Source organism: Arthrobacter sp. K5 (assembly GCF_040448525.1).
Classification (GTDB): Bacteria; Actinomycetota; Actinomycetes; order Actinomycetales; family Micrococcaceae; genus Arthrobacter; species Arthrobacter globiformis.
The window spans coordinates 3821311-3877954 of the sequence record NZ_CP159279.1 but is presented as its reverse complement, the minus strand read 5'-3'; the positions used below and the strand labels follow the sequence as shown (position 1 = coordinate 3877954).

Genomic DNA, 56644 nt, shown 5'->3' with positions numbered 1-56644 from the left:
TTGGCCATGGGTGCACGCTCCCGCAATCAAGTTGGTGGGCTGACAAGGGCCAATATAGTCCGCTCACCTTGGCGGGGGTTTCAGCTTTTGGACGGGAACGACGACGGTGAAGGGCTTTTCGCCGGCCTCATGGCGTCACGTACAGCAAGTTCTTGGGCTGTTGGGGCAGGGGGATCCGCGGATTTCCGGGCTTCCAAATGGGGGTGCCCGCTAAAAACCTGTCATGCGTGACGCTCAGATCCCAGCCACGTGGCAGTAGTCATCTGTCACCCAGAACGGCCCGCGACCCGCACGACGCGGGACTGCGAGCGCGCTGGGGACTCCCTACCTTCCCGCACTGGGCGCGGTGCTGCACCGGCGAGACGCCAGGAATGCGATCAAGGAGGCCAGGCTGCGGCGGGCGGAGAACGGCCTTGGGTTGCCCTTCCTGGACTGACGGCTGAGAGAGCGTTCCGGGATGCGCTGCAGGAACTGCGAGAGTGTCGTGGAAAAACCCGCCGGATCGGACAGAGCGCCGGTCAGCTTCCCGAGTGGGCCTGCAGGAACGTGTACACCTCTGTCTCGTCCACGCCGGGAAAGGCGCCCGGGGGCATGGCAGCCAGCAGGTGGGAGTGGGCCCGCGCGGACGGCCAGGCGTTGCCCGCCCACTCGGATGTCAGCGCCGCCGGGGGCCGTTTGCAGCAGTTGGGGTCGGGGCAGCTGGACGTTGCCCGGGCCGTCGTCTCCCGGCCGCGGAACCACTTCACGTGCTGGTACGGGACCCCGATGCTCAGCGAGAACTGCCCGGTGGCCGACCGGTCCGTGCGCGCCGTACACCAGTACGTGCCCGACGGCGTGTCGGTGTACTGGCTGTAGGCGCTGAACTTGTCCGGGACGTCGAACACGGCGCGGGAGGTCCAGGCCTTGCAGGACGGCTGCCCTTCGATGGCCCCTGTGTGGTCCTGCGGGAAGTTGACGCCGTCGTTCTCGTAGGCCTTGTAAATGATCCCGCTCTGGTGGGTCTTCTGGAAATGCGTGGTGATGCCCAGGTGTTTGGTGGCCAGGTTGGTGAAACGGTGGGCGGCCGTCTCGTACGACACGGCGAAGGCGTCGCGGATGTCCTCCACCGCGATCTCCTTCGCCGATTTGGCTTTTTGCAAAAATTCCACGGTGGCCTGCTCCGGCAGCAGGAGCGCCGCTGCGAAATAGTTCGTAGCCACCCGCTGGGCCAGGAAATCACCGTAGTTCCGGGGCGTCTCATGCCCCAGGACGTAGTGGCCCAGGGCCTGCAGCAGCACGGAGCGCGGGTCATGGTCCTGGCGCTCGCTCTGCGTCAGGTAAATTCTGCGGTTCTTCAAATCCGTCACCGAACGGGTGGAATGCGGCAGGTCACCCACATGGTGGAGGGTGAATCCGAGGTGCTCCGCGATGTCTGCGATGACGTGCTGGCTCAGCGGTCCGGTCGTGTAACCGACCTCCTTGAGCACCTTTTGCGCCTCGGCCTCGTACTCCGGAAAGTAGTTGCCGCGTTCGCGCATCATGGCCCGCAGTTCACCGTTCGCGCGGCGGGCTTCCTCCGGCGTCGCCACCTGCTCGTTCATCTTGCGTTCGAGCTCGTGCAGCAGTCCCACCTGGGCCTCCAGGACATCCATCGGCAACCGCGAACTGATGCGGATTTTGGGCAGGTTCAGGGACTCGTACAGCGGTCCGCGCTGGTACCGTTCGAGCTCGATTTCCAGGCCCGCCCGGCGGCTGGGCGGCTCGGCTCCCAGCAGCTGGTCAATGCCCACGCCGAGCGCCCCGGCCAGGTGCTGCAGCAGCCCGAGTTTTGGTTCCCGCTTGCCGTTTTCAATGAGGCTCAGCTGGCTCGGTGCAGTCCCGACGGCGGCACTCAGGTCATCGAGTGTCAGGCCCGCCTGCTTGCGCAGGTGGCGCACCCGGCGGCCCAGCGCAATGACGTCCAGTTCGGCCGCCGGCGGGGACGACGGCGGCTGTGAAACTTCCCTGTTCCAGCTTGAAGGCGACATTTCTGAAGAATACGCGAAGAAACGCATTTCTTTCCAGCTTTTTCCTCTAGAAAGCGCTTTGGAAGTGCAGAAAAGTAGGTGTCACGAAGGAAAACCCCTCCGGAACTGGCCGGACCTGCAAAGGCGCAGGGACGGTCAGCCCGGAAAAACTTCCCGGAATGGCCCGGGAGCTAACAAGGAGACAAAGATGACTGCAGCATTTGAGCCCAACCAGCAGACGCCCGAGCAGCAGGCCGCCGCACTGGAGCTCGAGTGGGCTGCCAACCCGCGCTGGGAAGGCGTCACTCGGGACTACTCCGCCGCCGACGTCGTCCGTCTCCGCGGCCGCGTCTCCGAAGAGCACACCCTTGCCAAGCGCGGCTCCGAGAAGCTGTGGAAGCAGCTCACCGAGGAGCACAAGGAAGGCAAGTACACCAACGCCCTCGGCGCCCTCACCGGCAACCAGGCCGTCCAGCAGGTCAAGGCGGGCCTGCGCGCCATCTACCTCTCCGGCTGGCAGGTGGCCGCCGACGCCAACAACTCCGGCCACACCTACCCGGACCAGTCCCTGTACCCGGCGAATTCTGTTCCCACGGTGGTCCGCCGCATCAACAACGCCCTGCTCCGCGCCGACCAGATCGAGTTCTCCGAAGGCATCCAGACCGTCGAGGACTGGCTGGTCCCGATCGTCGCCGACGCCGAGGCCGGCTTCGGCGGGCCCCTGAACGCCTACGAGCTGATGAAGTCCATGATCCAGGCCGGCGCCTCCGGTGTTCACTGGGAGGACCAGCTAGCCTCGGAGAAGAAGTGCGGCCACCTCGGCGGCAAGGTCCTCATCCCCACCCAGCAGCACGTCCGGACCCTGAACGCGGCCCGCCTCGCCGCCGACGTCGCCGGCACCCCGTCCGTCGTCATCGCCCGCACCGACGCCGAGGCAGCCACCCTGATCACCTCCGACGTCGACGAGCGCGACCAGGAATTCATCACCGGCGAACGCACGCCGGAAGGCTTCTACAAGGTCCGCAACGGCATCGAACCCTGCATCGCCCGCGCCAAGGCCTACGCCCCGTACTCGGACCTGATCTGGATGGAAACCGGAACCCCGGACCTCGGGCTGGCCCGCAAGTTCGCCGAAGCCGTCAAGGCCGAGTTCCCGGACCAGATGCTCTCCTACAACTGCTCGCCGTCGTTCAACTGGCGCAAGCACCTGAACGACGCCACCATCGCCAAGTTCCAGCGCGAACTCGGCGCCATGGGCTTCACGTTCCAGTTCATCACCCTGGCCGGGTTCCACGCCCTGAACTACTCGATGTTCGACCTCGCCCACGGCTACGCCCGCGAAGGCATGAGCGCCTACGTCGAACTCCAGGAAAAGGAATTCGCCTCCGAGTCCCGCGGCTACACCGCAACCAAGCACCAGCGCGAAGTCGGCACCGGCTACTTCGACGACATCTCCACTGCGCTCAACCCGAACGCATCCACCCTCGCCCTGGTCGGATCGACCGAAGAGGGCCAGTTCCACTAGTCACCATCCAGCCCAAAGGTGAGCTGTCGTCATCGCTCACCGGAAGGCACGACGGCGGCCGGCGCCCAGGTGCCCACGCCTCGGGCCGGAAAAGGTGATCCGGAAGCGTGCGTAAAAGGGGCCCTATGCCCCGGCTTGGCCGAGCTCTGCGAGGCCCCTGCCGGGCATGGGGAACAGCACGCGGAGGATTGCCTTTTCCGGCCTCCCAGCACCAGCCGCCGCCGCGCCGTCGAACTTTCCTTCTTGCTTTAAGGAGCAGATGAAATGAACAGCTTCACTGACAACTTCACGATCAATGGCATAACCTTGACCGCTCAGCCGATTTGCCGGCAGGGAGAGGTTCTCACTCCGGATGCGCTGGGCTTCATTGCGAAGCTGCACCGGGCCACAGCGGACCGGCGGCAAGAGCTGCTGCGGGCGCGCCGGGCCCGGCGGGAGGACATCGCCCGGGGCCAGGACCCCCGCTTCCTGCGGGAGACCGAGTCCGTCCGGAACGATCCGCACTGGCGGGTCGCTCCCCCGGCACCGGGTCTGGAGGACCGCCGGGTGGAAATCACCGGGCCGGTGGACCGCAAAATGACCATCAACGCCCTGAACTCCGGTGCGAAGGTCTGGCTGGCGGACATGGAGGACTCCTCCACGCCGTCGTGGCGCAACGTCATCCAAGGCCAGCTGAACCTCACCGATGCCCTGGAGCGCCGGATCGACTTCACCTCGCCCGAGGGCAAGGAATACAAGCTCAAGGCCGCCGAGGACCTGCCCACCATCGTGGTCCGGCCCCGCGGCTGGCACCTGCCGGAGAAGCACATGCTCATCAACGGCGAACCCATCGCGGGCGGCATCGTGGACTTCGGCCTGTACTTCTTCCACAACGCCCGCCGCCTCCTGGCCCAGGGCAAGGGCCCGTACTTCTACCTGCCCAAGATCGAAAACCACCTCGAAGCCCGGCTCTGGAACGACATCTTCATCCTCGCCCAGGACCTGCTCGGCATCCCGCAAGGCACCATCCGCGCCACCGTGCTGATCGAAACCATCACCGCCGCGTTCGAAATGGAGGAGATCCTGTACGAACTGCGGGACCACGCCGCAGGCCTGAACGCCGGCCGCTGGGACTACATCTTCTCCCTCATCAAGAACTTCCGCACCCGCGGCCCCCGCTTCGTCCTCCCCGACCGCGGCCAGGTCACCATGACCCAGCCCTTCATGCGGGCCTACACCGAACAGCTGGTGCGCGCCTGCCACAAGCGCGGCGCCATGGCCATCGGCGGCATGGCCGCCGCCGTCCCCAACCGCAAGGACGAGGCCGCCAACGCGAACGCCTTCGAGAAGGTCCGCGCGGACAAGACCCGCGAGGCAGCCGACGGCTTCGACGGCTCCTGGGTGGCGCACCCGGACCTGGTGCCCGTTTGCCGTGAGGTGTTCGACGGCGTCCTCGGCGATAAGCCCAACCAGCTGGAGCGCCTGCGTGAAGACGTCACCCCCGACGACCGCGCCCTCATCAACGTGGCCGCGACACACGGCACCATCACCGAACAGGGCATCCGGAACAACATCGAAGTGGGCATCCGCTACATCGAGTCCTGGCTGCGCGGCAACGGCGCAGTCGCCATCCACAACCTGATGGAGGACGCCGCCACCGCGGAGATCTCCCGCTCGCAGCTGTGGCAGTGGATCTACTCCCGCGCCATCACGGACCACGGCGAGATCATCAGCCGCGAATGGGTGGAGGAGATGCTGGACGAGGAATTCGCCCGGCTGGAGCGCTTCGACGGTGACCGCTTTGCCGATGCGCGCGACATCTTCGAGGAGGTCACGCTGAGTGACAAGTTCCCCAGCTTCCTCACGGTTCCCGCCTACGCCCGGTACCTGCACGAAGCCCGCGAGGGTGTCGACGCCACAGCCGAGGCCATCGAGGACGAGCTCGTCGCCGCCTAGGCATCGCCCCTGAACCGTCTCACACTTCCGCCCGCCGGGCCGCCACGCCCTTCGCAACAGGCACCCCCGAAGGCCGGGGAGGCGGCCCGGCAGCGGAACCACCTTGAAGCGCGAGCTGGCAGCTAATGACCCAAAAACCCACGTTTGAGGGCGTTAGCTGCCAGGTCGCGCTTTGAGGTTTAAGGAATGTACGACGGCGGGACCGCAGCTAGCGCTGGCGGGGCACCTTCCGTACGGACAGCGTGGTTGAAATGACGAACGCCAGCACGGACCCGAGGATCACCAGGAGGGGCATGGACCAGGTGCCCGACGTGCTGTGGACGTAGCCCACCACAGTCGGGGCCAGCGCCGCTACGCCATAGCCCACACCCTGGACGATCGCCGATATCCGGCCCGCGGACGCCTGGTCCCGGGCGAGCTTGATGATGGCGATGAAGATGAGTGTGATGCCGCCGCCCTGCGCCACTCCCCCGAGCGAGGACCACAGCCACCACAACTGGGGAACGAACAGCAGCCCCAGCGGAACGGTCAGCCACATGGCACCCAAGGTGACCGCCACCGCCGTCGTACTCATGAACCGGGCCGCAAGCGGCACACCCAGGCCGCCCGCGATGGCCATGATCTGGAACAGGGAGGACCCCGCCCCGGCGGCTGCCGGCGTCATGCCGAGTTCATCGGAAAGCAGGGTGGGCAGCCAGGCGGTCACGCCGTAATAGGAGATGGCCTGGCCGGCGAAACCGACCGTCAGACCCACCGTGATCCATCGCGACGCCGGGCGGCCGGCTGCCGGCGGGCCGCCCGTGCCGTCGTCGGCCGCGGGGATGAAGGCCCGGCGCCCGGAGGCGAAAATCCAGACGCCGACGGCCGCGATGGCGAAGGCCGCAGATCCCGCAATGGCAGCCCGCCAGCCGGCCAGCTCCGCCAGCGGCGCCGTAACCACGGACGTAGCAAACGATCCGACGTTCAGCGCAGCCGTGTAGATGCCCATGGCGGTCCCTTGGCGCCGCGATGAGAAATCCCGCCGGATGATCAGCGGCACGGCGATGTTGCCCACGGTGATGGCCAGGCCCAGGATGACCGTTCCCGCCATCACCATGGCGCCGCCGCCGGCCGAACGGACCGCCACACCGGCGAGGACGCCCGCCAGCGTGAGGGTGATGGCCAGCTCCGCCCCGAACCGGCGCCCGGCCAGCGAGGCAAGCGGCGCCGCGAGCGAGAAGCACAGGACCGGAATCCCGGTCAGCAGGCCCAGCTCAACGGGTGAAAAACCCAGCTCCCGCTGCATTGGACCCAGTACCGGTGCCACCGCCACGAAGGGGCCCCGCATGTTGAGGGCGATGAGTCCGATGCACGCGAGCAGGATCCAGCTGCGGGGAACCTTCGTTCCGGTGCCGCCCCTCATAGGGCGCGGACGTCAGTGTGCTGGGAGTGTGCAAGGGGTTTCATCACCCTTATTGCTATCATGCGGCGCCCCCAAGGGCGGAAAGACGGCGGGTCCCAAGTGTGCGTTCGCGCTGGAGCGCCGGGTCCCAAGTGTGCGTTCGCGCTGGACCGGCGGGGTTCCTAGGGAGCCTGCAGGAACCAGTCCCGCGGGGCATTGCTGACGCCCGGTGCCTCGCGGAACCGGCCCGGCTGCGCCACCCACCCCACGCCGTTGGCGATCACCTGCTGGATCTGCGGCTGGTGGTACACGGGGTACTCCTGGTCGCCCGGGCTGAAGTAGAAGATCCGGCCCTTGCCGCGCGTGAACGTCACACCCGAGCGGAACACCTCGCCGCCTTCGAAGGAGCTGATGAAGATGAGGTCGTCGGGCTCGGGAATGTCGAAGAGCTCGCCGTACATCTCCTGCTTCGGGATCACAATGGGGCTTTCCACGCCGGCGGCGATCGGGTGTGACGGCTTCACGGTCCACACGAGTTCCCGCTCGCCCTCGTTCCGCCACTTCAGGGAGCATGTGGTGCCGAGCAGTTTCGTGAAGATCTTGGCGAAGTGCCCGGAGTGCAGCACCACAAGACCCATGCCGCCCAGAACGTGGCGCTGGACCCGCTCCACCACGTCGTCGCTGACCTCGCCGTGGGCAACGTGCCCCCACCACAGGAGCACGTCGGTGGCGGCGAGGGTCTCCTCGGACAGGCCGTGTTCCGGGTCGGCCAGCGTGGCGGTGGTGATGCCGGAGTCGGGGTAGAAACCCTTGAGTCCGTCGGCGATGGCGCCGTGCATGCCCTTGGGGTACATCTCAGCCATGGTTTCCGGCTGGTTGTTCGCCTCATGGACACCTTCGTTCCATACCAGGATGTTGAGTTTGCCGGTCATGTCAGAGCCTCACTTCGCGCTGTTCGAGGGCGGATTTGTAGCAGGCGTCGAGCACCAGGGCACGGGTCAGGGCGAGCGAGCCGTCGTGGGCGCCCCACACGGTCTCGCCACCGCGGACGGCTTCCACAAAGTCCTCCACCACAGCCTGGTGCGCCCGGCCCGGCTCGGCGACCACCACATAGTCGGCGTTCTCGCCGTCCTTTTCCTTGAAGATCCGGACATCTGCGACAGGGACGTTGGAGGCCCCGACGGCGCGGAGTTCCGCTCCGCCGTCCGTCCCGTAAACGGTGAAGTCCATCAGGTCTTCCTCGTCCCGGTAGGCTGCCCAGCCGGCTTCGAGGACCAGTGTGCCGCCGCCTTCAAGACGGATGAACGCCGACGCGAAGTCCTCCACCTCAAACTTGTGGGAGGACTTCATGGCGGTGTAGCGGGCGTTGCCGCCCAGGCCGCGGGGGCCCAGCTCGGAATGCGTCGACGCCGAGACGGAGATGACCCTGGGTTCACCCAGCAGGTGCAGGGCATAGTCCAGGACGTGGACGCCGATGTCGGCGAGCGGGCCGCCGCCCGCCAGGGCAGGGTTGGTGAACCAGCTGCCCAGCATCGGGATCCCCTGCCGGCGGAGCCACGAAGCCTTGGCGTAGTACGGCCGGCCGAGTTCGCCGTCGTCGATAATGCCTTTCAGCTTTTGGATGTCACCGCGGCGGCGGTGGTTGAAGGCCACGTCCAACACGCGGCCGGCTTTACGCGCCGCTTCCACCATCTGGAGGCCTTCCTCGCCGTTACGTGCCAGGGGCTTTTCGCTCAGGACGTGCAGTCCGCGTTCAAGCGCCGCGATGGCAATCGGGGCGTGCAGGAAGGTCGGCACGGCTACGCTGACGGCGTCGAGCCCGTCGAGTTCGATCAGGTCCTCCCAGCGGGCAAACGTGTGGGGGACGCTGTACTCGTCCTTGATGCTCTTAAGCAGGTCCTCTTCCATCGCGGCGACCGCAACCAGCTCCACGCCGTCGAGGTTCTTGTAGGCCTCGATGTGCTGCTGGCCGGCCCAGCCGATTCCAACGACGCCGACCCGCAGGGGCGCCGATTTGTGCTTGCTCAATTCAAGTCTCCGTTTCGCTTCAGTTGGATGTTCAGGGGTGCGTGCTGGCCGTTACCCCGCAGCTTGCAGGCTGGCCTCGATGACGGCCGGGGACAGGACGTGCTGGGTGACCATCTGGCTCGCGCCCAGCACTGCAGCCTGGCCGCCCGCCATCGACAGGCCAATGCGCAGGTGCGTGGTGGCCAGGGGCAGGGACCTTCGGTAAACCACTTCCCGGACGCCCGCCATGAGGTGTTCGCCCGCCTGGCCCAGGCTTCCGCCAACGACAATGACGGAGGGATTGAGCAGGTTCACCACCGTGGCGAGCACGTCACCCACGTCCCGTCCTGCCTGGCGCAGGGCCTGGATCGCCTGCAGGTTGCCGCCGGCCACCAGGCTGAGGACGTCGGCTCCGCTCTCCGCCTGAACGCCCTGCGCCGCCAGTGCCCGCGCCACAGCCGGGCCCGACGCGAGCGCCTCGAGGCAGCCATAGTTGCCGCACCGGCACAGAACGTCATCGCCCCTCGGCACGCGGACGTGGCCCAGGTCCCCCGCCGTGCCGTTGGCGCCGCGCTGCAGTTGGCCGCTGCTGATGATGCCGGCGCCAATGCCCGTGGCCACCTTGATGAACAGGAAGTTGTCGTGCTCCGGCCAGTGGGCTGTGCGTTCACCGAGTGCCATGATATTGACGTCGTTGTCCACCAGTACCGGAACAGGGAACGAGCCCTGGACGTGGCGGACCACATCAAACCCGTCCCAACCCGGCATGATGGGCGGCTTCACGGGCATACCGGTGGCATGCTCCACGGGTCCCGGGAGGCCGATCCCCACACCAGCAAGGTCCTTCGAAGTCCTCCCCGTCACCGCCAGCAGTGACGTCGCATCGGTAATGATCCGCCCCAGCACGGCTTCCGGCCCCTCGGCCACATCCTGGGCCAACCGCCGTTCACTGAGGATCTTTCCGCCCAGGTCAGTGACAGCGATGATCACGTGTGTAGCACCGACGTCGACAGCCAGCACTACCCGGGCAGCCGGCTTGAAGGCAAAGCGCGACGGCGGCCTGCCGCCGCTCGATGTCGCCTCACCCGCGGGACCGACCAGTCCGGAGGCAATCAGTGCGTCAATGCGTGAGGCCACCGTGGAGCGGGCGAGCCCCGTGGTCAACGCCAGCTCAGCGCGGGTTCGGGCCTTGCCATCGCGAAGCAACTGAAACAGGTCGCCGGCTCGCGAGAGACTTCCGATGTTGTCCGTGGAGGCCAGTTCCGCATGCCCAGTTCGACTCATGGGATCAGTGAAGCACGATTGCTTCTGCGTGTCACACCTCAAAAAGCTTGTCGATAACTTTCCGACTTTTGCTTGACGAACGGCAAAAGTCATCCTAGGTTGAGCAATAACCAGACAGAATCCGCAAAGGAGCGCCATGTCGTATTCCCTCCAGCTGTACACCCTCCGCAACGCCATCCAGGAGGATCTGCCGAGCACCATCCGGAAGGTAGCTGAGATCGGTTTCACCCAGGTGGAGCCCTACAACTTCGTGACCACGGCCAAGGAACTCGGCGCTGCACTGAAGGAGAACGGCCTGACCGCCCCCTCCGGCCACGCGCCCTTGCTGAGCCAGGACCAGGACCAGATCTTCGCCGCCGCCAGGGAACTCGGCATCGGCACGGTGATCGAGCCGTACATCACCGCCGAGCACTGGCAGAAGGCCGAGGACATCCAGGCGACCGCAGCAAAGCTCAACGCCGCCGCCAAGAAGGGCGCCGAATACGGCATTCGCGTCGGTTACCACAACCACGCCTGGGAACTGGAGTCCACCATCGGCGGCAAGACAGCCCTGGAGTACTTCGAAGGGCTGCTGGATCCCGAGCTGGTCCTGGAGGTGGACACCTACTGGGTTGCCGTGGGCGGCCAGGACCCGGTGGAGATCCTGACCAAGCTGGGCGACCGGGTGAAGTTCATCCACATCAAGGACGGACCGCTGAACACCGACACCAAGGCCCAGCAGCCGGCCGGCCAAGGCAGGATCCCGGTATGGGACGTCATCGGCGCGGCAAAGTCCCTGGAAGTGGGCGTCGTGGAATTCGACGACTACACCGGTGACATCTTCGACGGCATCACCCAGTCGCTCAGCTTCCTGAACTCCGGCTCCGCAAAGACCACCGGAGGAGCACAGGCATGAGCGGCGGCGCATTCGCCCACCGCGGCCCCGTCGGTGTCGGCGTCATCGGCGCCGGTAACATCAGCAAGCAGTACCTGGACAACCTGACCGTCTTCCCGGACCTCAAGGTCCACATCATCGCTGACCTCTTCGAGGAGGCTGCCGAGGCACGCGCCAAGGAGTACGGCATCCCCGAGTGGGGCGGCGTGGATGCCGCGCTGAACCATCCCGACGTCGAAATCATCGTGAACCTGACCATCCCGGCGGCGCACGTGGAGGTGGCCACCGCCGCCGTCAACGCCGGCAGGCATGTCTGGACCGAAAAGCCCTTCTCGCTGGACCGCGAATCGGGGCTGGGGCTGCTGAAGACGGCCGACGCGGCGGGAATCCGCCTCGGCACCGCGCCGGACACGTTCCTCGGAGCGGGACTGCAGACTGCCCGCAGGCTCATCGAACGCGGCGACATCGGCACCCCGCTCACCGCCATGACCACGTTCCAGACCCCCGGGCCGGAGTCCTGGCACCCGAACCCGGCCTTCCTGTTCCAGCACGGTGCAGGGCCGCTGTTCGACATGGGCCCGTACTACCTCACAGCCCTCGTCCAGACGTTCGGGTCGGTCCGGAAGGTCGCCGCCGTCGGGTCCAAGGCCAAGGGAGTCCGCGTCATCGGCTCCGGTCCCAAGGCCGGCGAGGAATTCACCGTGGATGTCCCCACCCATGTCTCCGCGATGGCCCAGTTCGAGGGTGGCCAGTCCTCGCACAGCGTCTTCTCGTTCGAGTCGCCGCGCCTGCGGATGGGATTTGTGGAGATCACAGGCACCGAAGCCACCATCTCACTTCCGGACCCCAATAATTTCGACGGCGACATCAAGCTCTGGCGCACCGGCGACGAAGACTGGACGGTCATCCCGGCCACCGGCCCGGCCAACGGACGCGGCATGGGCGTACTGGACATGGCACGCTCCATCCGCGCCGGAGTTCCGCACCGCGCCACCGGCAACCTCGCCTACCACGTCCTGGACACCATGGTCTCGATTTCCGAATCCGTGGAATCGGGAACGTTCGTCGACGTCGAAAGCTCCGTCCCCGCGTCCGCAGCCCTCCCCGAGGACTGGAACCCCACCGCCCTCACTCTCTAGGAATACCAATGACTTCCCGCGAATCACCCGGCACACCGTCCGTAGCCAGCCGCCCTTTGGGCGTGGCGATGATCGGTTACGCCTTCATGGGCAAGGCCCACTCGAACGCGTGGCGGAACGTCGCCAGCTTTTTTGACGTTCCGGCCTTCGAGCAGAAAGTGCTCGTGGGCCGGGACGCCGGCCAGGTCGCAGCGGCAGCGGCAAAGTATGGCTGGGCCGAGTCCGCGACGGACTGGCGCTCCGTCCTGGAACGGGACGACATCGACATCGTCGACATCTGTGCCCCAGGCTGGCTGCACGCCGAGATCGCCATCTCCGCCCTCGAAGCCGGGAAGCATGTGCTCGTGGAGAAGCCGCTGGCCAACACCCTCGCGGAGGCCGAGGCCATGACCGACGCTGCCAAGGCGGCGCGGGCCAGGGGCGTGCAGTCCATGGTCGGATTCAACTACCGCCGAGTGCCCGCACTGGCACTGGCCCGGCAACTGATCGCGGAGGGCCGCCTCGGCGCCGTGCGGCATGTGCGTGCCGCGTACCTGCAGGACTGGCTCGCGGACGCGGAATCACCAATGACCTGGCGGCTGAACAAGGAAACCGCCGGGTCCGGCGCCCTCGGGGACATCGCCTCCCACGCGATCGACCAGGTCCTGTTCCTCCTCGGGGACGCCGTGACCGAGGTTTCCGGCCGGCTGCACACCTTCACGACAGTCCGGCCCGGACAGCACGGGCCGGAGGCCGTGACGGTCGACGACGCCGCTTGGGCCACACTGTCCCTCGCCTCCGGGGCCATCGCCTCCGTCGAAGTATCCCGGGTGGCCACCGGTCAGAAGAACTCCTTGAAGCTGGAGGTCTACGGCGAGAAGGGCACCATCCTCTTCGACCTCGAGAACCTGAACGAACTCGGCTTCCTGGACGCCACCGCCCCGGTGCGGGAGCAGGGTTTCCGCCGGATCCTGGTCAACGAGCCCGACCACCCCTACCTGGATGTCTGGTGGCCGCAGGGCCACATCATCGGCTGGGAACACACCTTCACGCACGAGATCCGCGACTTCCTGTCCGCGATCGGCGCCGGCGAGGCGCCGTCGCCGGCGTTCGAAGAGGGCCTCGCCGTCCAGCGCGTGCTGGCTGCCGTCGAGGAGTCCGCGGCAGCGAAAAGCGCCACCATCCAACTCGTCCAGCCCACCGGCGCCGCAGCCGCCACACCGACCAAAGGAGCCTGACATGCCCCGCCCGTACACCCTGTTCACCGGCCAGTGGGCCGACCTCCCGTTCGAGGAAGTCGCCAAGCTGGCTTCCGGCTGGGGATACGACGGCCTCGAAATCGCCGTCTCCGGCGACCATCTGGACGCCTGGCGGTGGGACGAACCCGGCTACGTCGAAGCCAAACTCGCCATCCTGGACAAGTACAACCTCAAAGTCTGGGCGATCTCCAACCACCTCAAGGGCCAGGCCGTCTGCGATGACCCCATCGACTTCCGGCACGAAGCCATCGTGGGATCCAAGGTCTGGGGCGACGGCGACCCCGAAGGCGTCCGACAGCGTGCCGCCGAGGAAATGAAGCACACCGCCCGGCTCGCCAAAGCCCTCGGCGTCGACACCGTCGTCGGGTTCACCGGCTCCTCCATCTGGCAGTACGTCGCCATGTTCCCGCCCGTCCCGGAAAAGGTCATCGATGCCGGCTACCAGGACTTCGCGGACCGCTGGAACCCCATCCTGGACGTCTTCGACGAATGCGGCGTCCGCTTCGCCCACGAAGTCCACCCGTCCGAGATCGCCTACGACTACTGGACCACCGTCCGCACCCTCGAAGCGATCGGCCACCGCGAAGCGTTTGGCCTGAACTGGGACCCCTCCCACTTCATGTGGCAGGGCATCGACCCCGTCTCCTTCATCTGGGACTTCAAAGACCGGATCTACCACGTGGACTGCAAGGACACCAAGCTCCGGTTCACGGGCCGAAACACCGTCATGGGCTCCCACCTGCCCTGGGGCGACCCCCGCCGCGGCTGGGACTTCGTCTCCGCAGGACGCGGCGACGTCCCCTGGGAATCCTCCTTCCGCGCCCTCACCGCGATCGGCTACACCGGCCCCATCAGCATCGAATGGGAAGACGCCGGCATGGACCGCCTCCACGGCGCCCCCGAAGCCCTCGCCGCGCTGAAGAAGTTCGACTTCCCCGCCTCCCAGACCAGCTTCGACGCCGCCTTCAGCACCAAAGACTGACCGGCAGGCACCCGCCACATCACAACGACGCCGTGTTCGGCGAAGCCCGGTGGGGACAGGGCGCACAATGCCGGTGGCGGAACATTTGAATTCAAGGAGCTCTGGAAATGTTGCGGACCCTTCAGCCGGGCCAGCGCTGCGAGGTTTGGATCGCGTCCGTCACTGGCGACCGCGAGCTGGTGTTCAGGTCCGAAGAACTCCTCCTCGAAGCGCCCAACTGGACTCTCGACGGCTCGGCCCTCATCCTCAACGGGGTCGGCGCGCTCTGGCGGTTCGAGCCGGGCAGCGGCCAGCTCAGCCAGGTTCCCCTCAGCGGCATCCCCGAGCTCAACAACGACCACGTTTTGGCGCCCGACGGGACAGGCATCTTTCTATCGGCAAACGACGGTCACATTTACCATGCGCCGCTCGGCGGCGGAGAGGGCCGGAGGGTCACGGCCGACGACGGCTTCTTCCACTTCCTGCACGGAGTGAGTCCCGACGGCGGTGAGCTCGCCTATGTGGGTATCGAGGCCGGAAACTTCACGCAGCCCGGCCGGCTCCTGACCCTGCCCGCGGGCGGCGGGCCGCCGTCGTGGTTCGACACCGGTGACGGGCATTGCGACGGCCCCGAGTACTCGCCCGACGGAGAGTGGCTCTATTTCAACACGGAGGCGTTCACCAGCGCGCCCGGGCACGCCCAGCTCGCCCGCATCCGCGCGGATGGCAGAGGCCGCGAGCAACTGCTGTCGAGCGACACCGTCGACTGGTTCCCGCATCTGTCCCCCGATGGCCGCCTGGCCAGCTATCTCCGTTTCCCCAGTGGCACGCAAGGCCACCCGGCGGACCTGCCGGTCGACGTCGTACTTGTCTCAACCGATAACTGGGCCGCGCCGCTGCAGACCTGGGCCCTCTTCGGCGGCCAGGGAACACTGAACGTCAACAGCTGGGCGCCCGATTCCACCCGGTTCGCGTACGTCGCGTACCCGCCCGCCAACTCCAACCCCGCAAAGGACTGAGCAGTGACCAACCATCCCAATGGCACTTCCGACGGACACATCCGCTGGGGAATCCTCGGCACGGGATTCATCGCGGGCCTGCAAACGCAGGACCTTGCCGAGAACGGCTTCACTGTGCAGGCCGTCGGCTCCCGCAACGCAGAATCGAGCAAGGCGTTCCGTGAAAAGTTCGCCATTCCCACCGCACATGCAAGCTATGAAGCACTGGTTACGGACCCGGACGTCGACGTCGTTTACATTGCCTCGCCGCACACGTACCACCATGCCCACGCGCTGCTCGCCCTGAACGCCGGAAAGCACGTGCTGGTGGAGAAGCCGTTCACCATCAACGCCCGGCAAGCGCAGGAAATCTTTGCGCTGGCTGAGGCCAAGGGGCTCGTGGCACTGGAGGCCATGTGGAGCCGCTTCCTCCCCCACATGATCCGGCTCCGCGAGATCATCGCCGAGGGCTCGCTCGGACAGATCCGGAAGGTCACGGCCAGCCACAACCAGAACCTTCCCAAGGATCCCACGCACCGGCTCAACGACCCTGCCCTGGGCGGCGGTGCGCTGCTGGACCTCGGCGTCTACCCGGTGTCCTTTGTCCTGGACGTCCTCGGCACACCGGACACCATCCGGGCCAGCGCCGCGATGACGGCCACGGGCGTGGACAGGCAAACGGCAGCAATCTTCGAGTACGCGGACGGGCAGCAGGCTCTCGTGGACTGTGCCCTGGACACCGCCTCAAACAACCGCGCCGCCATCATTGGGACTGAGGGGTGGATCGACATCGAGCCCACTTGGTACAACCCGACGCCCTTCACCCGGTTCGACACTGCGGGCAATGTCCTGGAAAAGTTTGACCAGAGGGTCACCAGCCGGGGGATGCAGTACCAAGCGGCCGAGATGGAACGCCTCATCGGGGCCGGCCTCACCGCGGGCATTGTTCTTCCCCCGAACGAGAGCGTGGCTGTCATGGCCGCGATGGACGAGATCCGCCGCCAGATCGGCCTCAAGTACGACGCCGCCCAGGAAGGGACCCCCAATGACTGAAACTGTGCAGTCCCGGAGCACTGCCAGCTGGGTCAATATAGCTAGGTGATGTGCCGGCGCTCCGCGGCATGTCCGCCCACAATCTCTTCATAGAGCGCCAGGTGGTCCGCCACCATGCGGGCCGAGCTGAAGCGATGCTCCACCGAGGCGCGGCAGGCCGCCCGGCTGAGGCCTCCGGCTTGGGCGGCGAATCCAGCGAGCTGGTCGACCCCGCCGAGGTAACCCGTGATCCCGTGCTCCACGATTTCGGGAGCCGCACCGGCGGGAGTCCCCACAGCGGGCGTTCCGGTGGCCAGCGCCTCAATCATCACGAGTCCGAATGGTTCCGGCCACTGGATCGGATTCAGGAACGCGAGCGCGCCGCCCACCAGTTCGTATTTTTCGGCGTCGGACAGCGGCCCCGTGAACTCCACATCGGGTCCCAGCGCCGGCCTGACGACGTCGTCGAAATAGCTCTGCTCCTCGGGTCCCTGGATCCTGGCGCTGATGCGCAGGGGGATTACTGCGGCACGTGCGATGTGGATTGCTTCGAGGATGCCCTTGTCCGGGGACATCCGTCCGACGAAGCACAGGTAACCGCCGTTCCCCTGACCCACCGGAACCGACGCCACGTCCATGCCATGGTGGATCACCTTCGTCACCGGGACTTGCGGGGACCGGCTGACCTGGTCATGGGAGATGGCAATGATGCCGGCGGTCTTGCCTATGGCGCTGTACAGGTCCAGGGCCTGCGGTGCCAGGCGGATGTGGATGGTGGTGACCACCGGAACTCCGGCCGGCCGGTGGGGATACAGCGGTCCGGTCAGGGTGTGGTCGTGGATGATGTCGACGCCTGCCATGCCGTCGTATGCCCGGATGATGTGGCTCAGCTCCGACAATGCCAAACCCATATCCGCCGGTTCCGAGGGACGCATCCGTGGAGCCAGGGGAACGGGGCAGGTGCTGTCCGACGGGGCGGCCAGCAGGACCTCATGCCCGGCCGCAGCGAACCCGCGCGCAAGGCTGTCCACCACCCGTTCGGTGCCGCCGTACCCGGGCGGTGGAACCGGGATCCATGGGGCCGATATCAGTCCAATGCGCATGTTGCCTCCCACGAATGTACGGCCTGACCGCCGGGAGTTAGTCCAAACAATATGGCCGGACCCGCCGCCAGACAAGGGCTGCGGGAAGCCTGGCTACCAGAGAACAGCGTCCGGCCGGCGTGACCAAAGCAACTGCCTCCGCAGGAATGCCCAGGAGGGCCCGGGAGTTGTCGCAGGCATGAAGATTGAGATCTGGTCAGACGTCGCGTGCCCCTGGTGCTACATCGGCAAGCGCCGGTTCGAGGCCGCCCTTGCCCAGTTCCCGCACCGCGACCAGGTGGAGGTGCAGTGGCGCAGCTACCAGCTGGACCCGACCCTGCCCGAACACTACGACGGCACCGAACTGGACTACCTCAGCACACGCAAGGGCCTCGCCCCCGCCCAGGTCACGCAGATGTTCGAGCATGTAGCAGCCCAGGCCAAAGGTGAGGGCCTCAACTACCGGTTTGACGCCGTCGTCGTTGCCAACAGCTTTACGGCCCACAGGCTGATCCATCTGGCTGCGGTGCACGGCAAGCAGGATGCGGCCAAGGAGCGGCTGCTCAGCGACCACTTCGAGCACGGCAAGGACATCGGCAGTCCCGACTACCTCGCCTCGGTCGGCGCAGATCTTGGGCTCGGCGCACGTGACGTTGCCGAGCTGTTCAGCACCGACAGGTACGCCGACGACGTCCGCCGCGACTTCGCCGAAGCCCGCGCCCTGGGCATCAGCGGCGTTCCGTTCTTCGTGATCGACCGCAAGTACGGACTGTCCGGCGCCCAGCCTGCGGCGAGCTTCACCATGGCCCTCGAGCAGGCCTGGCAGGAGTCGCACCCGCTGATGATGGCCGGCGACGCCGAAGCGTGCGGCCCGGACGGCTGCCCCGTCTGACGCTTCCTGAACGGTTTGGTGACAGATGGCGGTAAAGTGTCCCTATGCCACGGATCTCGGCCCCCACCAACGCTGCCCAACGCGCCGAGACCCAGCGCCGCATCCTGAACGCCTTCGGTGAGCTCCTCTTCTCCCACGGCCTGCCCGGGCTCACCATGACGGACGTCGCCCGGCATGCAGGGATTGGCCGCACGGCTGTCTACAACTACTACGCCGACATCGAAGAGCTCCTGATCGCCTACGCGCTCGTGGAGACGGAACGGTTCATGACGGGGCTGCGCGAGTCGCTGGCCCGGCTGGACAATCCGGTGGCGCAGCTGGCCCTGTACGTGCGTGCCCAGGTGGAGGATCTCAGCCGGCGCCATCTGCCCCCGGGTCCGGCCATGGGCTCAGTCCTCTCGCCGGCGTCGTTCGCCAAGCTGGCGGACCACGTGGGCGGGCTCAATGACATGCTGCAGGACATTCTGCGCGACGGCATGGACCAGGGCTACTTCCCCAGGGCCGATCCCCTGCAGCAGGCGCAGCTGATCCACGGCACGCTCTCCTCCAGCGCTGCCCGCGGCGGCGATGCCACCGAAGATCTGGAGGACAGGATCTCCCGGACCGTCCGCTTCATCCAGCTGGGCGCCGGGGCAAGGTTCGACGACGGCGGCCGCCCCCTGCGCCTGCAGCCGCCGGCCGCTGAGGCCGGCTAAGGACCAGGCGGGATCAGCCGGCCGGCTAAGGGCAAGCCAGCGGCAGGACCCGGCCGGCGCTGAAGATCAGGGCTTGGCGCCCTGGGTGGGCATGACAGGCCACTGCGAGTCGTCGGCCACGCGCCGGCTTTCACGCGGGCAACTGAGCTGGCCGGGCGTCTGGTCAACTAGCTGCGGCTTGACCAGGCCGCGGTAGTCGCTGGTCAGGATCACATCCACGCTGGCATCCTTGCGCCCGTCCTGGAAGTAATCGGAGCCCGGCAGGTTCCGCTGCACGGTGAAGGCCGCCGACTGTCCGGCAGCACCCGAGACGATTGCCGCCACGCCGCGGTATCCGGTCTGGGTGTTGGCCACGTTGCCAACAACAAACTTCCGGGCTTTGAATTCATTGGCTGCCGCCTTGGCCAGGCCGTTGCGGCTCGTGGCGTTGAGGACGTTCACCTTCACCTTGGCCGGCGGAGTGTAGTCGAAGGTTGTGGCGGGGCAGACGGAGGAGTTCTCCTGCGCCTGGATGGCGGACGGAAACTTGATCTGCCCGCTCATCACACCCATAGCCCCCATGACTCCTGCGAAAATGAGGCCCAGCAGCAGCACGAGCACCACACCGTGCAGGATCCGGCGGCGGAGCCGGCCGGGGTTCTCCGCATGTTCGTCGTCGTCGACGAACGTGGCCCTGAGCTCGGGGCCGGTAATGACGCGGTGACCGTGGAGAACGGTCAGGTCTTTGGGTTTTCTAGCCATCGATCACGAGCACCCTTGCATGTATGGCGGTGCGCTGGTGGAGTGCCGTCCTTACCGCCCGGTGCAGGCCATCCTCCAGGTAGAGGGTGCCCTGGTACTGCACCACGTGGGGAAACAGGTCGCCAAAGAAAGTGGAGTCCTCGGCAAGGAGCGCTTCAAGGTCCAGGGTCCGCTTGGTGGTCACAAGTTCATCCAGCCGCACGGGACGGGGCGGAAGCGCCGCCCAGTCTTTGGGGGTACTGAAACCATGGTCGGGGTAAGGGCGTCCCTCGCCCACAGCTTTGAATATCACCCTGCAAGCGTAAGCAACTGGCCGGTTCTAGGGAATGTGGAATCAGCGCGCCGCGGAAGGTTGTAGCCAAACAGTAACTATGTGTCACATGCTGGCCGCGACCCGCTGTGCGGGCGGTTTGGCCGGCGCCGGCTGACAGAATGGAGCCATGACTGCACCTTCAGCGAACCCCGCCACCGGGTTCGGCCCCCACACTCCGTCGGCACCCGCCCTGGCCCTTCTCCTGGACGTCGACGGCCCTGTCGCCAGCCCGGTGACCAGGGATGTGAAACCGGAAATCATTGCCGATCTGGTGGCCCTCGCGAACGCCGGAATACCGGTCATCTTCAACACCGGGCGCTCGGATGCGTTCATCCGCGAGCAGGTCATGGCGCCCATGATCGCAGCCGGAATGCCCGGCGGAACCCTGATCCACGCCATCTGCGAAAAGGGCGCCGTGTGGTTCAGCTACACCGCTGCCGGCCCCGGCCCCATCCACGTGGACCACGAGCTTGCCGTGCCGGCGGCCTACGGCGACGATATCCGGCGCATGGTGGCTGAGGACTACGCGTCCCACATGTTCTTCGATGAAACCAAGCGCGCCATGGTGTCGGTGGAGCAGCACATCGAGGTGCCCAACAGTGAATACCTCGCCGAGCAGAAGCTGTTTGATGCCGAGGCGCTGGAGCTCATGGAACGCCACGGTTTCGGCGTCGTACGGCTGGAGCACCACGCGCCGAACTCTGACGACGAGATCGACTACCGCGTGGACCCCACCATCATTTCCACGGACATTGAGTCCGTCCGGCTGGGCAAGGACCTTGGCGCGAGCCGCGCGGTGGAGCTGCTGGCGGCCCAGGGAATCACACCGCAGGCCTGGCGGACGGTGGGCGATTCCCGCACCGACTACGCCATGGCCGACTGGCTGCACCACAACGACCACGCCGTGAAACACGTCGACGTCCGTCCCGCGGACGGCGTCCCGGCCAAGCCCTATGACGTTCTCACCGCCGCCGACCTTGGCCTGCCGGAAACGGTCATTCACGACGACGCCGGGGCAGCGTTCCTGGCGGGTTGGCGTCAGGCGCTGCTGGGCTAAGCCCGCTGCCGCGGCACAGGGGGCGGGGCCTAGAGGCCCGGCCCACCACCAAGCCGCCTGCCCGGCAAGTTTTACCGGCAGGACTATCATGCAAGTAAGACTTCACCCCTAGCAGCTTGGGAGAAACACCATTACCGACGTGACTGTTCAGGATGACATCTACTACGGCGGTCAGGCATCCGAGGACGTACCCGCACTCGCGGAAGCAACGTCGCCGGCGGCTGTGGCGCGCCTCAAGCACCGCCCCGACGTCGTTCGCCGGTCAGGCCGCTATGCGCTGATCAACGACACACGGACGCCCTACCAGGCCATGGTCGAGGACCTGCTCTTCCTGCGGAATGTGCTGGACGGGGCCGGGCTGGATTACCTGCTGGTGCGGGGCAACAACGACCGTCCGGTGGTCGCCCTCGACTGGAAGGACCGCAAGAAGCTGCGGTCCGCCCTCGTTGACGCCTGCCGGAGCGAGCCGTTCTACTCCATGACCGTGGACGCGAAGAAGAAGACGTCCGTCCTGGTGGCCGACGGCGAACTCTCCGTCAACCGGCAGGCACGCATCTTCCGGCTGTACCGCCCGCGGGTGGAGCCCAACGGCGGCTTCGAATTCGGGGCCTCCGCCGGCGTCCAGGTGGAGCTGTGGAGCTTCCTGGGCAACGAAGTAATCCTGCCGATCGAGAACTCCCTGACCCGCCGCACCATGATGGCACACGATGCCGTCCGCGGAACGGTTGAGCGGTATGGGCACACCTGGCCCACCATCGAGAATATGTTCGCTGACCACGCAAGCGATATCAGCTTTGATATCGACATGGTCTTCTCCTGGGTGGACGGCACCTCCCCGGAGTACATCGCCGCCCGGCGTGCCCGGATGGCGGGAGCCGTCCTTGGCGAAGGCGATGACCACGAGGCGCGCTACCGGCAAATCAACGAGCTCAAGTACGCGCTCCGGTCGGTGTACATGTTCGCACCGTGGGTCCGCCGCATCTTCATCGCGACGGACTCCCCCGCGCCGGAATGGCTGGCTGACCACCCGTCCGTCACCATTGTCCGGAGCGAGGAGTTCTTCGCCGACCCGTCGGTGCTGCCCACGCACAACTCGCAGGCCGTGGAGTGCCAGCTGCACCACATCGAGGGCCTTTCCGAGCACTTCCTCTACTCCAACGATGACATGTTCTTCGGGCGGCCTGTGGGGCCGGACATGTTCTTCACTCCGGGTGGCATCACCAAGTTCATCGAGGCGGAGACCCGCATCGGCCTCGGCGACAACGACGCCGAACGCAGCGGCTTCGAAAACGCGGCGCGGGTCAACCGCAAACTGCTCTGGAACCGCTTCGGCCGGATCACCACCCGCCACCTGGAGCACACGGCGGCACCGCTGCGGCGCAGCCTGGTTGCCCAGATGGAGCAGGAGTTCCCCGCGGAGTTCGCGAAGACTGCCGCCAGCACGTTCAGGGCCGCGGACAACATCTCCGTCACGAATTCCTTCTACCACTACTACGCGCTGCTGACCGGGCGGGCCGTCACCCAGACGGCAGCCAAGGTGCGCTACGTGGACACCACACTCCGGTCGGGACTGAAGTACCTGCCCAAGCTGCTGACCAAGCGCAACATGGACTTCTTCTGCCTCAACGACGGCAGTTTCCCGGAGGTTCCGGCCGGCGAACGTGCGGAGCTGGTTACGGACTTCCTGGAGAAGTACTTCCCGATCAAGGCGCCCTGGGAAAAGTAGGCGTCACAACGCAGAAACCCCGCCGGATCCGGCTCCGGCGGGGTTTCTGTGTGTACTGACGCTGCTTCCGCGTGAGCCCTCTATTTCCGCGTGAGCATCGGGCGTTTGGCCCCTTCCGGGATGCGGATTCCGGCTGCTGCCAGGCGCCGTTCCGTTTCCTCCGGGCTGACATACTCGCCCACAGTCGGAGTTGCGCCCAGCGGCACCACTGAATGCACCACCGTGTGCTCATAAACGTGCACCAGGTTGAAGGCCTGTCCGCCGTTGCGGCCGCGCGTGCCGCCGACCGGAACGTTCAGGTCCTGGGTGTAGCACGTCGCCGAGGCCACGGACACAGGGATGCCGGCGAAGCTCGCCGTCGTGGAGTAATGCAGGTGGCCGGCAAGGATGCTGCGCACATCCGAGTTGCGCACCACGGCCGCCAGGGACGCCTGGTCGCGGAGCTCCACCAGCACCGACAGGTCCAGCACCGACGGAACCGGCGGATGGTGCAGGGCCAGGATCGTGCCGTCCGGTGCGGGGGTCTCCAGCTGCCCGGCGAGCCAGTCCAGTTGGTTGTCGCTGAGTTCGCCGTGGTGATATCCGGGCACGGACGTGTCCATGGTGATGACCCGCAGCCCGTTGACGTAGTAGCTGTGGTCGACGGGGTCGTCGTTGCCGTGCTGGTCGAACAGGCCCGCGCGGAAGTTGGCGCGGTTGTCGTGATTGCCCATGGCCCAGATGACCTGGGCGCCGAGGTCCCGGCATGCGGGCTCCACGACAGCGCGGAGCTTGGCATAGGCCTCGGGGTCGCCCTTGTCCGCCAGGTCGCCGGTGAAAATCACGGCTTCCGGGCGTGCGCCGGAGGCCTGAACCTCATCGAAGAGCTGGATCAGGCGGGCTTCGCTGTCAACTGCGCCGTAGAGGGGGTCCGGACCTCCCAACAGATGGGTGTCACTCAGGTGGAGTAGAAAATGGCGTGGCCGGGGATGCTCGGCCTCGATGAGCTCCATTGCTGCCTTCGCGGTAGTTAGGAAGCGGGCGCCTCCTGTGTCCCTCTCAGTACGTTCCATCCAACCAGATAAAAAGCGAACTAGGGGGAAACGGGAGTTGGCATGTTGAAAAATTACAACACCGCCGCTGCTTTCAGGCTACCTTCCTCGCTTTCGTTTCCTCGCTCGGTCATCACCCGATGACCGCTCCATTAGTTGCCGCATTGTTGGGTTTGCCGCATTCCGCCGAACCTGACGGACAGTGGGCTATGCGCCCGGCAGCTTCGCCGCAGAGAAGCAGGGGGAACTCCCCCGGACAGTTCCGGGCGGAATGCTCTTCCGGAAAGTGCCCGGCTTACCGGTACAGCCTGTACAGCCGTCGTCGGCGGACGCATCCGCCGCCGGCACTGCATCGCCCTGAGGGCAACCGAAGCCCGGGTGCGTTCCGTCGGGTGTCGGCGGAATCTTTTGGAGGAAAGTCACATCGTGCTCTCTCGCCGGGTGCATGGCTGTCTTTAATGACAACGGCTTTGGCCTCTGTTGCATTCCCTGGACCTCCTCACCACGTGGCTTTCCCGGTGAGCGGACAGCCCGACGTCGGCTGCCCGCCACCGTTTACGGCGCCGCCGTGGACTCCGCTGTCGGAACAGCTTCTGCTGTGGCGTTCGCTGGTGCCGCGGCGGCATCCCCGGTTGGTGCGGCGCTTGGCGAAGTCGCGGTTGCCGGTTCCGACGTGGGAACTGGCGCCGGTGCCGGCGCGGCCGGAACCGTGGTTACGGTGTCCGCCGGCGTGGGGACCGGATCCGGCACAGGCGCCGGAGCGGGCTCGACGGGGGCAACATCCGTAGGGGCAGGTGTGGAACTCGTGATCGGCGCGGAGGGTTCGACCGGATCGGTGGGTGCCGGGGTCACGGACTCGGTGGGCGCTGGCTCCGCCGGCGGCGTGGTGGGGGCCGGGTCAGCCGGAGCCGGTTCGACCGGAGCCGGGTCCGCCGGCGGCGTGGTGGGTGTCGGGGTGGGTGTCGGCGTCGGTGTGGGGGTCGGCGTCGGTGTGGGAGTCGGCGTTGGGGTGGGCTGGGACTTGGCCGGCGCGGGAGGCTTCGGCGACGTCGGCTTGGGGCTTGCCGTAACAGTCGGAGTCGCCGTCGGGCTGGAGGTCGATGGACGGGACGAGGTGGAACCGGAGGTCGACGAGCTGGCAACCAGGGTGGTTCCCGCCGGGGCTGACGGGCCGCTGCGCGGGTTAGCCACGGCGGCTGCGGTGACCGGCGTCAGGCCGTCGTCAGTGTTGCCCGGCCCGCTGTTGCCGGGAATGTTGGGGATGGCCCACGCGTACGTGTTGGCGGCGCCGCCTTCGTAGCTGGTATATACGGCAGGTGTCAGCTGGTCGGTCTGCCGGATGGGCAGCAGGGTCCACTTCATCGGGTCCTGATGCTGACCGTCCTTGATCACCTCGAAATGCAGGTGGCAGCCCGTGGAGGATCCGGTGGTGCCCACCTCCGCAATGATCTCGCCTACCCGCACATGGTCGCCCTTTTCGACGGCGATGCCCTGCAGGTGGTTGTACGTGGTGATCAGGCCATTGCCGTGGTCAATTTCCACCCTGTTGCCGCCGCCCCAGGGATGCCATCCGGCAGCCCGGACCACGCCGGCGTCGGCAGCGTAGACGCGGGTGCCGCAGGCGGCGGCGTAGTCCTGGCCCCAGTGAAACTCTCCAGCTTCGCCGGTGATCGGGCTGTGCCGCAGGCCGAACGGGGAACTGGGAGTCAGCACCTCCAGGGGTGCCATGAGGAAGCCCGCCCCGGGCCGCTTCAGCGCGCTGGAAGCCACACCGGGAGATTTGGGGGTGCCCGTCTTGGTTGCCTTGACGGCGGTATTCGACACGGTGCGTCCGGTGGGAGCCTTCGCCGGGGCGGCGATGCCGGAGCCGCTGATCGGGTACCCGGGCGCGGTGGTGTCTGGATCAAGGAGCTCCGGCCCGACAACTCCCGAGGGAGGAGCAACCGGGACGGCAGCCCCCACGGGCTGCTGGATCGTGGCGGCGGGCCCCTGGAACCCGAAGGCAAAGACGGAGAAGCCGACAACCACCGCCGCGGATAGGCTCCGCAGGGCGGTCCGTCCCGGGCCGGTCACCCCCGGTGCGTGCTTGTGTCCCCCATTATTTGCCACAGAATTCTCCTGGTTCAGTACCCGCCAAACTCCTATCTCGACGAGCGTGTCCTCCATTGTGGCCACAGGCCAAAGCAGGGCGGTACCCCTAAAACTGGGGGGCCAGCGCGTGCAGTGTCATAGGCTTAACCGGCTGGCCTTGGCGCGCGAGAATGAAACATGGGTACTTTCCTGACGGAATGGCAGGCGGAACTGAAGCGCACGCTGACAGGCAGCCCGGATGCGCTGCCGGACTGGTCCCGGAAGTTTGCCCAGGGTGACGATCCCGGGTATTTCCTCCCCGGCTCTGCGGTCTGGGCCGTCCATGGCGGCGTGGCGACCATCGTTGGCGGCATCCGGTCCCTGCTGATGCAGACACTGCACCCCGCAGTCCTCGCCGGCGTCCACGACCATTCGAATTTCCGCGAGGATACGCTGGGCAGGCTGGCCCGGACCACGGCGTGGATCCACGCCCTCACGTACGGATCCACGACTGAAGCCCAGGCGGCAACCGGCAGGGTGGGCCGGCTGCATGAGTCCGTCAACGGCAAGTACGTCGATGGCGGCGGCAACGTCCGGAAGTACTCCGCCAACGATCCTGAACTGCTCCGCTGGGTGCACATCACGTTCACGGATTCGTTCCTCCGCGCTCATGAACTGTGGGGCGGCCCCATCCCGGGAGGCCCGGATGCCTACGTGCGCGAATGGGCTCAGGCGGGCAGGCTCATGGGCGTGGAGTTTCCGCCAGAGAGCAAGGCCGCCCTCGACCGGGAGCTTGGGGAATGGCTCGGCGGTGGCACTCTTCGCTGCGACGAACGGGTGGCCGAAACAGTCGCCTTCATCAGGAATCCGCCCCTGCACCCGCTGCTGAAACCGGGTTACCGAGTGCTTTTCGAGGCCGCCGTCCTGAGCTTGGAGCCTGGTTACCGCCGGCTGCTTGGGCTGCGCACTGCCCGGCTGGGCCCCCTGCCGCTGCCGGTGAGGGCGGCCGCCAGGGTGACTCTCGCCGTCGTACGCAGCGCACTGGGCCCGGCTAGCCCCAGCCAGCTAGCCGCGCGCGAACGGCTCCAGAGGCTGGGCGTAACCTAACCCCGCCCGTACTCAACGCAGGAAACAGAAAACCCGGCCCTGACAATGTCAGAACCGGGTTTTCCGATGGCGGAGAATGGGGGATTTGAACCCCCGAGGGCGTTAACCCAACACGCGTTCCAGGCGTGCGCCATAGGCCGCTAGGCGAATTCTCCAGCTGCTCTTGAACCAAAAGCAGATACTAGAATACCTGAACTTTCCGGCATCTCCCAATCGGCCGAAAATGGTGCCATGGTCCAGCTGCATTCACTCGTGGTTTACGTCCCCGAATCCCATGCCGAGGCGGTGCTCACCGCTATTGGAGATGCCGGCGCAGGCAGGCTGGGTGACTACTCACACTGCTCCTTCACGTCGCCGGGCACTGGACGGTTTACCCCCTTGCCCGGAGCCCGCCCCTACATCGGCACCACCGGCGAGCCGGAGGAGGTTTCCGAGGTCCGGATCGAGTGCATCGTGGAAGCGGACGTGCTCGACGCCGTTGTGCAGGGATTGCGGCGGGCCCACCCCTACGAGGAGCCGGCGTTCATGAGCTGGCCTGTGAACGGGCACCGCTAAGACGACGGCGGCGCCCGCCACTGCCCCACCGGAGCCGATTCGAGCCACGCCCAAAGTTCAGGTAAAGTATCTGACGGCCCCTCATGTGGCGTCATCCTGTTGAACTCCCCCAGGACCGGAAGGTAGCAAGGGTAGATGGGCTCTGGCGGGTGCATGAGGGGTCTCTTATTTAATGTCAGTCCCTATAGGTAGGTTTTCCCTGTGACTGTTACAACTGCCCTTTACCGCAGGTACCGCCCGGACTCGTTCGCGGACGTTATCGGGCAGGAACACGTCACGGAGCCGCTGATGACGGCGCTGCGCAAGAACCGTGTGAACCACGCCTACCTTTTCTCCGGCCCGCGCGGCTGCGGCAAGACCACGTCTGCGCGCATCCTGGCGCGTTGCCTCAACTGCGCGAAGGGCCCCACGGACACCCCGTGCGGCGTCTGCCCCAGCTGCGTCGAACTCGCCCGCGGCGGCGCCGGCTCCCTCGACGTCATCGAGATCGACGCCGCCAGCCACGGCGGCGTGGATGACGCCCGCGACCTCCGGGAACGCGCCACCTATGCTCCGGTACGGGACCGCTACAAGATCTTCATCATTGACGAGGCCCACATGGTCACCTCGGCGGGCTTCAACGCCCTGCTGAAAATCGTCGAAGAGCCGCCGGAACACATCAAGTTCATCTTCGCCACCACCGAGCCGGACAAGGTCATCGGAACCATCCGCTCCCGCACGCACCACTACCCCTTCCGGCTCGTACCGCCGGAACCGCTCATGGCCTACCTCGAGCAGCTCTGCCAGCAGGAAAACGTCCCGGTGGCCCCCGGCGTGCTGTCGCTGGTGATCCGTGCGGGTGCGGGGTCCGTGCGGGACTCGCTGTCCGTGCTGGACCAGCTCATGGCAGGCGCCGGACCCAATGGCCTCGATTACGAACTCGCCGTGGCACTCCTCGGGTACACACACGCCTCGCTACTGGACGACGTCGTCGAGGCCATCGCCGCTTCCGATGCTGCCACGGTCTTCCGCGCCGTGGACCGCGTCATCCAGACGGGGCACGACCCCCGCCGCTTCGTGGAGGATCTCCTCGAACGCTTCCGCGACCTCATCATCGTGCAGGCCATGCCGGAAAGCGCACAGGCCATCCTCCGCGGCATGCCGGCCGACCAGATCGCCCGGATGCAAAGCCAGGCACACAATCTCGGCGCAGCCGAGCTGTCCCGCGCCGCCGACGTCACGAACACCGCGCTGACGGAGATGACGGGTGCCACGTCGCCGCGGCTGCACCTGGAACTGCTCTGCGCCCGCATCCTGCTGCCCAGTTCCGAGCAGACCGAACGCGGCATCGCCGCCAGGATCGACCGCGTGGAGCGGCGCCTGAACTATGGAGGGTCCGACGCCGGTGCTCCCGCTGCGGTTACGGCGGCCATGCCGGCGCCTGCCGCAGCCGCGCCCGCTGTTTCCCCTGCTGCCACGTCGACCCCTGCTCCCGCTGCGGCTTCGCCGGTTTCGCCTGCTCCGGCAGAGGCGGCTCCGGCGTCCACGCCAACGCCGCCCGCTCCGGCACCGGCCCAGGCACCGGCTCCGGCGCAGAGCGGGCCGCGGGTGGGCCCGCCCAGCATCCAGGACGCACCAGCGGCACAGGACGCACCCGGACGGGAAGCCCTGGCAGCACCGCGGATCACCACGGGTGACTGGCCCATGGATGACGCCGCCGCACGCGACCGCCGCCCGGCCCCGGAGTCACCCGACGGCCAGGGCCGGGAGTCTGTGCCACAGCGTCCCGCGGCTTCGCAGGCACCGGAGTCCGCCCCGCGGCCTGAACCGGCACAGCGCCAACAGGCCCCAAGCCCCGAGCCGGTGGCGGCGCAGGCGGCCCCTTCGGCCCCCGCTCCGCAGTCCCGCGCCCAAGCCCCGTCGAACACAGCCCCTTCGAGCACAGCCTCTTCGAACACAGCCCCTTCGAGCACAGCCTCTTCGAACACAGCCCCTTCGAGCTCAGCCTCTGCCGGTGCAGCCCCGGCCGGTGGGCATGCCGACGTGGAGGTACTCCGCCGCGCCTGGCCCGAGGTCCTGCAGACCCTGGCAAGAATCAAGCGGAGCACATGGGCGCTCGTGGAGCCCAATGCCCAGGTCGGCCAGTTTGACGGCCAGGTCCTGACGCTCATCTTCACCACCTCCGGGCTGGCCGGAGCCTTCGGCAGGGCAGACCACTCCGAGAATCTGCGCCAGGCCATCCACAAAACCATCGGCATCGACTGCCAGATCACCGCCGTGGCAGGCGCCGGCAGCTCAGCGAGCTCTGAGCCAAACCCAAAAGCGCCTACTAGCCGGGACATTCCGGCTACCACCACCGACGCAGATTGGGGCCTGGCACCCGCTGGTGGCCCCGGGCAGCCGGAGCCCGCCGCGGCCCGCCCTGCGGCAACAGGCACGGCTCCGGTGTCGCCGGATTCGGCCACCGCGCCCGCCGCCGGGCATGTCCCTCCTTCTTCGCCGCAGGCTCCAGCTGCTGTTTCCGCGCCGTTGGGGTCCGGACCAACCATCACGGCGTCCCGGTCGGACATCGAAGCACCCGCCGGCGTCGGAGGCGCTGCTGGCGCAGCAACCACTACTGCACCCGCTGCCCCCGCCGCACCTGTCGGCGCCGGCAGTGTTGCCGGAGCATCCGGCCATGCACCGTCCGTGTCGTCCCGGCAACCTGCCTCACAGCCGGTGGCCACGGAGCCTGTGGCGTCACACGGCCCTGTTGCCCGTGGGCCGCAGCAGCAGGCCGGCGACTATTCCTATCCGGATGACGACTGGGGCCCTCCGCTCGACGAGGACGCACCTCCGCTGGAAGAAGAGCCTCCCATGGATTGGGAGCCGTCGCGCCAGTGGCAGAGCAGCCCTGCGCCATCGCCTGCACCGGAGATAACGGCGCCCGAGATACAGTCGCCGAAGATTCAGGCGCCGGAAGTAACCCGGCCTGTCAGGTCCGCACCGTCGGCTGCGCAGACCCCTGCAAAAACTGCTGCGCCGGTACAGGCGCAGCGCCAGCCTGCTCCGGACACTTCGGCTGATCCGTGGTCCCGCGCTGTCGAGCAGACACCTGGCGTGTGGGCTCTCGCTTCCGAAAGCAATGTGGGCAAATACCCCGGAGCAGCTGCCAATGGGCGCGACGAGGAGCCAACCGGGTCGGCCGCACCGGTGTACCCGCCGGCCGCCGCCCAGCCGCCGCACCCTGGCGGTCCCGTCACCGAAGGCCAGCCGTCCACCGGGCCGGGTGGGACTGCGCCGGCTGGAACTGTGCAGGGTGGACCTGAGCAGGGTGGATCTGAGCCGGGTTGGAGCGCCCCGGGTGATGGTGCCCCGGGTTGGAGCGCCCCTGCTGAGAACGGACCGGAAACTGCCGAGCGCGGCGCCCCTGAGCTCGAGCGCGCCTACGCCATGGCATCCGCCCCGGCAGCTGCCAGCCACGATTACGGTGCACCCACCACCCAGGGCGTCCGCCCACCCGCCGTGACTGCAGCCGCCGACGCCGTCCCGGTCCGGGTTCCCGTATTCGCACCCGGCCCCGGACCGGCAGTCCAGGCAGGACCAGCAGTTAATGCGGGACCGTCAGTCCAGGCCGGACCCTCGGTTGCGGCTGCCCGTGCCACCGCACCGGCACCTGCACCTGCACCGGCGACTCCCGCCAGAGGCAAGCTGAGCCTCTACCAGAGGCTCTCCAACAGCCCGGAGGCCGAGGCAGGCCGGGCCAAGGCGCCAGCGCGGAGCATCGAGGAACCGGCACAGTACGTGCAGGACATCCCCAGCGCGGATGACGAAACCATTGAGGAGTCGGGCGTCTTTGGCCGTGCCGCCGTCGAGCGTATTCTGGGCGGAAAGCTCATCGAAGAACGGTCGCTGGACGGCAGCCCCCTGATGCCCCGGTTCTAGCCGGCGGCACCGGCCCTGAAGCGGCTCCCGCCCCAGGCGAGGACCCAGGGGCCGGGCAGGCCGCCCCGCGACGTCCCGGTGCCCCGTCTGGTGGCACCGGCCATCTTTCAACCAAGCAATCGAGGAAAAAGTGTACGAGGGTGCAGTTCAGGAGCTGATCGACGAGCTCGGACGCCTTCCCGGTGTGGGACCGAAGTCCGCGCAGCGCTTGGCGTTCCACATCCTGGAGGCAGACCCCCAGGACATGAAGCGGCTGGTGGAGGCCATCACCACCGTCAAGGAGCGGGTCAAGTTCTGCGCCGCGTGCGGCAACGTGACCGAGCAGGAACTGTGCAACATTTGCCGGGATCCGAGGCGGGATCCCGCCGTCATCTGCGTCGTGGAGGAGTCCAAGGACGTGCTGGCCGTGGAGCGCACCCGCTCATTCCGGGGCCGTTACCACGTGCTCGGAGGCGCCATCAACCCCATTGCCGGCGTCGGCCCGGAGCAGCTCCGGATCCGCGAGCTCCTCAACCGGCTCAGTGACGGCGCCGTCCAGGAAATCATCATCGCCACCGACCCGAATCTTGAGGGTGAGGCCACCGCCACCTATCTGGCGCGCATGCTGCAGTCCATCGGGATCGCGGTCACCCGTCTCGCGTCCGGGCTGCCCGTGGGCGGCGACCTTGAGTACGCGGATGAAGTCACCCTGGGCAGGGCCTTCGAGGGCCGCCGGAATGCCCTCAGCTGACAGTAAGGGTCACAATTCCACAGCGGGCGGACCACAGCGATAAACTGGGTAGGCCGCCGTGCCACAAGGCCGCCTGGCCTCCAGAACTCCAATTTGATCCAGTGAGGGTGCACGCATGAGTATGCCCAGTACCGATGTGAAAACCGAACCGCAGCCGCAGGAGCTGCCCGCAGATGCTGCTGTCACCACGCAGCTCATTGTGCAGAAGTTCGGCGGCTCCTCGGTGGCTGACGCTGACGGCATCAAGCGCGTGGCCCGGCGCGTGGTCGACGCCCAGAAGGCCGGCAACGAAGTCGTCGTCGTCGTCTCCGCCATGGGTGACACCACCGACGAGCTCCTTGACCTTGCCGCCCAGGTCACCGACTCAGCCCCGGCCCGCGAGATGGACATGCTCCTCTCCGCCGGTGAGCGCATCTCCATGGCCCTGCTGGCCATGGCCATCAACAAGTTCGGTGCGTCCGCGCAATCCTTCACGGGTTCCCAGGCCGGCATGATCACGGACGGAATCCACGGCAAAGCCCGGATCATCGACGTCGACCCGCACCGCATCCGCACCGCCCTGGACAAGGGTCACATTGCCATCGTCGCCGGTTTCCAGGGCATGAGCCGCTCCACCAACGAGATCACCACCCTCGGCCGCGGCGGTTCGGACACCACGGCGGTGGCCCTCGCCGCCGCCCTCGAGGCAGACGTCTGCGAGATCTACACCGACGTTGACGGCATCTACACCGCGGACCCCCGCGTCGTTCCTTCAGCGCAGAAAATCGACCGCATCTCCAGCGAGGAGATGCTGGAGCTGGCCGCCTCCGGCGCCAAGATCCTCCACCTCCGGTGCGTCGAATATGCCCGGCGGTTCGGCGTGCCGCTGCACGTCCGTTCCTCATTCAGCCAGAACGAAGGCACCTGGGTCCTGCCCGGCGCCGATGACAAGATCACGACTCAAGAGGGAGTTGCCTTGGAGCAGCCAATCATCTCCGGTGTTGCACACGACCGCTCGGAAGCAAAGGTCACCGTCGTCGGTGTTCCGGACATCCCCGGCAAGGCTGCCGCGATCTTCCAGGTCATCGCGGACGCGCACTCGAACATTGACATGATCGTCCAGAACGTTTCCACGCACGGCACCGGCAGGACCGACATCTCCTTCACGCTGCCCATCGTCGAGGGCGCCGATGCCCTTGCCGCCCTCCGTGCCGCCCAGGCCGAGATCGGTTTCGAAAGCATCGAGTACAACGAGCAGATCGGCAAGCTGTCACTGATCGGCGCCGGCATGCGCTCCCACCCGGGCGTTTCGGCCACGTTCTTCAAGGCCCTGTCCGCCGCAGGCATCAACATCAACATGATCTCCACTTCGGAAATCCGCATTTCCGTGGTGACCCACGCTGACCTGCTCGATGACGCTGTCCGCGCCATCCACAAAGCATTCGACCTGGACAGCGAAGCTGTTGCCACCGTCTACGGCGGCACCGGCCGCTAGGCCGCCTGCCCCAGCGCCGTCAGAGACAGCGAGTCAGAGGCAGCGCTGACATAGCCAGCGCAGAAAGAAGCCCGGTGCGTTCACGCACCGGGCTTCTTCGGCTTGAATAAGGGCGCTGTCACTTTTCCAGGTCGCTCTTACGGACAGCATAGTGGTGCCCCTCCGAGTCGGTCTCGACTTCGAACTGGGCCAAATCATCTTCGGAAGCATGCTCATAATCGTCATGCAGGTGAACCACCGGCGCAGCTGAATCGCCTACGGCGGCAGGGCCGAATACGAACCGGAGCCTGTCCGTCAGGTTCATAAAGCCACTGAGCACATGTGCCACAAGTCCCACCCCCTTCCCTGCTTGAAGGCGTCAGAGCGTCTGCCCTTCGGGTTGCCAGTGCCCTTATTTTACGCCGGGACCCCGAAAAAGAACCCGGCCGGCAGTAGTCCGACCGGCGAAATGATCCAGCGGCTGCTAGCGCAGGGACTTATCGTCGGGGTTGCGGGGCACAACGTATGTGCTGCCGTCCGGGCGCGTGACCGTTTCCCACTGCTGCGTCTCGGCCTCGCGCTGGGCGAGCAGTTTGCGGTTCTCCTCGGTCATGTCGTGGACCAGCGAACTCCTGTTGGCCGGTCCAAAAACCGCCCTGAGCTTGCCGGTTGCCCGCATGAACCGCTGCGCGCCGTTCTCTTTTGCCACGGTATCCACTCCATTTCGAGACTAGTGCCACTACCAATGATACCGAACGATTCGTGCACTAACGATCTGGGATCCTGTTCGCCGTCCCGCCCGGCGTTAGGCCGGGAGAAGCACGACGCCGGGACCCACCACAAGCGGTGAGTCCCAGCGTCGTCCGCCCCCAGGTCAGCGGCGCTCCCAGATCAGCGGCGCTATGCCACCGGCCGCACCGCCACCGGTGACCGGACGGTGTTGTCGCCCGACGTCCACGTCAGGGATCCGGTGGAGTATGCGTTCAGCGGCGCCCCTGCGGTGGTGAACGTAATCGTGAACGTGGCGCTTTCACCCTCGGCCAGCGTCACTTCTGCCGGGCTGACGGTGGCGGTGATGCCTGGAAGGGTGATCGCTGCCCGGTAGGTTCCCGCCGTCACCGCCGTGACCGACCGCGTGACGGTCTGGCTGCCGGACATGGCGCCCAGTGCCACCGAGGGGAGGTTGACGTCCTTGGCTGCGATGGGGGCGACACCAAGGTCGATTCCCTGTCCCTGGAGGAAGCCCATCCAGTCTCCGATGCCGGCGTCGTAAACAAGCCCCGGGGAGTCGAACCGGGCCGGATCGACGTGTCCGGCGCCTTGGGCAAAGACGTCATGCACCTCGGTGCCGGTCGCGTTGACCAGGTCATAGGCCGTGGTCATGATGGCGGATTTCACGGCCGCCGGAGACCACTGCGGGTTCTTGCCCAGGAGCAGCGCACCAGAGCCGGCGATGTGCGGCGACGCCATGGACGTGCCGGACAGGAAACCGAAGTCCTCGCCGTTGAAGCCGACCGGTGAAACGGCGGCCAGCACAGCCACACCCGGAGCCGTCACGTCAGGCTTGAGCAGGTCCCCGTCTGCTGCCAGGGTGGGCCCGCGTGAGGAGAATTCCGCAACCTGCGGCACGGGCGGGGGTTCGGCCCCCGTGGTGTCGGTCGCCTTGAGGCTTGCCGTCATGCCCGGGGTCGCCGCTACCAGGTCCTTGATCTTCGGGTCGTCTATGTGGACCGTGGGCACGCTGTGCAGATCGGCGTCGAGCGAGCCGGACGTCAGGTTGACCAGAACCATGCCCACGCCGCCGGCGCGCTCAACCTCGGCGCTCTTGTCAACGCGTGCCACAACACCGCGGTCGCAGACCACGATCTTGTCTGCAGTTTTTGCCGGGTCCAGGGAGTTCGGCGCGCACAGCGCCGCATCCGTAGCCAGGGCCGCGGCCGCCTTCACGTCCACGGCCAGCACGATCGGCTTGGCGTCCACCTCGCTGCTCATGACGCTGGCACCGGCGAACTTGCTACCGTCCGACAGTTCCGCGGTTCCGCGGAGCGTGTTGTCGAATGTCGAGGCTGCCACGCTGGTGATCCAGGGGCCGGCGTGGTTGACGGTCGAGGCAGTCGGGCCGGAGTTGCCGGCGGACGCAGCCACGAAGATGCCTGCGGCCGCGGCGTTAAGGAACGCAAGGGAAACGGCATCGACTGTGGAGTTGTTGTTTCCCGAGATGGAGAAGTTCAGCACGTCCACGCCGTCGAGGACGGCGTCCTGGATAGCGTTGAGAATGTCTGATTCAACGCACCCGGTGGCCTCCGGAACGGCGCCTTCCCAGCAGACCTTGTAGACGGCAATCTTGGCCGCCGGCGCAACGCCTGAGCTCTTGCCGAAGTCGCGCCCGCCTGCCGTCTGGGTGACGTCGGCGTTTCCGGCCGCGGTGCTGCCGGTGTGGGATCCGTGGCCGTTTACGTCCAGCGGCGAGAACTTCTCACTGGGTGACCGGAATTCCGGAGGAACCGCTGCCTTGTACGCCTTGTCGTAGAACCTGGCACCGATGACCTTGCTGTTGCATTCCGTGCCGTCGAACCCGTCGCCGGCCACGCAGTCGCCCACGAAGGTCCCGCCGTTGGCCTTGCGCATGGCGATCACGTTGCCCTGGAGGCGGTATGGCACGCCCACGTCCGGGGTGCCGGACAGCGGATCGACGGTGTCCCCCGCGAAGAACGGGTTGTCGGGCGTGTAGCCGGTGTCCAGCATGCCGACCACGATGCCCTTGCCCGCTTCATCTTTGCCGCCGAACTGCTGGTCCCACACGCCGTCGCCGCCGGGCAGTCCGAGGAAGTCCGTGCTTGAGTAATCCGGCTTGCGGATGCTGTCCGGGACCACGGCCAGCACGTCGGTGTCACCGGCGAGCGCCTTCGCCTGGGCGGCGGAGAGAACTGCGCTGAAGGCGTTGAGAGCCAGGGTGTAGCTCCTGTTGATGGTCACGCCCGTGGACGCTGCCGCCTCCCGCTGCTTGGCCTTCAGGTGGGCATCGTACTTGCGCGAGTTGGGGCCGGAGGGGTTCAGCTTCTTCCCCTTCGGCACGGCCGTGCCGGGGATACCCGGGACGCCGCCGGAGTATGTGGCCAGCGGTTTGTCCTTGAGCATCACGATGTAGTGGCCGTCGTCGAGCGGGGACGCCGCCGGCTGCGCGGCCGCAGGCTGGGCACCGGCTGGCTGCGCCGATGCAGGTGCAGGAGCCGCCGCCGTTGGACCGGCGAGGCCCTGTCCAATGACCATGGCAAGGGCCACGGCGAAGATGGCCGGCAGCCTTCTGCTATGTCCGGGGCGGGTAGGGGATTGCTGAGGGATCATGGGGGATGCCTTCCTTGGTTCAGGACCTGTAGACCTTCGGTCCCACGAACTGGACGCTCTGCCCCCCATGGGCGTCATCACTATGTGGTTATGCCGCGCACCCGTTGATGTCAGAAAGATACCGCGGACGCCCGCAAGAATCGATACCCTTCCGTTAGCAATTGCCGGGTACCGTTATCCGCCTGTACCGGACGGCCCGGGGCCCCGACGGTAGAATGGGAAAAACTTGAGGAGACCCGGCATGCGCAAGCAACTGATTTCTGTGCTGCTCGCCCTCGCGGCGACGGGCGGTCTCGCGGCCTGCACCCCGAGCACCGGACCCGGCCAGCCTTCGGCCACCCCCGGGACCACCACCGGCTCGCCGGGGACCGAATCCCCGGGCACCGAAACCCCCGGCACCCAGACTCCGGGCACTGGAACCCCCGGCACCGGCACTCCCAGTACCCCGGCGCCCGGCTCTACACCGCCCGACGCCGAAACGACAGTCCCAGCGCCCGCACCCCCTGCCGCTTCTCCCCTGCCGTCCGGGCCCGGCGCCGGCGATGCCGAACTGTCCATCACTGTCAAAGCGTCCAAGGACGGCAAGGTCGTCAACTACACGCTGGTCTGCAAAGACGGCGCGCCGATGGCGGAAAGCCAGCACCCCAACGCTGCCGCAGGCTGCACGGCTCTGAAGAACAATGCAGCCATCGTGAACCGCGCTGCTCCGCCCAAGGGCATCTCCTGCACGCAGCAGTACGGCGGGCCGCAGGTGGCCACCGTGACCGGCGAAGTCAATGGCACCCCGGTGGAGACCTCCTTCGCCCTGCGGGACGGCTGCCAGATCGGTGCCTGGAACGCCGCCAAGGACATCCTCGGCGCTGCAGGCGGGGCCCTTTAGCACTGTGGCAGGCACTGCTTTGACGATCCCCGTTGCCCAGGTTCTCTCCCCCGCCGACTGGAGGGAACGGGAAACCGCCCACGTGCGCAGGGTGCGCCGCTACGCCGATCCCTACCTTGCCCGGCGCTCCGCGGGACGGAAGCATCCCGTGGAGGACTTCCTCTTCACGTACTACACGCAAAAGCCAGGCCAGCTGCTGCGCTGGCATCCCGGGGACGGCGTGGTCCTCTCCGGGACGGAGGCTGCCGCCCGGAGGGACTGGAAATACTACAAAGCGCTCGACGGCGGTGAGCTTGCCAGCGTGGGCCTCCCGCCGGGCAGCACCGCGGTGGCGTTCGATCGGGAGGCATTCCTGGCCGAACGGCGCGACGCGCTCCTGTTTGCCCGGATCATCCTGGCCGGAACAGCCGCGCGGCCCGCGCAGTTCGGGTGCTTCGGCCTGCATGAGTGGGCCATGGTCTACCGGCAGGAGAAGTTCGAGCTGCGCCACGAGTACCTCAAGTTGCGGCTGGGCGGCGCGGGCACGGACAAGGTGGTTGAGGACAACAGGATCCGCTGCTCCCACTTCGACGCGTTCCGGTTCTACACACCCGACGCCGTGCCCCTGAACGAGCTGTCGCCCAGCAGGGAGAACCAGCGCACCATGGAGCAGCCCGGGTGCCTGCACGCCAACATGGACCTCTACAAGTGGGCGTACAAGCTCTCGCCGGCCCTGCCGAGCGAACTCGTGATGGACTGCTTCGAGCTGTCGTGGCGGGTGCGGGCCATGGACATGCAGGCTTCCCCCTATGACCTCACAGACTGGGGCCACCCGGCCATTCCGATTGAGACCCCCGACGGCAAGGCGGCTTATGTGGAGCAGCAGCGGGCCTTCTCGGCCGAGGCCCAGGAGCTGCGCGGCCGGCTGATGGCCGCCCTCGCTCCGCTCCTCGACAGCCTCGGAACGGAGGACGAACGGTGAGCGACACACCTGCCTCCCCGCCCCGGGACCCCGGCCTGACTCCGGACCCGGACGTCGAACTGACCGTCATCCTCACCCACTCGCCCGGCGGCCCGGAACACGTCTTTGCCCTCGTCAGCCGTTCCGGCCAGGTGGTGGAATCGACACTGCCGGATCCGGCGGCGGCGATTGCCGCCGTCGGCCGCTTCGGCGAACGGATCTTTTTCCCCGAACCCGGCCCGCCCAAGCTGTGCACCCAGCAGTACGGCGGCCCCCAGGTTGCGGTGGTCACCGGCACCTTCAACGGACGCGCCGTGAACTCCCGGTTTTCCATGACGGACGGCTGTGAAATTGCCCGCTGGCGGGCGCTGTCCCCGCTGCTGGGCGGAGTGGCCGGGTCCACGGGCGCCATCTGAGCTGCCAGGACTTTGCGAGCTTCCCAACGCGCCGTCCACGAAGAGTTTTTGTCCACCTATCGTCACTTGCGGGGCGGCTAGCGCCCCTTATCCGTACAAAGACTCCAGCCAAATGCAGCGAAAGCCGGCGGGACCCTGGCATTGTGTGCCACGCCCGCCGGCCTTCGGTGTGGGGTCCTTTCGGGAGCCCGGTTCCGGGACCTTCCTAGATGGAGTTATCCGGTGACCGCGTCAGGTCCTCGTTCTGGACCTTCCCCTGTTCCTTCTTTTTCTTCGGATCTTCCGAAGCCGGTGCAACCGCGACGGCGCCGCCCTCCGCCACCACAACGTTCACGAACGTCGGGGAGCTGGCCCCGTCGAAGGTGATCCGTCCGATATAGGAGCCTGGAGCCAGGTTCTTCCAGGTGAGGGCAAGCTTCCCGCCGAGCCCGTTCACAAGGCGGACCGGATCAGGCGTCACGGTGGCGTTGCCCTCGTTTGCCCCCAGGACCGCAGCATCCACGGAGGCCTTGGTTACCTGTTGCCCGGGACTGTCATAGAGGTTCACGAACATCCGGTAGGTACCCGCGACTGGGTTCGGAATCGAGACCGACTCGCTCGCTGAGGCCGTGGCGGCGACGATTCCCTGACCGTCCGGGGTGATGACCACCATGTCGAAGTCGGCGTTCTCATCCGCGGAAATCACGGACAGCTTGGCCAGCGGCACGCCGGCCGGAACTTCCACGGTCTTGACGAAGTTGGAGGCATCCGCCTCATAACGGAACGGCCCGGGGACAAGTTCGATGGCCGAGGAGTCCGCCTTCGACAGGCCGACCAGCGTCACGTTCGTGGGCGAGCTCGAACCCGAGACAATGCTGATGTTCCCGGAACCATTGGCACCTTGGGAGGTGAACGAAATGTTCTTGGGAGCCACCACCGACTGCGGCCGGACCGCGATCGGTGATGTCACGGTCTTTCCGGCCCCCTGCCAGGTCAGCGAACCGGCGGCGAACTCACCCAGCGCGGCGCTTTGGTTTTCATAGGCCACCTTGAACGTGCGCTTCTCGCCGGCTGCGGCGAAGGACAGGACCGACGGCGTGACCGTCACTTTCACCCCGGGCACGCTGGCCTTGGCGCTGTAGACGCCCGGCGCCAGTGCCGTCACCGTGCGGGTGACCTCGATCCTGCCGGCCAGGTTCCCGAGCGAGAAGGACGGGACGTTCATGTCACGGGGCCGCGTGCTGCCGAGGCCGGGCATGCCGAGGTCGACGCCGGTTCCCTGGATGAACCGCAGGTAGTCGTCGGTGCTGGCCTCGTACACGAGCCCCGGATCCAGGACGCGGGCGGGATCGACCTGCCCTGCGCCGGTGGCCAGCACGTCCGTGTTCTTGCTGCCGTCCGCGAGCTTGACGTCGCCGGCGGTGGTCATCATGGCAGACTTCACGGCGGCAGGGGACCAGGTGGGGTTCTTGCCCAGGATGAGGGCACCGAAGCCGGCCACGTGGGGTGACGCCATTGACGTCCCGGACATGAAACCGAATTCGTCGCCGCCGGCGCCGATCGGCGAAACACCGGCCAGGACAGCCACGCCGGGTGCGGCGACATCGGGCTTCAGCAGGTCCGAATCGGTGGCGAGGAGCGGTCCTCGGGAGGAGAAGCCGGCGATTTGCGGCTGCGCCTCGGCGGGCAGTCCCGTGGTGTCCTTGTTGACCAGGGATACCGTGATGGCCGGGTTCGCCGCCACCTTGGCCTTGATGGTTTCCGTGGCAGGCGGATTCAGGTGCACTGTGGGGACGGAGTGCTTGTCGGCGTCGAGCGATGATGCCGCCAGGTTGACGAGGATCATGCCCACGCCGCCGCCCCGCGCAACCTCGGCACTCTTGGCCACCCGGTCGTAGACGCCGCGGTCGCAGACCACCACCTTGCCGCCGATCTTGGCCGGATCGAGTGAGCCGGGGGCGCACAGCGCAGGATCGGCGGCCTGTCCGGATGCTGCATTGGCGGCGAGCACAACGCCTGCGCCGGCAACTTCACGGTTCATGATGCTGGCGCCGCGGAACTTGCTGCCGTCGGAGAACTCGACAGTGCCCTGCAGTTCCTGGGAGAAGCTGCTGGCCGCAACGGTGGTGACCCATGGCTCGCCGTGGTTCACTGTGCTGGCTTCAGGGCCGGAGTTGCCCGCGGAGGTGGCCACGAAGATGCCGGCCGAGGCGGCGGACAGGAACGCCATGGACACCGGGTCCGTGGTGGTGGAGGTGGTGCCCGAGATCGAATAGTTCAGGACGTCCACACCGTCGAGTACGGCCTGGTTGATGGCGTCCACGGCGGACGAGGTGTAGCAGCCGCCGGTGTTGGGGTCGTTGTCCTCCCAGCAGATCTTGTAGATGGAGAGCTTGGCTGCCGGTGCGATGCCGCCGGTCAGGCCGAAGCTGCGGCCGTCGACGAAGGTCTCGACGTCGGCGTTGCCGGCGGCCGTGCTTGCCGTGTGGGTGCCGTGACTTCCCACGTCCACGGGCGAAATGAGCTCCTCAGGCGCCCGGTCCTGCTTGGCCACGGAATCCTCGAAGGCGTCGGAGAAGTACCTGGCACTGAGAACCTTGGAGTTGCAGGCCGTTCCGTTGAACTTTTCACCCTTCTGGCACTCGCCCTCGAAGGTGCTGCCGTCTGCCTTCAGCATCGCGATGCTGCCGCCGGCGGTGCGGTAGGGAACGCCAACCTGCGGATTGCCCTTGAGCGGCGCAACGTCTTGGCCCGCGAAGAACTTGCTGCCAGGCGTGTAGCCGGAATCGATGACGCCCACCACAACGCCCTTGCCGGCGCCCGCCTTGCCGCCGAACTGCTTGTTCCACGTGCCGTTAGTGCCGCTGAGCTTGAGGAAGTCCGTGGTGGAGTAGTCCGGGGCCTGCTGGGTGTCCGGCGCCACCGCGAGGACCCCCGGGTTCTTGGCGAGGTTCACGGCCTGGTCGGCGGTGAGCGTGGCGGTGAAGCCGTTGAGTGCCGCCGTGTAATTGCGGCGGATCTGCACGTTTTCCTGTTCGGCCAGCGCGGCCTGCTTCGCCTCCAGGTGGGCCTGGTACCGGCGGACCTCTGCCCGGTCGGCGTCGAGCTTGCGGCCGGACCGCGGCTTCGTGGCCTGCAGGCCCGGCGTGCCGCCCTCGTAGGTGGCGGCGGGCTTCTCGGTCAGCACCACGATATAGCGGCCGGCGGAGTAGTCGTTGGGATCGACGTTCTTTTGCTGTGCGGCCGGAGCCGGCAGCTGCGACGGCGCCGCGGCTGCCGGCAGCGCGCCGGCTGACGAAAGGAGCAAAGGCAAGCCGACAACCAGTGCCGCTGCTTTCCGGGCCCCCCGGCTTCGGAAGAAGCTTTTTCCTGCAGATTTCACGAGTGGTTTGAACCTTTCATAAAGGAACGGCCCCGGCTACATTGCCGGGCGCAGGCGGCAACGACACGTGAAGATGACAGGTCCTGTCGATCCCAGCAATCGTCGACCGATCCCCACAGTACCTACTGAGAGCCGCATATGACATAGGCCACAAACCAGAATTTACTTTTTTGTCATGGCATTCGACACGGGCATGAAAAAGCGGCGGGCGCCCGAAAAGGAACCCGCCGCAGGGGAGCTAAAGATTGCGGAGCTATTGCCGGCGATCTACTGCCGGGGCGTACGAACCACGTCGCTGATCCACTGGCGCGTCTTCTCGTCCACCGGGCCGGCCACCCGGTCCTGCCCGGCAGCGCGCCGCCCGGCACGCCCCCGCCCGACCCCGGCCTGGCCAGTGCCGTTTTGGCGGGCGGCACGGTCCGCCCTGATCTTCTGGATCACCATCCTCCCGAGACCGGCGAACACGGCGACGGCCATTACCGGCAGCAGGACAGATTTCGGTTTCTCAGCCATTCCGCAATCCTACTGAGGCCGCCCGCGGCGGGCCAGAGCCGGCGTCGTTCTTCCTTTCCCGCGGCGTCCGCCGGACGTCCGCGGCACCGAATACGGAGTGGTGCGCCGCGGCCGGTAGAATAGGCATGCAAGCTCGCGGAGCGCCCGTCCACACCATGCCATTTGAATGCCCTGCCATTTGAACCGGCAGGCAACTTTAGGAATGGCGTGAGACGGCACCACTCCGCTGCGCCCTTACCCAATGCACACGCACAGGAGTTACCGGATGCCCCGGATCGTTGTCGACGTCATGCCCAAGCCCGAGATTCTGGACCCGCAGGGGAAGGCCATCGTGGGTGCACTCCCCCGCCTGGGCTTCACCAGCTTTAGCTCTGTACGCCAGGGCAAGCGTTTCGAACTGACCGTTGACGGCGAGGTGACCGAGGACATCCTGGCCCAGGCCCGCGATGCCGCCGAAACCCTGCTGTCCAACCCGGTGATCGAGGACGTCGTGAACGTCGAGGTCGTCGAGGCCTGAGATGACTGAACTTCCCCTGATCGGCGAGGCAGTCGCCGTCGCCGCCGAGCCGCGCCTGGCAGGCGCGAAGATCGGCGTCGTCACTTTCCCCGGAACCCTGGATGACCGGGACGCTTCCCGGGCGGTCCGGCTCGCGGGCGGCACGCCCGTGGAGCTCTGGCACGGAGACTCCGACCTGGGCGACGTCGACGCCGTCATCCTGCCGGGCGGATTCTCCTACGGCGACTACCTGCGCGCCGGAGCCATCGCGCGCTTCGCCCCGCTGATGTCCAAGATCATCGACGCCGCCAACTCGGACGCCAAGCTGCCGGTGCTCGGCATCTGCAACGGCTTCCAGCTGCTGACCGAGTCGCACCTGCTGCCCGGCTCCATGATCAAGAACGACCACCTGAAGTTCATCTGCCGCGACCAGGTGCTGCGCGTCGAGAACAACAGCACCTACTGGACCGGGGACTACGCCGCGGGCCAGGAAATCACGGTGCCGCTGAAGAACCAGGACGGCCAGTACATCGCGGACGAGAAGACCCTCGACGCCCTGGAGGCCGAGGGCCGCGTGGTGTTTCGCTACGTGGGATTCAACCCGAACGGCTCCCGCCGCGACATCGCCGGCATCTCGAACGCCGCCGGCAACGTGGTGGGCCTCATGCCGCATCCGGAGCACGCCGTGGAAGTGGGCTTCGGCCCCGAGTCCCTGGACGGTATCGGCGGGTCCGACACCGAAGGCCTCGGTCTCTTCACCTCGGTACTGAACAAGATTGTGGGAGGCGACAAGTGACCACGGAAACCACCAAGAAGTTCAACATCGACACCGTCGAGAACGCGGCCAAGACGCCGGACACCGAGCTGCCCTGGGCCGAGCTGGGCCTGAAGCGCAACGAGTTCGACGAGATCGTCAAGGTCCTGGGCCGGCGCCCGACCGGCGCGGAACTCGCCATGTACTCCGTGATGTGGAGCGAGCACTGCTCCTACAAGTCCTCGAAGAACCACCTGCGCCAGTTCGGCGAGAAGGTGACCGACGAGATGAAGAAGGACATGCTGGTGGGCATCGGCGAGAACGCCGGCGTCACCAACCTGGGCGACGGCTGGGCCGTGACCTTCAAGATCGAGTCCCACAACTCGCCGTCGTTCGTTGAGCCGTACCAGGGTGCCGCCACCGGCATCGGCGGCATCGTCCGCGACATCATCTCCATGGGTGCCCGCCCGGTGGCCGTGATGGATCCGCTGCGCTTCGGCGCCATCGACCACCCGGACACGGCCCGCGTCATGCACGGCGCGGTGGCCGGCATCGGCGGCTACGGCAACTCCCTCGGCCTGCCGAACATCGGCGGCGAGATGGTCTTCGACTCCGTCTACCAGGGCAACCCGCTGGTCAACGCCTTGGCAGTGGGCGTCATGCGCCACGAGGACATCCGCCTGGCCAACGCCTCCGGCAAGGGCAACAAGGTGGTGCTGTTCGGTGCCCGCACCGGCGGCGACGGCATCGGCGGCGCCTCCGTGCTCGCCTCCGAGTCCTTCGACGACACCAAGCCGTCCAAGCGGCCGGCTGTGCAGGTGGGCGACCCGTTCGCCGAGAAGGTCCTGATCGAGTGCTGCCTTGAACTGTTCAAGGGTTCGCTGGTTGAGGGCATCCAGGACCTCGGCGCCGCCGGCATCTCCTGCGCCACGTCCGAGCTCGCCTCCAATGGCGACGGCGGCATGAACGTCGAACTGACCTCTGTCCTGCTGCGCGACCCCACCCTGACTCCGGGCGAGATCCTGATGTCCGAGTCGCAGGAACGCATGATGGCCGTGGTGACCCCGGAGAACGTCGCGGCCTTCGAAGCCGTCATGGACAAGTGGGCCGTGGAATACGCCTGGCTGGGTGAGGTGACCGACAGCGGCCGCCTGATCATCACGTGGGAAGGCGAAGTCATTGTCGACGTCGACCCGCGCACCGTGGCTCATGACGGTCCGGTCTACGACCGCCCATTCGCCCGTCCGGAGTGGCAGGACACGGTCCAGGCCGATAAGTTCACCGGTTCCGTGCAGGACGCCGGCCGCCCCTCCGCCCCGGCGGACCTGGCCGCAGCCGTCACCGAGCTCGTTGCCTCGCCGAACATGTGCGACAAGTCCTGGATCACCAACCAGTACGACCGGTACGTCGGCGGCAACACCGCCATGGCGTTCCCGGACGACGCCGGCGTGGTCCGCGTGGACGAGGAATCCGGCCTGGGCGTTGCCCTGGCCACCGACGCCAATGGCCGCTACACCTACCTTGATCCGTACCACGGCGCCCAGCTGGCACTGGCCGAGGCCTACCGCAACGTGGCCACCTCCGGCGCGGTTCCGATGGCCGTCAGCGACTGCCTGAACTTCGGCTCCCCCGAGGACCCGGACGTCATGTGGCAGCTGGCCGAAGCCATCCGCGGCCTCTCCGATGCCTGCATGGTGCTGGGCATCCCGGTGACCGGCGGCAACGTCTCCCTGTACAACCAGACCGGCACCACGCCGATCCATCCCTCCCCCGTGGTGGCAGTGCTGGGCAAGCTCGACGACGTCGCCCGCCGCACGCCGTCGGGCTGGCGGGAAGACGGCGCAGCCATCTACCTGCTGGGCACCACGGCTGCCGAGCTGGACGGCTCGGAGTGGTCCAACCTGCGCGGCCACCTTGGTGGCCTGCCTCCCAAGGTTGACCTCGAGGCCGAACGCGCGCTGGGCGAGATCCTGATCAACGCGTCCCGCGACGGCATGGTGGACTCGGCCCACGACCTCTCCGAAGGCGGCCTCGCGGCGGCCCTCGTGGAATCGTCGCTGCGCTACGGCGTGGGTGCCCGGATCGCGCTGCAGGATGTCCTGGACCGCGACGGCGTTGACCTCTTCACGGCGCTGTTCTCCGAGACCCAGGGCCGCGCTGTCGTCAGCGTGCCGCGCTCCGAGGAAGTCCGTTTCAAGGACATGTGCACCGCCCGCGGCTTCGAGCATCTGCGCATCGGCGTGGTGGATGCAGCCAGCGGACAGCTGGAGATCAACGGCGTGGACACCCTCTCGCTGGACGCCCTCCGCGAAGCCCACGAGGCCACCCTGCCGAAGTACTTCGGCTAGCACCCCCATCGATTGCTCCGTAGCTGCCCTTTTGACCCGTCAGAAGGGCAGTTACGGAGCATTCGTTTAACGGCCGGGCCGCCATCCGGCCCGGACCAGCGCGCTGCGGACCTTGGCTACGGCCGCCTTGCCGTCATTCAACATGTGACGCTTGGAGATGCGGACTTCCGTCCAGCTCAAAACGACGTACCGTTCCGACCGCGCGATGTCCCGCTCAATCTGCAGTTCGTCACCGTGATGCTCGCCTTCATACTCGATGCCGATCCGGTACTCCTTGTAGGACAGATCCGGCTCATGGTGGAGATCCAACCACGTCCGTTCCGGTGTGGTGACGGGGATGCCGTCAACGGTTGCGACTTCATCGTCGTAGAGCTTCATCCGGTGGACGATGACGTGCGGCCGGTTCAGATGAGCTGCACCCTCAGGCCTGATGATGTCGAACATGTCGGCACAACGGGAGTCCCGCCGTCGGGCCTTCTGCACGGATGCCCCTGCCCAACGGAATGAGCGAGCGGTGCCGGAGCCGCTTCGAGGTAATGCCAGCGCGGCCGGCCTCACCGACGGTGAACGGCCGGTCCTGGAACTTATTCGGCAGCGGGCGTGCGGTCTTCATGGCTACATAAGAGCAGAAAGGACTCCCGCCCCGCTGGAGTTATCCACAGCATCGATCGATTGCTCCGTAACCGCCGTTTTCAGGGTTCAAAAGGGCACTTACGGAGCAACCGATGGGGTTTAGTCCTCGCTGTGGATCTCCCGCTGCCGGGCGCTCAGCAGCTCCAGTTCAGGGCGGAAGGCCACGAAGCGTTCGACGGCAGTGAGCACCTCCACGAGGTGCGCGCGGTCCGCGGCGACCAGACCGGCACCGATCCTTGTGCGGCGGTACTGCTCGTGGTCCCCCACCTCAGCCACGGAGACCTCATACCGCCGTTTCAGCTCAGCCAGGAGCGGCCGCACCACGGACCGCTTCTCCTTGAGGCTGTGCACGTCGCCGAGAAGGATGTCGAACTCGATCCAGCCGATCCACATGCCGTCAATGCTATCGAGTGCTCCCCACCGGCTCCCTCGCCTCGCAAGCTCGGCCGGGGAACCCTGCCGGCGTGGGCCCACTGCCGTTTGGGGCGCCCAAAGGGCGGCTACGGAGCAGTCGATGGGGGTTCAGATGGTGAGTTCGCCCATCGTGTCCCAGCCTTCGCCGTCGAGCTGGCGGCTGATGATGCGCGGGGTCTCGGCGAGGGCCTGCGGCATGTCCGCCATGGCCTTCTTGAAGTGGGCGCTGTTGACGTGGTCGCCGGCGGCATCGTCCTTGAACGCTTCGACCAGGACGAACTCGTTGGGGTCGTCCACGCTGCGGGACCAGTCGAACCATAGGTTGCCCGGCTCCCGACGGGTGGCCTCGGTGAAGTCGGCCACCAGTCCGAGCCACTTCTCCGACCAGTCCGGCCTGACTTTGAACTTGACGACGATTAATATCACGGGGCTATGCCTTTCGTTGGGTTTTTGCGTCCTGTTCGGACGCCAGCGCCTGCTCGCAGTCTTCAATGGCCTCGCGGGCGTACTTCTGCTGGGCCGGGGTTCCGACGCGCTCGGCCCACTGCTCGGCCAACTGGAACTCCACGAGCGCTTCGGTGAGCCGGCCCGCGCCGTGCAGGGTCCAGCCCAGGTTGTTGTGCAGGGCCACCATCCAGCGCTTTGTGCGCTCGTCGTGGACGGTGGAGGCGTACTCCAGCGCACTGCGGGTCCAAAGCTCCGCGTGGGCGGAGTCGGCTATGGCCAGCATGTGGAGCGCATCCACCGCAAGGAACTCCTCGCCAAGATGGTCGCCGAGCTCGGCCGCCTGCTCAAACAGGGGTACCGCCATGGCCGCGTGCCCGCTTGAGTTCAGGCCCCGCCCGCGCTCCAGCAGGATCCGGACACCTACCGTCGGCTCGTCCCCGTCAATCGCGTCGAGCAGCCCGTCAGCCTCTTCGAAGCGGCCCTGGAGCCCGATGGCCCGCCCCAGCTGCGTGGCGAGTTCGGCGCGTTCGTCGGCGTCGTACCGGGGGTCGGCGAGCGCGTCCCGGAAGCGCTGCTCGGACAGCTTCGCATCCTCGAAGTTCCACAAAAGGTCAAGGCTCTTTTGGTCCAGCATGTACCTCTCCTGATCAGCTTTCACCTGCGGCGAGTTGGCGTGCACCTTCAATGTATCGGGAAGTCATGAGGCGCTGCGCACGGCGGGCCAGCGCGCCGCCTGCGGCGTAGAACCAGTTGGACGGCCGGCTGAATGCTGTGATGCTGAGATAGACCCGGCCCTGGGCATCGATCTCGGCCTCGAACGACTCCTCGCCGCGCACCGGATGGCCCGGCAGGGAGCCGTAGCCGAAGCCGGCGGACTGCGGTCCGCCGCCCGGAACAGGGCGGTGCACCCACACGACCTCGCAGGGAACTTTGAGGCGGAATGGCCCGACGCCGAATCCGCTCACCACGCGTGCGCCGGGAACGACGACGCCGGAGTCGGTCCGGACCCGCAGTCCGGACCGCCGCTGCAGTTCCCAGGCGAGGATCCCCTGGGCCACCCGGAAGTAGACATCCGCCCCCTCGCCGAGATAGGTGCGGGAAGCCACGCGGCGGTACCCCGCCGGAGACCGGCCGTGCTCGGTGGCACCGACCTCCGGATAGTTGAGGACACCCCTCGCCAGGCGCTTCTCACTCATTGCCCACCTCTCTGGCCCAGCCAAGCTGCTCCCGCTGTTTCCGGCTCAGCGATGCAACCACGAGGTCGTAGGAGTCCTCCACCATGTCCCGCACCATGTCGTCGGGCAGGTTCCCGTCCAGGCGGACGCCGTTCCAGTGCGTCTTGTTCATGTGCCACGCGCCGGTGATCTCCGGGTGCACGGCCCGGAGCTGTTCGGCCAGGGCAGGTTCGCATTTGAGGCTCACCGACCAGTCGTCAGGATCCATGGCGGACGCCGCGAACATTTTGGCTTCCTGCTTGGCCCCGCCGGACACGGCGGCCCTGACCTTGAACACCGACGTTTCGGGACCGAAGGGGAAGTCCTCGAAGGTGCCCGGAAACGACAGGCAGATTTTTCTCAGGTCGGCTGGGTCCATGCTGCGAGCCTACAAACCCTTTCCGGGCGGTGCTAGTCTGCGAACATGGCAGCTGCCCGGGAGACCATACCTGTACTGGATCTCGGCTCCGCACGCCGGGCCGACGGTTCGTTCAACCCGGAGTTCATTGAGGAACTCCGCGACGCCACGCACCGCGTCGGCTTCTTCCAGGTCATCGGCTACGGCGGCGCCCCCGGCCAGGCGAAGGAGCTGCTTACGACGATCAGGCGCTTTTTCGACCTGCCCCTCGAAGAACGCATGAAACTCGACAACCGGCTGTCACCGCATTTCCGCGGCTACACGCGGATGGGCACGGAGGTCACGCAGGGAAGGGCGGATGCGCGCGAGCAGATCGACTACTCACCCGACCGGGAGCCGGTGAAGGACTATCCGCCCGAGCAGCCGTACTGGCTCCTCCAGGGCCATAACCTGTGGCCGGATGAGTCGATGCCGGAGCTGAAGGAGGCGGCCATGGCCTGGGCTGAGCTCATGTCCAAGGTGGGCGCGGAGCTCATGCGGGCCATCGCTGTGTCCCTCGCGCAGCCGGAGACCTATTTCGAGGAACCGTTCAGGGACACTCCGGCATGGATGGGCAAGCTGGTTCATTACGTCGGCGGAGTGGTTGAAGCGGCGGGCGACCAAGGAGTGGGCTCCCACGCGGACTATGGATTTGTGACCCTCCTCCTCCAGGATGAGGTGGGCGGGCTCGAAGTGCTGCCGCCGGGCGCCAGTGCGTGGGTCCCCGTGGAGCCTATCCCTGAAGCGCTGGTGGTGAACCTCGGTGAAATGCTGGAAGTGGCCACCGAGGGCTACCTTGCCGCCACCATCCACCGGGTCAAGGCCCCGCCGCCCGGCGTGGACCGTTACTCCGTGCCGTTCTTCTGGTCACCCCGGCTCGACGCGGTGATCGATCCGGTCCCCCTCCCCGCAGAACTGAAGGCACAGGCCCGCGGCATCTCGGACGACCCGTCCAACCCGATGCTCGCCTCGTTCGGCCTGAACATGCTCAAGGGCCGGATGCGCGCCCACCCGGATGTCACGGAACGCCACTACCCCGAACTGATGAGGCCCTGACCTGGAGCCCCGGACAGGCTAAATGCCCACCCGCCAGCCTTCGCGCGCGGGGCACGAGTTCACTACGACGTCCAGCCCGGCGGCCTTAGCCCGTTCGACGGCGGCGGCGTCGAACACGCCCAGCTGCAGCCACACCGCCTTGGCGCCGACGGCGATGGCCTGGTCGATGACGGCCCCCACCTTCTGCGAATTGACGAAACAGTCCACGACGTCGATAGGGTGCTTTGCCGCCGGGATCTCGGCGAGGGTGCGGTAGCCCTTCTCCCCGTGCACGTCGTCGCCCCGCAGGTTTACGGGGATAATCTCCATGCCCATGCGGTCCCGGACATACAGCGAGACGTCGTACGCCGAGCGCCACTCATTCCGGGTCAGGCCGACAATGGCCCAGGTGCCCTTCGTTCGCATGAGCCGCTCAATAACCGCCGGATCGTTTTCGTGAGCCATGCCTCAACTCTACTCCCGCCGCGATTTGGCGGTCTTTTCCGAATATGTGCATGCCGAATGGAAACAGCGGCAGTGATGAACGAACAAGCTGGCCGTACCGAAGGCATGAAAAATGCCGGGCTGGAATTTGATGGGGGACAACTTCCAGCCCGACACTCTCACTTGGGTAATCGACGGGACACCCGAAAGGGTTACGCCGATTCCAAAACTTTTTCTAAAACTTTTTCGCCGCCCGGTTAGCCGGCGCATCGCGCCCCGCTCCTCAGGAGTTTTTGTACACGTACCGCGCCTTTGCCCGGCCGTTTGGGGCCAATAAGTGTACAAAAACTCGGGCTGCTGCCTTTAGGGCGTGCCGGGGACCGGTTTGGCCGGAACGGTCGGCACGCCGCCGGGAAGCGTCGGCACCGCCGGCAGCGGCTTGGCCGGAAGCTTCGGAGCGATGCCCGATCCGGGGACCGTGGGCAGCTGGCCGGGCCCGGCGGGCAGCGGAGTCTGCTTCTTCGTCGCTCCACGGGAATCCGAGGAATCGTTCGCAGCTGATGAGTTCGACGAACCGTTGGAGGAGGCCGGATCCGTTTGGCCCGGCGTCGCCGGTGCCGACGGCGACGGGGCCGTGTCGGTGACCGATGGTTTGGTCGCAGCACCCGACGGCGCCGGAGCAGCCGGAACGTCGGCGGGCGAAGTGGACATCGGCATAGGCGCCGTCGTATCGCTGGTCGGTTGGAAGATCCGGACCACCGTATGGCCTACGCTGTTGCGGAAGTCCTCGCTGGAAGCTGCGGCGACAGCACCGGCGCCCAGGCCCATGGCACCGACCACAGCGGCGCCCACCACAAAGCCCATTCGCCGCTGCCGGTTGCGGCGGTGCAGTTCGAGGCTGGCGATGTTGGAGGCGCGCCGCATGGGCATGCTTTGGGGGGTCTCGCCGTGGGCCAGTACACCTGAAGCGGATGCGCCGTGAACGAGCAGCGCGGCGAGTTCAGCCCGGGGTTGGGGTGCGGAGTCATGGGCGAACCCGCGCAGTTCTTCTAGGGACCTGCGGAGATCGGCGTCGTCTTCGAGCCCGGAATCCAGGAGGATCGCCTGGATCTCTCCTTCTTCGCGGCCTGCCGGCGTGACACTCATGATGCTGCGTGGTCCTTTTCCTTGACGAGTTCGCGCAGGGCGATGAGCCCGCGGCGCTGGAGCTGTTTGATGGCCCCGGGGGTTTTGTCCATGATGCCGGCCACCTGTTCAACCGAAAGGTCCGCAACGATCCGCAGGACCAGCACTTCCCGCTGGTCGTCATTGAGCGTGGCCAGGGCGGACGTAATTCCGCCCATCGAACCCAGGACCTCGTCCTCGGCGGAACCCGACCGCCTGTGGTCCTCGAGGGGATCGAATTCGGTGAAATGCGGCGTCCTCGCGGACCGGCGGTGGTAGTCCACGAGCCGGGCGTGCGCCACCGAGAAGATGAATGTCCGCAGCCCGGAGTGGCCGCCCCTGACATTGCTGAGCTTGGGCAGGACATCCACGAAGACGTCCTGTGTGAGGGCTTCGGCGTCGTCCACGCCCCGGGCCCGGAAATAGCCCAGGACGGCGGGGGAAATGACGCTGTAGACAGCGCTGAAGCCGGAGGGGTCGCCAGAAAGGGCTGCTGACAATTCGTCATCGGTCAGCTGAGCTGCCAAGGAGCTGTCCTTCCCTTTACTGCAGGTGTGCGGCGGTAGTAAGCCTACCGCCGCACACCTCACGCCCCTATTCGGGGAACGCCCTGTTTCGCGTGCTGTGGATTACTTGCCGGTGGGCAGGTCGGCAGCAGCGTCAGCCTTGACGTCAGCGTCTGCAGCGGCGGACGGCGCGGCCGGCTTGGCGACGTGGTCCGTTACGTCCGGCACAGCCGGGGCGGCAGGAACGGCGGGAACGGCCGGGGCAGCGGGAACGCCGGCGCCATTGGGAACAGCGGGAACGGCGGGGATTGCTGCGGTTACGTCGGCGCCGGCAGCCTTGTCCCCGGCGGAGACGTTGGCGTTGGCGGCGGCGTTGTCCTTGTCAGCTTCCACTGCGGCATCGGCTGCGTCCGCAGCTTCACCGGCAGCCTTGGCCTTAGCGGCGGGGGCGGCCGGAACCGTCGGGGTGGCCGGGACAGCGGGCACTGCCGGGACCTCGGTGGCAGGAACGGCCGGGGCGGCGGGCGTAGCGGGGGTCACCTCTGCATGCTGCGAGCTGGACACCTGGGCGGCGTTGGCCAGTCCGATGCTGGAGAAACCTCCGACAGCGACGATGGCGGCTGCTACAGCAATCTTGGTGGTCTTGCTAACACTCTTCATCAGAAAAAAATCCTTTGGTTGATTGAAGGCCGGGACGGCGGCCGATGGGGGACAACCGCCGTCCCGGCGCTTACATATACGTAATCGCCGGGACGGGCTGGGAGGTTACGCGGTTCCGGAAACTTTTTTCAGACGGGCATGCTCTTCCCAGAAACAGCGGATTAAAAGACGATGGCGGCGGGCCACCGTGAGGTGACCCGCCGCCGTCGGGAACTGCTTGCTGAACTGTTGTTACCGGACGCTTCCGGCGTCAGTCGTTGATCAGGTCGTTGACCACGATGGTCTGGTCGCGGTCCGGTCCCACGCCGATCGCAGAGAAGCGCGTGCCGGACAGCTTCTCGAGGGCCAGCACGTAGTTGCGGGCGTTCTCCGGGAGGTCCTCCAGGGTCCGGGCGCCGGTGATGTCCTCGGTCCAGCCTTCGAAGTACTCGAAGATGGGCTTGGCGTGGTGGAATTCGGTCTGCGTCATCGGCATTTCGTCGTGCCGGACGCCGTCGACGTCGTAGGCCACGCACACGGGGATCTGCTCGATGCCGGTGAGCACGTCAAGCTTGGTGACGAAGTAGTCCGTGAAGCCGTTGACGCGGGAAGCGTGGCGGGCCAGGACGGCGTCGTACCAGCCGCAGCGGCGCGGGCGCCCGGTGTTGACGCCGAATTCACCGCCGGTCTTCTGCAGGTACATGCCCATCTCGTCGAAGAGTTCCGTGGGGAACGGGCCTGCGCCCACACGGGTGGTGTAGGCCTTGATGATGCCGATGGACCGCGAGATGCGGGTGGGTCCGATGCCGGAGCCCACCGAGGCGCCGCCCGCTGTCGGGTTGGAGGACGTGACGAACGGATACGTGCCGTGGTCCACGTCGAGGAACGTGGCCTGCCCACCCTCCATGAGCACCACTTTGCCCTCGTCCAGGGCCTTGTTCAGGACGAACGTGCTGTCGACGACCAGGGGCCGCAGCCGGTCCGCGAAGGAGAGGAAGTAGCTGACGATCTCCTCCACCTCGATGTCGCGGCGGTTGTAGACCTTGACCAGGAGCTCGTTCTTCTGGCGCAGCGAGCCTTCCACCTTCTGGCGCAGGATGGACTCATCAAAGACGTCCTGGACGCGGATGCCCAGGCGGGCCACCTTGTCCATGTAGGCCGGGCCGATGCCCCGGCCGGTGGTGCCGATGGCCCGGCTGCCGAGGAAGCGTTCAGTGACCTTGTCCAGTACCTGGTGGTACGGTGCCACGAGGTGTGCGTTGGCGGAAACGCGCAGCTTGGAGGTATCCGCGCCGCGGGCTTCGAGGCCGTCGATCTCCTGGAAAAGTGCCTCGAGGTTGACGACGCAGCCGTTGCCGATGATGGGGACGGCGTTGGGGCTGAGGATGCCGGCCGGAAGGAGCTTGAGCTCATACTTCTCACCGCCGACGACGACGGTGTGCCCGGCGTTGTTGCCGCCGTTCGGCTTCACTACGTAGTCGACGCGGCCGCCAAGCAGGTCGGTGGCCTTACCTTTTCCTTCGTCGCCCCATTGGGCTCCGACGATCACGATTGCTGGCATGGGATCCTCCCCCATTCGTTCGGGCCTAGCCCGGCTGCATCACCGAGGTGCTTCAACCGGAGGTCGGCGCCGTTCATGAGAATGCCCCGAATTCGTCGCCCGAACCCGCGGCGCTGACCGGGGAAGGGACGCAAGAGTTCCGGGGCTCTTACCACCCAAGTTTAGCGGATCGGTGACAAAAGTATGGCTTTTGGTATTTCGCCCGTGCGGCAGATTCCGGCGACACATTCCGCCGGTGATTTGCCACTGCCTCCGGCCGAGGACTTAAGTGAGAGTGGACCATCCCGAGCGGCTGAGGAGACCCTGCCTTGTCACTGAACACCGACCACATCCGCGTCACCCATGCCGGCTCCCTGCCGCGCACACCGGAGCTCATCGCCGCCAACGCAGCCAGGGAAGCCGACGGCATCACACCCGAATTCCTGGACCTCCTGGAGACCTCGGTGGTGGACATCGTCCGCCGCCAAAAGGACCTGGGCATCGACGTCCCGAACGACGGCGAATACGGGCACGCGATGTCCAACAGCGTCGACTACGGCGCCTGGTGGAACTACTCGTTCGCCCGCCTCGGCGGCCTCGAGCCCACCACAGTGGACCGCTGGGCCGATGCTGAGGTGCACCGTTCCACGCCAGGCAATATCGTCCTGACCTCGTTCCCTGACCGCCGGGACCGGCAGAAGTTCAATGACGCCTACAACGACCCCTCCTCCGGGATCCTCGCCCACCGCAAGAGCGTGGCACAGCCCAAGATTGCCGGCCCGCTGACCTATACCGGGCAGGACCTCGTGGCGTCGGACGTCACCAACCTGAAGACCGGCCTGCAGGCAGCCGGCCTCACCGAGGGGTTCATCGCGTCGCTGTCCCCCGGCTCCTGCGCGCGGGTGGCCAACGACTACTACAAGACCGAGGAAGAACTGGTCTACGCCTGCGCCGATGCCATGAGGGAGGAGTACAAGGCAATCATCGACGCCGGGCTGACCGTCCAGCTCGATGACCCCTCGCTGGCGGAGAGCTGGGACCAGATCAACCCGGAGCCCAGCCTCGAGGACTACCTCAACTTTATCCAGCTCCGGGTCGAGGCCACCAACTGGGCCCTTCGCGACCTGCCCGAGGAGCAGATCCGGCTGCACGTCTGCTGGGGATCCTGGCACGGCCCCCACACCACGGACATCCCGTTTGCCGACATCATCAGCTCCGTCCTGCAAATCAATGCAGGCGGATACTCGTTCGAGGCAGCCAATGTGCGGCACGAGCACGAATGGCGTGTATGGGAAGACACGAAGCTTCCCGAGGGCAAGGTCATCATTCCCGGTGTTGTCTCGCACGCAACCAACGTCGTGGAGCACCCGGAACTGGTGGCGGACCGGATCGAACGCTTCGCCAGGCTCGTGGGACGCGAGAGCGTGATCGCCTCCACCGACTG

General features: G+C 66.6%; 51 protein-coding genes, 1 tRNA gene, 1 other RNA gene and 2 pseudogenes (2 of these 55 running past the window's edge). 26 read left to right on the top strand and 29 right to left on the bottom strand.

Annotated elements, in window-relative coordinates:
- Together ABRP34_RS17705 and ABRP34_RS17700 are read right to left on the bottom strand one after the other, a co-directional pair.
- Window positions 1-8, bottom strand: the 5' end (the start) of a protein-coding gene (locus ABRP34_RS17705) for a pyruvate dehydrogenase (protein ID WP_353711178.1). 1741 nt of this gene lie to the left of the window's left edge; 8 of the gene's 1749 nt are visible here — the first part of the coding sequence; the start codon lies at window positions 6-8; its stop codon lies beyond the left edge, outside the window.
- Between the two features lie 510 nt (window positions 9-518).
- Complete coding sequence (locus ABRP34_RS17700; RefSeq protein WP_353711177.1) at window positions 519-2033, bottom strand: helix-turn-helix domain-containing protein; 1515 nt, start codon at window positions 2031-2033, stop codon at window positions 519-521.
- 160 nt (window positions 2034-2193) lie between these two features.
- Here ABRP34_RS17700 and aceA point away from each other — a divergent pair, with 160 nt between their 5' ends.
- Window positions 2194-3510, top strand: a complete 1317-nt coding sequence (aceA, locus tag ABRP34_RS17695; RefSeq protein ID WP_353711176.1) for an isocitrate lyase — start codon at window positions 2194-2196, stop codon at window positions 3508-3510.
- 264 nt (window positions 3511-3774) lie between these two features.
- Window positions 3775-5445 (top strand): malate synthase A, encoded by a 1671-nt coding sequence (gene aceB, locus ABRP34_RS17690; protein ID WP_353711175.1) that lies wholly within the window; start codon window positions 3775-3777, stop codon window positions 5443-5445.
- 208 nt (window positions 5446-5653) lie between these two features.
- Here the strand turns inward: aceB and ABRP34_RS17685 are convergent, their stop codons facing one another.
- The 4 genes from ABRP34_RS17685 to ABRP34_RS17670 all read right to left on the bottom strand — a co-directional run bounded on the left by ABRP34_RS17685 (window position 5654) and on the right by ABRP34_RS17670 (window position 10117).
- Window positions 5654-6847 (bottom strand): MFS transporter, encoded by a 1194-nt coding sequence (locus tag ABRP34_RS17685; RefSeq protein WP_353711174.1) that lies wholly within the window; start codon window positions 6845-6847, stop codon window positions 5654-5656.
- Window positions 6848-7008: 161 nt separating this feature from the next.
- Window positions 7009-7758, bottom strand: coding sequence for a ThuA domain-containing protein (locus ABRP34_RS17680; RefSeq protein WP_353711173.1), 750 nt, complete (start codon window positions 7756-7758; stop codon window positions 7009-7011).
- Window position 7759: 1 nt separating this feature from the next.
- A complete protein-coding gene (locus tag ABRP34_RS17675; protein WP_353711172.1) occupies window positions 7760-8854 on the bottom strand; it encodes a Gfo/Idh/MocA family oxidoreductase in 1095 nt (364 codons plus the stop codon).
- 51 nt (window positions 8855-8905) lie between these two features.
- On the bottom strand, window positions 8906-10117 hold the full coding sequence (locus tag ABRP34_RS17670; RefSeq protein ID WP_003798493.1) for an ROK family transcriptional regulator: 1212 nt from the start codon (window positions 10115-10117) through the stop codon (window positions 8906-8908).
- Window positions 10118-10253: 136 nt separating this feature from the next.
- Between ABRP34_RS17670 and ABRP34_RS17665 the strand changes: the two genes are divergently transcribed.
- The 6 genes from ABRP34_RS17665 to ABRP34_RS17640 all read left to right on the top strand — a co-directional run bounded on the left by ABRP34_RS17665 (window position 10254) and on the right by ABRP34_RS17640 (window position 16380).
- Complete coding sequence (locus ABRP34_RS17665) at window positions 10254-11012, top strand: sugar phosphate isomerase/epimerase (RefSeq protein ID WP_353711171.1); 759 nt, start codon at window positions 10254-10256, stop codon at window positions 11010-11012.
- Window positions 11009-12130 (top strand): Gfo/Idh/MocA family oxidoreductase, encoded by a 1122-nt coding sequence (locus tag ABRP34_RS17660; RefSeq protein WP_353711170.1) that lies wholly within the window; start codon window positions 11009-11011, stop codon window positions 12128-12130. The genes ABRP34_RS17665 and ABRP34_RS17660 overlap by 4 nt, the downstream gene beginning before the upstream one ends.
- 8 nt (window positions 12131-12138) lie before the next feature.
- Window positions 12139-13347, top strand: coding sequence for a Gfo/Idh/MocA family oxidoreductase (locus ABRP34_RS17655; RefSeq protein ID WP_353711169.1), 1209 nt, complete (start codon window positions 12139-12141; stop codon window positions 13345-13347).
- Between the two features lies 1 nt (window position 13348).
- Window positions 13349-14350, top strand: a complete 1002-nt coding sequence (locus ABRP34_RS17650; RefSeq protein WP_353711168.1) for a sugar phosphate isomerase/epimerase family protein — start codon at window positions 13349-13351, stop codon at window positions 14348-14350.
- A gap of 107 nt (window positions 14351-14457) precedes the next feature.
- Window positions 14458-15348 carry a biopolymer transporter Tol gene (locus ABRP34_RS17645; RefSeq protein WP_353711167.1) on the top strand — a complete coding sequence of 297 codons (891 nt, stop codon included), beginning with the start codon at window positions 14458-14460 and terminating at the stop codon, window positions 15346-15348.
- 3 nt (window positions 15349-15351) lie between these two features.
- Entirely contained in the window at window positions 15352-16380 is a 1029-nt protein-coding gene (locus ABRP34_RS17640) for a Gfo/Idh/MocA family oxidoreductase (protein WP_353711166.1), read from the top strand.
- 41 nt (window positions 16381-16421) lie between these two features.
- Here the strand turns inward: ABRP34_RS17640 and ABRP34_RS17635 are convergent, their stop codons facing one another.
- Complete coding sequence (locus ABRP34_RS17635; RefSeq protein ID WP_353711165.1) at window positions 16422-17462, bottom strand: glycosyltransferase family 4 protein; 1041 nt, start codon at window positions 17460-17462, stop codon at window positions 16422-16424.
- Window positions 17463-17640: 178 nt separating this feature from the next.
- Here ABRP34_RS17635 and ABRP34_RS17630 point away from each other — a divergent pair, with 178 nt between their 5' ends.
- Window positions 17641-18333 carry a DsbA family oxidoreductase gene (locus tag ABRP34_RS17630; protein WP_353711164.1) on the top strand — a complete coding sequence of 231 codons (693 nt, stop codon included), beginning with the start codon at window positions 17641-17643 and terminating at the stop codon, window positions 18331-18333.
- Window positions 18334-18377: 44 nt separating this feature from the next.
- Complete coding sequence (locus ABRP34_RS17625; protein ID WP_353711163.1) at window positions 18378-19028, top strand: TetR/AcrR family transcriptional regulator; 651 nt, start codon at window positions 18378-18380, stop codon at window positions 19026-19028.
- A 66-nt stretch (window positions 19029-19094) separates the two neighbouring features.
- Here ABRP34_RS17625 and ABRP34_RS17620 read toward each other — a convergent pair whose 3' ends face one another.
- Entirely contained in the window at window positions 19095-19769 is a 675-nt protein-coding gene (locus tag ABRP34_RS17620) for a LytR C-terminal domain-containing protein (protein ID WP_003798472.1), read from the bottom strand.
- The gene (locus tag ABRP34_RS17615) at window positions 19762-20061 is read right to left on the bottom strand and encodes a type II toxin-antitoxin system VapB family antitoxin (protein WP_043417724.1); all 300 of its coding nucleotides are present in this window, start codon (window positions 20059-20061) and stop codon (window positions 19762-19764) included. The genes ABRP34_RS17620 and ABRP34_RS17615 overlap by 8 nt, the downstream gene beginning before the upstream one ends.
- Before the next feature lie 148 nt (window positions 20062-20209).
- Between ABRP34_RS17615 and ABRP34_RS17610 the strand changes: the two genes are divergently transcribed.
- Both ABRP34_RS17610 and ABRP34_RS17605 read left to right on the top strand, forming a co-directional pair.
- A complete protein-coding gene (locus ABRP34_RS17610; protein WP_353711162.1) occupies window positions 20210-21139 on the top strand; it encodes a hypothetical protein in 930 nt (309 codons plus the stop codon).
- Window positions 21140-21278: 139 nt separating this feature from the next.
- Window positions 21279-22865 (top strand): stealth conserved region 3 domain-containing protein, encoded by a 1587-nt coding sequence (locus ABRP34_RS17605; RefSeq protein ID WP_003798465.1) that lies wholly within the window; start codon window positions 21279-21281, stop codon window positions 22863-22865.
- An 80-nt stretch (window positions 22866-22945) separates the two neighbouring features.
- Here ABRP34_RS17605 and ABRP34_RS17600 read toward each other — a convergent pair whose 3' ends face one another.
- Together ABRP34_RS17600 and ABRP34_RS17595 are read right to left on the bottom strand one after the other, a co-directional pair.
- On the bottom strand, window positions 22946-23857 hold the full coding sequence (locus ABRP34_RS17600; RefSeq protein WP_353711161.1) for a phosphodiesterase: 912 nt from the start codon (window positions 23855-23857) through the stop codon (window positions 22946-22948).
- Window positions 23858-24451: 594 nt separating this feature from the next.
- Window positions 24452-26005: a M23 family metallopeptidase gene (locus tag ABRP34_RS17595; protein WP_353711160.1), complete on the bottom strand. Its 1554-nt coding sequence runs from the start codon at window positions 26003-26005 to the stop codon at window positions 24452-24454.
- A 159-nt stretch (window positions 26006-26164) separates the two neighbouring features.
- On the opposite strand from ABRP34_RS17595, the gene ABRP34_RS17590 reads away from it, so the two are divergent.
- The gene (locus tag ABRP34_RS17590) at window positions 26165-27073 is read left to right on the top strand and encodes an oxygenase MpaB family protein (RefSeq protein WP_353711159.1); all 909 of its coding nucleotides are present in this window, start codon (window positions 26165-26167) and stop codon (window positions 27071-27073) included.
- Between the two features lie 67 nt (window positions 27074-27140).
- On the opposite strand, the gene ABRP34_RS17585 is transcribed toward ABRP34_RS17590, so the two are convergent.
- Window positions 27141-27228 (bottom strand) — tRNA-Ser (locus ABRP34_RS17585).
- A gap of 76 nt (window positions 27229-27304) precedes the next feature.
- On the opposite strand from ABRP34_RS17585, the gene ABRP34_RS17580 reads away from it, so the two are divergent.
- The 3 genes and pseudogenes from ABRP34_RS17580 to ABRP34_RS17570 form a co-directional block, all read left to right on the top strand.
- Window positions 27305-27628, top strand: coding sequence for a hypothetical protein (locus ABRP34_RS17580; protein WP_353711158.1), 324 nt, complete (start codon window positions 27305-27307; stop codon window positions 27626-27628).
- Window positions 27629-27700: 72 nt separating this feature from the next.
- Window positions 27701-27797: signal recognition particle sRNA small type (ffs, locus tag ABRP34_RS17575), an RNA gene on the top strand.
- Between the two features lie 32 nt (window positions 27798-27829).
- Window positions 27830-29272 (top strand): annotated as a pseudogene (locus ABRP34_RS17570) (DNA polymerase III subunit gamma and tau); the annotation flags it as partial.
- Between the two features lie 284 nt (window positions 29273-29556).
- Here ABRP34_RS17570 and ABRP34_RS17565 read toward each other — a convergent pair.
- Window positions 29557-29778 (bottom strand): annotated as a pseudogene (locus ABRP34_RS17565) (hypothetical protein); the annotation flags it as partial.
- Window positions 29779-31661: 1883 nt separating this feature from the next.
- Between ABRP34_RS17565 and recR the strand changes: the two are divergent.
- Window positions 31662-32261 (top strand): recombination mediator RecR, encoded by a 600-nt coding sequence (gene recR / locus ABRP34_RS17560; protein ID WP_003798454.1) that lies wholly within the window; start codon window positions 31662-31664, stop codon window positions 32259-32261.
- 115 nt (window positions 32262-32376) lie between these two features.
- The gene (locus ABRP34_RS17555; protein ID WP_003798452.1) at window positions 32377-33735 is read left to right on the top strand and encodes an aspartate kinase; all 1359 of its coding nucleotides are present in this window, start codon (window positions 32377-32379) and stop codon (window positions 33733-33735) included.
- A 118-nt stretch (window positions 33736-33853) separates the two neighbouring features.
- On the opposite strand, the gene ABRP34_RS17550 is transcribed toward ABRP34_RS17555, so the two are convergent.
- The 3 genes from ABRP34_RS17550 to ABRP34_RS17540 form a co-directional block, all read right to left on the bottom strand.
- Window positions 33854-34063 carry a hypothetical protein gene (locus ABRP34_RS17550; RefSeq protein ID WP_353713396.1) on the bottom strand — a complete coding sequence of 70 codons (210 nt, stop codon included), beginning with the start codon at window positions 34061-34063 and terminating at the stop codon, window positions 33854-33856.
- A gap of 135 nt (window positions 34064-34198) precedes the next feature.
- On the bottom strand, window positions 34199-34423 hold the full coding sequence (locus ABRP34_RS17545) for a hypothetical protein (RefSeq protein WP_003798448.1): 225 nt from the start codon (window positions 34421-34423) through the stop codon (window positions 34199-34201).
- A 191-nt stretch (window positions 34424-34614) separates the two neighbouring features.
- Window positions 34615-37059, bottom strand: coding sequence for a S8 family peptidase (locus tag ABRP34_RS17540; protein ID WP_353711157.1), 2445 nt, complete (start codon window positions 37057-37059; stop codon window positions 34615-34617).
- 241 nt (window positions 37060-37300) lie between these two features.
- Between ABRP34_RS17540 and ABRP34_RS17535 the strand changes: the two genes are divergently transcribed.
- From ABRP34_RS17535 to ABRP34_RS17525, 3 genes are read left to right on the top strand one after another with little or no spacing between them, the layout of a single operon-like run.
- A complete protein-coding gene (locus tag ABRP34_RS17535; RefSeq protein ID WP_353711156.1) occupies window positions 37301-37939 on the top strand; it encodes an SSI family serine proteinase inhibitor in 639 nt (212 codons plus the stop codon).
- A gap of 19 nt (window positions 37940-37958) precedes the next feature.
- Window positions 37959-38900: a 3-methyladenine DNA glycosylase gene (locus ABRP34_RS17530; protein ID WP_353711155.1), complete on the top strand. Its 942-nt coding sequence runs from the start codon at window positions 37959-37961 to the stop codon at window positions 38898-38900.
- Window positions 38897-39295 carry a serine protease inhibitor gene (locus ABRP34_RS17525; protein ID WP_353711154.1) on the top strand — a complete coding sequence of 133 codons (399 nt, stop codon included), beginning with the start codon at window positions 38897-38899 and terminating at the stop codon, window positions 39293-39295. The genes ABRP34_RS17530 and ABRP34_RS17525 overlap by 4 nt, the downstream gene beginning before the upstream one ends.
- A gap of 205 nt (window positions 39296-39500) precedes the next feature.
- Here the strand turns inward: ABRP34_RS17525 and ABRP34_RS17520 are convergent, their stop codons facing one another.
- A complete protein-coding gene (locus ABRP34_RS17520) occupies window positions 39501-42581 on the bottom strand; it encodes a S8 family serine peptidase (RefSeq protein WP_353713395.1) in 3081 nt (1026 codons plus the stop codon).
- A 342-nt stretch (window positions 42582-42923) separates the two neighbouring features.
- The gene (locus ABRP34_RS17515; RefSeq protein WP_003798436.1) at window positions 42924-43169 is read right to left on the bottom strand and encodes a hypothetical protein; all 246 of its coding nucleotides are present in this window, start codon (window positions 43167-43169) and stop codon (window positions 42924-42926) included.
- Between the two features lie 265 nt (window positions 43170-43434).
- On the opposite strand from ABRP34_RS17515, the gene purS reads away from it, so the two are divergent.
- The 3 genes from purS to purL are packed head-to-tail and all read left to right on the top strand — an operon-like array spanning window position 43435 to window position 46767.
- Window positions 43435-43686: a phosphoribosylformylglycinamidine synthase subunit PurS gene (gene purS / locus ABRP34_RS17510; RefSeq protein WP_003798434.1), complete on the top strand. Its 252-nt coding sequence runs from the start codon at window positions 43435-43437 to the stop codon at window positions 43684-43686.
- A 1-nt stretch (window position 43687) separates the two neighbouring features.
- The gene (gene purQ / locus ABRP34_RS17505; protein ID WP_003798431.1) at window positions 43688-44461 is read left to right on the top strand and encodes a phosphoribosylformylglycinamidine synthase subunit PurQ; all 774 of its coding nucleotides are present in this window, start codon (window positions 43688-43690) and stop codon (window positions 44459-44461) included.
- The gene (purL, locus tag ABRP34_RS17500; RefSeq protein WP_353711153.1) at window positions 44458-46767 is read left to right on the top strand and encodes a phosphoribosylformylglycinamidine synthase subunit PurL; all 2310 of its coding nucleotides are present in this window, start codon (window positions 44458-44460) and stop codon (window positions 46765-46767) included. The genes purQ and purL overlap by 4 nt, the downstream gene beginning before the upstream one ends.
- A 66-nt stretch (window positions 46768-46833) precedes the next feature.
- Here the strand turns inward: purL and ABRP34_RS17495 are convergent, their stop codons facing one another.
- The 6 genes from ABRP34_RS17495 to ABRP34_RS17470 all read right to left on the bottom strand — a co-directional run bounded on the left by ABRP34_RS17495 (window position 46834) and on the right by ABRP34_RS17470 (window position 49854).
- Window positions 46834-47250, bottom strand: coding sequence for a hypothetical protein (locus tag ABRP34_RS17495; RefSeq protein ID WP_353711152.1), 417 nt, complete (start codon window positions 47248-47250; stop codon window positions 46834-46836).
- A gap of 249 nt (window positions 47251-47499) precedes the next feature.
- Window positions 47500-47793, bottom strand: a complete 294-nt coding sequence (locus tag ABRP34_RS17490) for a DUF503 domain-containing protein (protein ID WP_003798425.1) — start codon at window positions 47791-47793, stop codon at window positions 47500-47502.
- 129 nt (window positions 47794-47922) lie between these two features.
- Window positions 47923-48240, bottom strand: coding sequence for a putative quinol monooxygenase (locus tag ABRP34_RS17485; protein ID WP_353711151.1), 318 nt, complete (start codon window positions 48238-48240; stop codon window positions 47923-47925).
- Window positions 48241-48244: 4 nt separating this feature from the next.
- Entirely contained in the window at window positions 48245-48895 is a 651-nt protein-coding gene (locus ABRP34_RS17480; RefSeq protein WP_353711150.1) for a hypothetical protein, read from the bottom strand.
- Window positions 48896-48908: 13 nt separating this feature from the next.
- Window positions 48909-49457, bottom strand: coding sequence for a DUF1990 domain-containing protein (locus ABRP34_RS17475; RefSeq protein ID WP_353711149.1), 549 nt, complete (start codon window positions 49455-49457; stop codon window positions 48909-48911).
- Window positions 49450-49854: an MmcQ/YjbR family DNA-binding protein gene (locus ABRP34_RS17470; RefSeq protein WP_003798416.1), complete on the bottom strand. Its 405-nt coding sequence runs from the start codon at window positions 49852-49854 to the stop codon at window positions 49450-49452. The genes ABRP34_RS17475 and ABRP34_RS17470 overlap by 8 nt, the downstream gene beginning before the upstream one ends.
- Before the next feature lie 45 nt (window positions 49855-49899).
- Here ABRP34_RS17470 and ABRP34_RS17465 point away from each other — a divergent pair, with 45 nt between their 5' ends.
- Entirely contained in the window at window positions 49900-50928 is a 1029-nt protein-coding gene (locus tag ABRP34_RS17465; protein WP_353711148.1) for a 2-oxoglutarate and iron-dependent oxygenase domain-containing protein, read from the top strand.
- An 18-nt stretch (window positions 50929-50946) separates the two neighbouring features.
- Here the strand turns inward: ABRP34_RS17465 and ABRP34_RS17460 are convergent, their stop codons facing one another.
- The 5 genes from ABRP34_RS17460 to ABRP34_RS17440 all read right to left on the bottom strand — a co-directional run bounded on the left by ABRP34_RS17460 (window position 50947) and on the right by ABRP34_RS17440 (window position 55221).
- The gene (locus tag ABRP34_RS17460) at window positions 50947-51372 is read right to left on the bottom strand and encodes a CoA-binding protein (RefSeq protein ID WP_353711147.1); all 426 of its coding nucleotides are present in this window, start codon (window positions 51370-51372) and stop codon (window positions 50947-50949) included.
- A 342-nt stretch (window positions 51373-51714) separates the two neighbouring features.
- On the bottom strand, window positions 51715-52497 hold the full coding sequence (locus ABRP34_RS17455) for a hypothetical protein (protein WP_353711146.1): 783 nt from the start codon (window positions 52495-52497) through the stop codon (window positions 51715-51717).
- Window positions 52494-53042, bottom strand: a complete 549-nt coding sequence (locus ABRP34_RS17450; protein ID WP_353711145.1) for a sigma-70 family RNA polymerase sigma factor — start codon at window positions 53040-53042, stop codon at window positions 52494-52496. The genes ABRP34_RS17455 and ABRP34_RS17450 overlap by 4 nt, the downstream gene beginning before the upstream one ends.
- 102 nt (window positions 53043-53144) lie before the next feature.
- Window positions 53145-53681, bottom strand: coding sequence for a hypothetical protein (locus tag ABRP34_RS17445; protein ID WP_353711144.1), 537 nt, complete (start codon window positions 53679-53681; stop codon window positions 53145-53147).
- Window positions 53682-53931: 250 nt separating this feature from the next.
- The gene (locus ABRP34_RS17440; RefSeq protein ID WP_003798405.1) at window positions 53932-55221 is read right to left on the bottom strand and encodes an adenylosuccinate synthase; all 1290 of its coding nucleotides are present in this window, start codon (window positions 55219-55221) and stop codon (window positions 53932-53934) included.
- Window positions 55222-55529: 308 nt separating this feature from the next.
- Between ABRP34_RS17440 and ABRP34_RS17435 the strand changes: the two genes are divergently transcribed.
- A protein-coding gene (locus ABRP34_RS17435; protein ID WP_353711143.1) for a cobalamin-independent methionine synthase II family protein crosses the window boundary here: on the top strand, window positions 55530-56644 show its 5' portion. Its footprint extends 97 nt past the window's final position; only the first 1115 of its 1212 coding nucleotides appear in the window; the start codon lies at window positions 55530-55532; the stop codon falls past the right edge of the window.

Excerpts from the sequence above, each read along its gene's own strand:
- ABRP34_RS17700 (WP_353711177.1), bottom strand. The coding sequence starts at position 2,033 with ATGCGTTTCTTCGCGTATTCTTCAGAAATGTCGCCTTCAAGCTGGAAC.
- aceA (WP_353711176.1), top strand. The coding sequence starts at position 2,194 with ATGACTGCAGCATTTGAGCCCAACCAGCAGACGCCCGAGCAGCAGGCC.
- aceB (WP_353711175.1), top strand. The coding sequence starts at position 3,775 with ATGAACAGCTTCACTGACAACTTCACGATCAATGGCATAACCTTGACC.
- ABRP34_RS17685 (WP_353711174.1), bottom strand. The coding sequence starts at position 6,847 with ATGAGGGGCGGCACCGGAACGAAGGTTCCCCGCAGCTGGATCCTGCTC.
- ABRP34_RS17680 (WP_353711173.1), bottom strand. The coding sequence starts at position 7,758 with ATGACCGGCAAACTCAACATCCTGGTATGGAACGAAGGTGTCCATGAG.
- ABRP34_RS17670 (WP_003798493.1), bottom strand. The coding sequence starts at position 10,117 with ATGAGTCGAACTGGGCATGCGGAACTGGCCTCCACGGACAACATCGGA.
- ABRP34_RS17665 (WP_353711171.1), top strand. The coding sequence starts at position 10,254 with ATGTCGTATTCCCTCCAGCTGTACACCCTCCGCAACGCCATCCAGGAG.
- ABRP34_RS17660 (WP_353711170.1), top strand. The coding sequence starts at position 11,009 with ATGAGCGGCGGCGCATTCGCCCACCGCGGCCCCGTCGGTGTCGGCGTC.
- ABRP34_RS17655 (WP_353711169.1), top strand. The coding sequence starts at position 12,139 with ATGACTTCCCGCGAATCACCCGGCACACCGTCCGTAGCCAGCCGCCCT.
- ABRP34_RS17650 (WP_353711168.1), top strand. The coding sequence starts at position 13,349 with ATGCCCCGCCCGTACACCCTGTTCACCGGCCAGTGGGCCGACCTCCCG.
- ABRP34_RS17645 (WP_353711167.1), top strand. The coding sequence starts at position 14,458 with ATGTTGCGGACCCTTCAGCCGGGCCAGCGCTGCGAGGTTTGGATCGCG.
- ABRP34_RS17635 (WP_353711165.1), bottom strand. The coding sequence starts at position 17,462 with ATGCGCATTGGACTGATATCGGCCCCATGGATCCCGGTTCCACCGCCC.
- ABRP34_RS17630 (WP_353711164.1), top strand. The coding sequence starts at position 17,641 with ATGAAGATTGAGATCTGGTCAGACGTCGCGTGCCCCTGGTGCTACATC.
- ABRP34_RS17625 (WP_353711163.1), top strand. The coding sequence starts at position 18,378 with ATGCCACGGATCTCGGCCCCCACCAACGCTGCCCAACGCGCCGAGACC.
- ABRP34_RS17620 (WP_003798472.1), bottom strand. The coding sequence starts at position 19,769 with ATGGCTAGAAAACCCAAAGACCTGACCGTTCTCCACGGTCACCGCGTC.
- ABRP34_RS17610 (WP_353711162.1), top strand. The coding sequence starts at position 20,210 with ATGACTGCACCTTCAGCGAACCCCGCCACCGGGTTCGGCCCCCACACT.
- ABRP34_RS17600 (WP_353711161.1), bottom strand. The coding sequence starts at position 23,857 with ATGGAGCTCATCGAGGCCGAGCATCCCCGGCCACGCCATTTTCTACTC.
- ABRP34_RS17590 (WP_353711159.1), top strand. The coding sequence starts at position 26,165 with ATGGGTACTTTCCTGACGGAATGGCAGGCGGAACTGAAGCGCACGCTG.
- ABRP34_RS17580 (WP_353711158.1), top strand. The coding sequence starts at position 27,305 with ATGGTCCAGCTGCATTCACTCGTGGTTTACGTCCCCGAATCCCATGCC.
- ABRP34_RS17555 (WP_003798452.1), top strand. The coding sequence starts at position 32,377 with ATGAGTATGCCCAGTACCGATGTGAAAACCGAACCGCAGCCGCAGGAG.
- ABRP34_RS17540 (WP_353711157.1), bottom strand. The coding sequence starts at position 37,059 with ATGATCCCTCAGCAATCCCCTACCCGCCCCGGACATAGCAGAAGGCTG.
- ABRP34_RS17535 (WP_353711156.1), top strand. The coding sequence starts at position 37,301 with ATGCGCAAGCAACTGATTTCTGTGCTGCTCGCCCTCGCGGCGACGGGC.
- ABRP34_RS17515 (WP_003798436.1), bottom strand. The coding sequence starts at position 43,169 with ATGGCTGAGAAACCGAAATCTGTCCTGCTGCCGGTAATGGCCGTCGCC.
- purS (WP_003798434.1), top strand. The coding sequence starts at position 43,435 with ATGCCCCGGATCGTTGTCGACGTCATGCCCAAGCCCGAGATTCTGGAC.
- purQ (WP_003798431.1), top strand. The coding sequence starts at position 43,688 with ATGACTGAACTTCCCCTGATCGGCGAGGCAGTCGCCGTCGCCGCCGAG.
- ABRP34_RS17490 (WP_003798425.1), bottom strand. The coding sequence starts at position 47,793 with ATGTGGATCGGCTGGATCGAGTTCGACATCCTTCTCGGCGACGTGCAC.
- ABRP34_RS17480 (WP_353711150.1), bottom strand. The coding sequence starts at position 48,895 with ATGCTGGACCAAAAGAGCCTTGACCTTTTGTGGAACTTCGAGGATGCG.
- ABRP34_RS17475 (WP_353711149.1), bottom strand. The coding sequence starts at position 49,457 with ATGAGTGAGAAGCGCCTGGCGAGGGGTGTCCTCAACTATCCGGAGGTC.
- ABRP34_RS17470 (WP_003798416.1), bottom strand. The coding sequence starts at position 49,854 with ATGGACCCAGCCGACCTGAGAAAAATCTGCCTGTCGTTTCCGGGCACC.
- ABRP34_RS17465 (WP_353711148.1), top strand. The coding sequence starts at position 49,900 with ATGGCAGCTGCCCGGGAGACCATACCTGTACTGGATCTCGGCTCCGCA.
- ABRP34_RS17460 (WP_353711147.1), bottom strand. The coding sequence starts at position 51,372 with ATGGCTCACGAAAACGATCCGGCGGTTATTGAGCGGCTCATGCGAACG.
- ABRP34_RS17455 (WP_353711146.1), bottom strand. The coding sequence starts at position 52,497 with ATGAGTGTCACGCCGGCAGGCCGCGAAGAAGGAGAGATCCAGGCGATC.
- ABRP34_RS17445 (WP_353711144.1), bottom strand. The coding sequence starts at position 53,681 with ATGAAGAGTGTTAGCAAGACCACCAAGATTGCTGTAGCAGCCGCCATC.
- ABRP34_RS17440 (WP_003798405.1), bottom strand. The coding sequence starts at position 55,221 with ATGCCAGCAATCGTGATCGTCGGAGCCCAATGGGGCGACGAAGGAAAA.